40 protein-coding genes are annotated in these 43,978 nt (G+C 64.1%); 19 read left to right on the forward strand and 21 right to left on the reverse strand.

Annotation, left to right across the window (positions count from 1 at the left end):
* Positions 1-481: 481 nt before the first annotated feature.
* The 9 genes from AC0L18_RS18550 to AC0L18_RS18590 form a co-directional block, all read right to left on the reverse strand.
* Positions 482-1,162: an isochorismatase family protein gene (locus AC0L18_RS18550; protein WP_473493656.1), complete on the reverse strand. Its 681-nt coding sequence runs from the start codon at positions 1,160-1,162 to the stop codon at positions 482-484.
* A gap of 85 nt (positions 1,163-1,247) precedes the next feature.
* On the reverse strand, positions 1,248-2,552 hold the full coding sequence (locus AC0L18_RS18555; protein WP_473493657.1) for a M24 family metallopeptidase: 1,305 nt from the start codon (positions 2,550-2,552) through the stop codon (positions 1,248-1,250).
* A 301-nt stretch (positions 2,553-2,853) separates the two neighbouring features.
* Complete coding sequence (locus AC0L18_RS18560; RefSeq protein WP_473493658.1) at positions 2,854-3,831, reverse strand: GlxA family transcriptional regulator; 978 nt, start codon at positions 3,829-3,831, stop codon at positions 2,854-2,856.
* Between the two features lie 197 nt (positions 3,832-4,028).
* On the reverse strand, positions 4,029-4,217 hold the full coding sequence (locus AC0L18_RS18565) for a DUF1059 domain-containing protein (RefSeq protein ID WP_023802667.1): 189 nt from the start codon (positions 4,215-4,217) through the stop codon (positions 4,029-4,031).
* Between the two features lie 129 nt (positions 4,218-4,346).
* Positions 4,347-5,528, reverse strand: coding sequence for a cystathionine gamma-synthase (locus tag AC0L18_RS18570; RefSeq protein ID WP_254017567.1), 1,182 nt, complete (start codon positions 5,526-5,528; stop codon positions 4,347-4,349).
* Positions 5,525-6,952 (reverse strand): pyridoxal-phosphate dependent enzyme, encoded by a 1,428-nt coding sequence (locus AC0L18_RS18575; RefSeq protein WP_473493659.1) that lies wholly within the window; start codon positions 6,950-6,952, stop codon positions 5,525-5,527. Before AC0L18_RS18575 ends, AC0L18_RS18570 begins: the two co-directional genes overlap by 4 nt.
* 192 nt (positions 6,953-7,144) lie before the next feature.
* Positions 7,145-8,494 carry an FAD/NAD(P)-binding protein gene (locus AC0L18_RS18580; RefSeq protein WP_473493660.1) on the reverse strand — a complete coding sequence of 450 codons (1,350 nt, stop codon included), beginning with the start codon at positions 8,492-8,494 and terminating at the stop codon, positions 7,145-7,147.
* Between the two features lie 37 nt (positions 8,495-8,531).
* Positions 8,532-8,984, reverse strand: coding sequence for an RrF2 family transcriptional regulator (locus tag AC0L18_RS18585; protein ID WP_473493661.1), 453 nt, complete (start codon positions 8,982-8,984; stop codon positions 8,532-8,534).
* Between the two features lie 455 nt (positions 8,985-9,439).
* On the reverse strand, positions 9,440-9,625 hold the full coding sequence (locus AC0L18_RS18590; RefSeq protein ID WP_023802672.1) for a hypothetical protein: 186 nt from the start codon (positions 9,623-9,625) through the stop codon (positions 9,440-9,442).
* Positions 9,626-9,931: 306 nt separating this feature from the next.
* Between AC0L18_RS18590 and AC0L18_RS18595 the strand changes: the two genes are divergently transcribed.
* The 3 genes from AC0L18_RS18595 to AC0L18_RS18605 all read left to right on the forward strand — a co-directional run bounded on the left by AC0L18_RS18595 (position 9,932) and on the right by AC0L18_RS18605 (position 12,613).
* Positions 9,932-10,291, forward strand: a complete 360-nt coding sequence (locus tag AC0L18_RS18595) for a septal ring lytic transglycosylase RlpA family protein (protein ID WP_023802673.1) — start codon at positions 9,932-9,934, stop codon at positions 10,289-10,291.
* Between the two features lie 265 nt (positions 10,292-10,556).
* A complete protein-coding gene (locus AC0L18_RS18600) occupies positions 10,557-11,834 on the forward strand; it encodes a polyhydroxyalkanoate depolymerase (RefSeq protein ID WP_473493662.1) in 1,278 nt (425 codons plus the stop codon).
* Between the two features lie 161 nt (positions 11,835-11,995).
* Positions 11,996-12,613 carry a transglutaminase-like cysteine peptidase gene (locus tag AC0L18_RS18605; protein ID WP_027153618.1) on the forward strand — a complete coding sequence of 206 codons (618 nt, stop codon included), beginning with the start codon at positions 11,996-11,998 and terminating at the stop codon, positions 12,611-12,613.
* Between the two features lie 265 nt (positions 12,614-12,878).
* Here AC0L18_RS18605 and AC0L18_RS18610 read toward each other — a convergent pair whose 3' ends face one another.
* From AC0L18_RS18610 to AC0L18_RS18625, 4 genes are read right to left on the reverse strand one after another with little or no spacing between them, the layout of a single operon-like run.
* Positions 12,879-13,244, reverse strand: coding sequence for a helix-turn-helix domain-containing protein (locus tag AC0L18_RS18610; protein ID WP_023802676.1), 366 nt, complete (start codon positions 13,242-13,244; stop codon positions 12,879-12,881).
* 42 nt (positions 13,245-13,286) lie between these two features.
* The gene (locus AC0L18_RS18615) at positions 13,287-13,817 is read right to left on the reverse strand and encodes a Smr/MutS family protein (protein WP_473493663.1); all 531 of its coding nucleotides are present in this window, start codon (positions 13,815-13,817) and stop codon (positions 13,287-13,289) included.
* Entirely contained in the window at positions 13,814-14,950 is a 1,137-nt protein-coding gene (mltA, locus tag AC0L18_RS18620; RefSeq protein ID WP_473493664.1) for a murein transglycosylase A, read from the reverse strand. The genes AC0L18_RS18615 and mltA overlap by 4 nt, the downstream gene beginning before the upstream one ends.
* Before the next feature lie 24 nt (positions 14,951-14,974).
* Entirely contained in the window at positions 14,975-15,676 is a 702-nt protein-coding gene (locus tag AC0L18_RS18625; protein WP_023802679.1) for a Tim44/TimA family putative adaptor protein, read from the reverse strand.
* 199 nt (positions 15,677-15,875) lie between these two features.
* Between AC0L18_RS18625 and AC0L18_RS18630 the strand changes: the two genes are divergently transcribed.
* Positions 15,876-16,370 (forward strand): FxsA family protein, encoded by a 495-nt coding sequence (locus AC0L18_RS18630; protein ID WP_473493665.1) that lies wholly within the window; start codon positions 15,876-15,878, stop codon positions 16,368-16,370.
* 141 nt (positions 16,371-16,511) lie between these two features.
* Entirely contained in the window at positions 16,512-17,012 is a 501-nt protein-coding gene (gene secB, locus AC0L18_RS18635) for a protein-export chaperone SecB (protein WP_023802681.1), read from the forward strand.
* A 256-nt stretch (positions 17,013-17,268) separates the two neighbouring features.
* Here the strand turns inward: secB and dnaQ are convergent, their stop codons facing one another.
* The 5 genes from dnaQ to AC0L18_RS18660 all read right to left on the reverse strand — a co-directional run bounded on the left by dnaQ (position 17,269) and on the right by AC0L18_RS18660 (position 21,135).
* On the reverse strand, positions 17,269-17,988 hold the full coding sequence (gene dnaQ, locus AC0L18_RS18640) for a DNA polymerase III subunit epsilon (protein ID WP_473493666.1): 720 nt from the start codon (positions 17,986-17,988) through the stop codon (positions 17,269-17,271).
* Between the two features lie 86 nt (positions 17,989-18,074).
* Positions 18,075-18,677: a dephospho-CoA kinase gene (gene coaE, locus AC0L18_RS18645; RefSeq protein WP_473493667.1), complete on the reverse strand. Its 603-nt coding sequence runs from the start codon at positions 18,675-18,677 to the stop codon at positions 18,075-18,077.
* A 5-nt stretch (positions 18,678-18,682) separates the two neighbouring features.
* Positions 18,683-19,525: a shikimate dehydrogenase gene (locus AC0L18_RS18650; protein ID WP_473493668.1), complete on the reverse strand. Its 843-nt coding sequence runs from the start codon at positions 19,523-19,525 to the stop codon at positions 18,683-18,685.
* The gene (locus AC0L18_RS18655; RefSeq protein ID WP_473493669.1) at positions 19,518-20,117 is read right to left on the reverse strand and encodes a Maf-like protein; all 600 of its coding nucleotides are present in this window, start codon (positions 20,115-20,117) and stop codon (positions 19,518-19,520) included. Before AC0L18_RS18655 ends, AC0L18_RS18650 begins: the two co-directional genes overlap by 8 nt.
* A 196-nt stretch (positions 20,118-20,313) precedes the next feature.
* Entirely contained in the window at positions 20,314-21,135 is an 822-nt protein-coding gene (locus tag AC0L18_RS18660) for a pyruvate, water dikinase regulatory protein (protein ID WP_023802686.1), read from the reverse strand.
* 403 nt (positions 21,136-21,538) lie between these two features.
* Here AC0L18_RS18660 and hemE point away from each other — a divergent pair, with 403 nt between their 5' ends.
* The 3 genes from hemE to rho all read left to right on the forward strand — a co-directional run bounded on the left by hemE (position 21,539) and on the right by rho (position 24,677).
* Positions 21,539-22,567: a uroporphyrinogen decarboxylase gene (gene hemE / locus AC0L18_RS18665; RefSeq protein WP_473493670.1), complete on the forward strand. Its 1,029-nt coding sequence runs from the start codon at positions 21,539-21,541 to the stop codon at positions 22,565-22,567.
* On the forward strand, positions 22,564-23,115 hold the full coding sequence (gene hemJ / locus AC0L18_RS18670; protein ID WP_473493671.1) for a protoporphyrinogen oxidase HemJ: 552 nt from the start codon (positions 22,564-22,566) through the stop codon (positions 23,113-23,115). The genes hemE and hemJ overlap by 4 nt, the downstream gene beginning before the upstream one ends.
* Before the next feature lie 296 nt (positions 23,116-23,411).
* Positions 23,412-24,677 (forward strand): transcription termination factor Rho, encoded by a 1,266-nt coding sequence (rho, locus tag AC0L18_RS18675; protein ID WP_202367326.1) that lies wholly within the window; start codon positions 23,412-23,414, stop codon positions 24,675-24,677.
* 222 nt (positions 24,678-24,899) lie between these two features.
* Here the strand turns inward: rho and AC0L18_RS18680 are convergent, their stop codons facing one another.
* Positions 24,900-26,918 (reverse strand): thioredoxin domain-containing protein, encoded by a 2,019-nt coding sequence (locus AC0L18_RS18680; protein ID WP_473493672.1) that lies wholly within the window; start codon positions 26,916-26,918, stop codon positions 24,900-24,902.
* A gap of 65 nt (positions 26,919-26,983) precedes the next feature.
* Here AC0L18_RS18680 and mnmE point away from each other — a divergent pair, with 65 nt between their 5' ends.
* The 5 genes from mnmE to AC0L18_RS18705 all read left to right on the forward strand — a co-directional run bounded on the left by mnmE (position 26,984) and on the right by AC0L18_RS18705 (position 32,920).
* Complete coding sequence (gene mnmE / locus AC0L18_RS18685; protein WP_473493673.1) at positions 26,984-28,306, forward strand: tRNA uridine-5-carboxymethylaminomethyl(34) synthesis GTPase MnmE; 1,323 nt, start codon at positions 26,984-26,986, stop codon at positions 28,304-28,306.
* Positions 28,307-28,653: 347 nt separating this feature from the next.
* Positions 28,654-30,528: a tRNA uridine-5-carboxymethylaminomethyl(34) synthesis enzyme MnmG gene (gene mnmG / locus AC0L18_RS18690; protein ID WP_473493674.1), complete on the forward strand. Its 1,875-nt coding sequence runs from the start codon at positions 28,654-28,656 to the stop codon at positions 30,526-30,528.
* Positions 30,525-31,160: a 16S rRNA (guanine(527)-N(7))-methyltransferase RsmG gene (gene rsmG / locus AC0L18_RS18695; protein WP_473493675.1), complete on the forward strand. Its 636-nt coding sequence runs from the start codon at positions 30,525-30,527 to the stop codon at positions 31,158-31,160. The genes mnmG and rsmG overlap by 4 nt, the downstream gene beginning before the upstream one ends.
* Positions 31,161-31,196: 36 nt before the next feature.
* Positions 31,197-31,997 (forward strand): ParA family protein, encoded by an 801-nt coding sequence (locus AC0L18_RS18700; RefSeq protein ID WP_084646769.1) that lies wholly within the window; start codon positions 31,197-31,199, stop codon positions 31,995-31,997.
* Positions 31,998-32,032: 35 nt separating this feature from the next.
* The gene (locus AC0L18_RS18705; RefSeq protein ID WP_473493676.1) at positions 32,033-32,920 is read left to right on the forward strand and encodes a ParB/RepB/Spo0J family partition protein; all 888 of its coding nucleotides are present in this window, start codon (positions 32,033-32,035) and stop codon (positions 32,918-32,920) included.
* A 507-nt stretch (positions 32,921-33,427) separates the two neighbouring features.
* Here the strand turns inward: AC0L18_RS18705 and holA are convergent.
* A complete protein-coding gene (holA, locus tag AC0L18_RS18710; RefSeq protein ID WP_473493677.1) occupies positions 33,428-34,471 on the reverse strand; it encodes a DNA polymerase III subunit delta in 1,044 nt (347 codons plus the stop codon).
* Between the two features lie 468 nt (positions 34,472-34,939).
* Between holA and AC0L18_RS18715 the strand changes: the two genes are divergently transcribed.
* The 4 genes from AC0L18_RS18715 to lpdA all read left to right on the forward strand — a co-directional run bounded on the left by AC0L18_RS18715 (position 34,940) and on the right by lpdA (position 40,381).
* Positions 34,940-36,172: a 3-methyl-2-oxobutanoate dehydrogenase (2-methylpropanoyl-transferring) subunit alpha gene (locus AC0L18_RS18715; RefSeq protein ID WP_128171037.1), complete on the forward strand. Its 1,233-nt coding sequence runs from the start codon at positions 34,940-34,942 to the stop codon at positions 36,170-36,172.
* A gap of 2 nt (positions 36,173-36,174) precedes the next feature.
* The gene (locus tag AC0L18_RS18720) at positions 36,175-37,188 is read left to right on the forward strand and encodes an alpha-ketoacid dehydrogenase subunit beta (RefSeq protein ID WP_023802698.1); all 1,014 of its coding nucleotides are present in this window, start codon (positions 36,175-36,177) and stop codon (positions 37,186-37,188) included.
* Positions 37,189-37,417: 229 nt separating this feature from the next.
* The gene (locus tag AC0L18_RS18725) at positions 37,418-38,803 is read left to right on the forward strand and encodes a dihydrolipoamide acetyltransferase family protein (protein WP_473493686.1); all 1,386 of its coding nucleotides are present in this window, start codon (positions 37,418-37,420) and stop codon (positions 38,801-38,803) included.
* A gap of 180 nt (positions 38,804-38,983) precedes the next feature.
* Positions 38,984-40,381 carry a dihydrolipoyl dehydrogenase gene (lpdA, locus tag AC0L18_RS18730; protein ID WP_473493678.1) on the forward strand — a complete coding sequence of 466 codons (1,398 nt, stop codon included), beginning with the start codon at positions 38,984-38,986 and terminating at the stop codon, positions 40,379-40,381.
* 238 nt (positions 40,382-40,619) lie between these two features.
* Here lpdA and AC0L18_RS18735 read toward each other — a convergent pair whose 3' ends face one another.
* Positions 40,620-41,723, reverse strand: coding sequence for a saccharopine dehydrogenase family protein (locus AC0L18_RS18735; RefSeq protein WP_473493679.1), 1,104 nt, complete (start codon positions 41,721-41,723; stop codon positions 40,620-40,622).
* A gap of 124 nt (positions 41,724-41,847) precedes the next feature.
* On the opposite strand from AC0L18_RS18735, the gene AC0L18_RS18740 reads away from it, so the two are divergent.
* Both AC0L18_RS18740 and AC0L18_RS18745 read left to right on the forward strand, forming a co-directional pair.
* Positions 41,848-42,276 (forward strand): Lrp/AsnC family transcriptional regulator, encoded by a 429-nt coding sequence (locus AC0L18_RS18740; RefSeq protein WP_128175259.1) that lies wholly within the window; start codon positions 41,848-41,850, stop codon positions 42,274-42,276.
* A 290-nt stretch (positions 42,277-42,566) separates the two neighbouring features.
* Positions 42,567-43,796, forward strand: coding sequence for an amidohydrolase/deacetylase family metallohydrolase (locus tag AC0L18_RS18745; RefSeq protein ID WP_473493680.1), 1,230 nt, complete (start codon positions 42,567-42,569; stop codon positions 43,794-43,796).
* Positions 43,797-43,978: the final 182 nt, after the last annotated feature.

Genomic DNA, 43,978 nt, shown 5'->3' on the forward strand with positions numbered 1-43,978 from the left:
GTTCGAGCTGTTTTTCGGCCAAGTATAAACTTCTGCGGATACCCCTCGGGGGGGCCGCCGGGCCCCCGGTGGGGGGGGGGGGGTGGGGGGGGCGGGGCGCCCTTGGCCATAGGCGATGATAGTGCGGGCGTGGCCCGGAAAGTGTTCGGGCTTCCGCAGTTGTTGTGCGCTGTTCCGCAGAGGTGGAAGCGGGGTGCTTGTAAGGCCCCCTCATCCGGCCCTTCGGGCCACCTTCTCCCCGGCGGGGAGAAGAGGCTGGCACCGGCGTGGCGATCTCTTCTCCCCTCGGGGAGAAGGTGGCCGCGAAGCGGCCGGATGAGGGGGCATTCGCGGGTTCCCTACAACCACTCGCCCTTGCCGAGCGTGGCGATGGCGGCGACGATGCGGGCGAAGGCTTCGCCGGCCCGCGGCAAGGTATTGCGGGCGCGCAGGAAACTGTGGACGGGGCGCGACTCCTCGTACCACCAGGCGCGGCAAAGCGTCAGAGTTCGTCATATAGCCGGGTGGCGTTTTCATAGGTGAAGCGCAAAGGCACCGAGCCCACGACCTGCCATGCATCGACCGTCTCGCCTGCCATCAGCCGGCAGGCGCCGTCGGTGGTTGTCACGGCGCCACCATAGAGCCGGTTAGCAAGGTTGAGGATGGCGGTCTGGTGCATCGCCGTGCTGCCGCTGCCGCAGGCGTCCTTGACCAGCAGCACCCGAAAGCCCGATGACACCGCATCCCTGACGGTGGCGTCGATGCAGGCCTCGGTCCACACGCCGGCAACGACCAGCCACTCGATTCCTTTGGCCCTGAGCCGGCCCGCGGCAGGGCCCGCACCGAAGGCGCTGGCCTCGGTTTTGACCAGCATCATCTCGCCGGCGACCGGCGCCACTTCCGGACAGATCGCCGTCAGCGGATCGTCCTTGTCGGAGAAGGCCGACCTGCCATTGGCATCGACCGGATGGAACCGCCGCGCCTCCCTGGTGAGATCGACGATATAGGCCGAATGGTAGAGCAGCACATCGTTGGCCCGTGCCGCCGCCTGCAGGCGCTGGACGTTGGCGAGGATGTCGGCAAAACCCTCGACCAGGTAACGCTTGTCCTGCCGGTGCTCCTCCTGGAGGTCGACGAACACCGCGGCCACCGTGCCGCGTCTGATCGAGACCGGGCCCTTCATGCGGACACCTGAACGAAAGCATGAGCGCTGCGGTTAGTCCCGACGATTTGCGATACCGCACCTCGATTGGTGGTGGATGCTGGGATCAAACTTCTTTCTCCAGCAAGTCGTCCTCATAGGGAAAGCGCGACAGAAGCTCGGTGCCGGTTTCGGTGACCAGGATCTCGTCCTCGAGCTTGACGCCCTCGCGTCCGCCTTTCTCGCCGATATAGCTCTCGACGCTGACCACCATGCCGGGCGCGACAAACCCGTCGCGGCCATAAGTCTCGTAGTCCATGGCGTGCGCGATGAACGGCGTCTCGCCATGCATGCCGACGCCGTGCATGACAGACGTGTAGCGCTGGTCGACGAAGCGGTCCGGGATCTTCCAGGCCTTTTCGGCAATTTCGCGAAACGCCATGCCCGGCCTGACGATCGAGATGTTGTGCTGAACCTGGTCGTGGGCCATGCGGTAGAGCGATTTCTGATAATCCGTCGGCTTGCCCGGCCCGCAGCGGAAGGTGCGCGAGAAGTCCGAATAGTAGCCGTAGCAGCCGATCGTATCGGTATCCAGCGCCAAAAGTTCGCCCGGCCTGATCTTGCGGCCGCTGGCTTCGTTGAACCACGGGTTGGTGCGCTGGCCCGAGGTCAAGAGCCGGGTCTCGATGAACTCACCGCCCTGGCGGATCACCTCGTGATACATGATGGCGAACAGGTCGTTCTCGGACACGCCGGGCTTGATCGCCTCGCGCACCGCATAGACGGCCGCCTCAGCGCCGGCCATCGACACTTGCAGGCATTTTACCTCTTCGGGCGTCTTGACCGCCCGCACGGCAAGAATTTCGCCCTGGCAATCCCGGACCTCGCAGCCGCGCTTTTCCAGCGCCAGCGCCTGCAGATGGCCGCAGCGGTCGAGGCCGAGCTTCATCGAGCCGCCGCCATGCGCCTTGAGCAGCTCCGTGATTTCGTCGGCGAAGGGGCCGGCGGTCTCGTCGTCGCGGCCCGACACCGAAGACCACACCAGCCTGGACGGCCGCGCCTCATCGATCGTGTCGAGCACCATCGAGACATGATAGCTCTGCGGATATTCGAACAGCATGATCGGCCCTTCGGTCGGGATGAAGAAGTAGCGCGTCGAGTTGCGCAGAAAATAACCGAACATGTTGCGCGAGCCGGTGGCGTAGCGCTGGTTGTAGGGATCGAACAGCACGACGCCGCCATAACCGGACTCGCGCATCCAGGCGCGCAGCTTGGCCAGCCGGCCCTTGCGCAACGCGTCCGCATCGATGAAGGACGGCTCGGTGTCGGACAGCCACATGCCGCCAGCCGGATCGGCCGCCGCCGGGTGGCGCATACGGTCCTTGAAGTCGACGTCCTCAGTGCTGTCGGGGTCGAACACGACGATGCTCATGGGGTGCCTCCTGGAAGAAGCCCTGAACATAGCGGTGCGCCGCGATGAGCTTGTGCGGGATACCGCAGATGTTGTGCGAAATACCGCTTGAAGTCGTTCCGCGGCGCTCTACGGCGCCCCCCTCTGTCCTGCCGGACATCTCCCCCTCAAGGGGGGAGATCGGCCGTCATCACCGCTTTCGAGAATTTCTACCGTCGCAGGAAGAGCGGAGCATCGAAGCTGCCAATCTCCCCCCTTGAGGGGGAGATGTCCGGCAGGCCAGAGGGGGTGGGCGGGAACGCGGCGCGGCCTGGTTAGCGCCCTAATGCCGCCGCATCACCTTCGGCGCATGCCCATGCTCTTCCCGAAACGCCCGCGCAAAGCTCGACATCGAAGCAAAACCGCAGGCGAGTGCCACGTCGCGCACCATCAGTGTCGAATGCGCCAAAAGGTCGGCGGCGCGCTTCAGCCGCAGGCGGCGGTAATAGCCGTTGGGCGAGACGCTGAGCTCGGAGCGAAAGTTTCGTTCGAGCTTGTCGGAGGAGACGCCGAGCTTTTCCGCCAGCGCCGCCATGCCGAGTCGCTCCTCCACCGCATCCTCCATGATGGCGATGGCCGCCAGCACCAGCTCGTTCTGGACGCCGGTGCGCAGCCGCAGCGGCATCAGCTTGCGGTCGACGCTGGAGCGCAGCGGGCTGTGCACGAACCATTCGGCGACGCCAGCCGCGAGTTCGGCGCCACAATCTGATGTGATGATCTCCAGCATCATGTCGAGGCTGCCGACGCCGCCGGCCGAGGTGAAGCGCTTGCGGTCGATGACATAGAGATCGCGCCTGAGCTCAATGTCCGGAAACGCCTCGGTGAACGCCGCCTGGCTGGTCCAGTGCAAGGTGCAGGCATGGCCGTCGAGCAGGCCGGCCCGCGCCAGGAAGAAGGCAGCATCCGCCACCGCGCCGATATGGGCGCCGCCGCGCTGGCTCCTGCGGATCCAGCTCACCGCGTCCTCGGCCACGAGATGATCGGCATCGCCGCCCGAGCAGACGACGATGCGGTCGACCTTCGGCGCATCGCCGGCGAAAAAGCCGGGCTGGATGACGACCCCGTTCGAGGCCGCGACCGGGCCTTCAGCGGCGCCGACGATGATCCAGCGGTAGCATTCTTTCTTGGCCAGCACGTTGGCCGCGCGCAACGGCTCGATGACCGAACTGAACGCCATCATCGGAAAGCCGGGGAAGACCAGCACCGCGAAGGTGAGCGGGGCGTCGTTTGCCGTCGGCTGGTCTCGCTCTCGAGTAGTCATGACTTCAACCGTGCCTGTGGGCAATTGCAGGGAAGGCCACAATTCCGCCGGATGCCACTCAGGTCAACGGGCGGTTGGGTCAGTTTGAAAATTCCATCGCGCCTAGGCGTTGTCGCCTATCGGCCGAACTCCTAAATGCTTGCCGTAGCATTGGAGATAGTGACGGTCGCACTGCGCGGCCCGTATAAGAAGCGAGTTTAGGTCGCTAAAATTAGCTTCTTGACCTGTTTACGGTCTTCCGGCGACCATTGCTTCGGGTCTTCCCCGTGAGCGATCGCGCCGTGAAGCTCGACGTGCTTCATCACTTCCGCCTCGGTCTCTGCCGTGAACATCGCTGGACAGGCCTCGTTTCCCGGATAATCCCTGCAACGATACGAGTAAGCCATGACTTTCCCTCCAGGTTGCCCCGATAGCAAAGCGAGGGTACGTCGCCTTTGTCAATTCACAGTTGGATGCGCCAGTCAGCCGGGAAATTTCAAACTGACGCCACTATCCAACAGGGCACGGACCCCCCCTCACCCCCCCAGCGCCTGATCCAGATCGGCGATCAGATCATCGCCGTCCTCGATGCCAGCCGACAACCGCACCAGCGAATCGGAAATCCCGATCTCGGCCCGCTTCCCGGCCGGGATCGAGCCATGTGTCATCAGCGCCGGGTGCTCGATCAGGCTTTCGACGCCGCCGAGGCTTTCGGCCAGCGTGAACAGTTGCGTGTGTTCGAGGAAGCGTTTGGTGCCGGCGAGGTCGCGGTCGAGCTCGACCGTGATCATGCCGCCGAAGGCGTGCATCTGCCGCCTGGCGATGGCGTGCTGCGGGTGGCTGGGGAGACCGGGATAGATGACGCGGCGGATGTCGGGGCGGCTTTCCAGCCAGTGCGCGATCTTCTGGCCGTTCGACGAATGGCGCTCCATCCTCAGCGCCAGCGTCTTGAGGCCGCGCAGCGCCAGGAAACTGTCGAACGGTCCGGAAATGGCGCCGATGGCGTTCTGCAGGAATTTCAGCCGGTCGGCGAGATCCTTGTTGTCGCCGACCACGGCGACGCCGCCGACCATGTCGGAATGGCCGTTGAGGTATTTCGTCGTCGAATGCACCGATATGTCGATGCCGAGCTCCAGCGGCCGCTGCAGGTAGGGGCTGCAAAAGGTGTTGTCGGCGACCGAGAGCACGCCTTTGCGCCTGGCCAGGGCTGCGACCGCTTCGAGATCGACGACGCGCAGCAGCGGATTTGTCGGCGTCTCGACCCAGAGCAACTTGGTTTCCGGGCGGATCGCCGCTTCGACCGCGGCTAGATCGGTGAAGTCGACGAAGTCGACCTGGAGATTGGCCGAGCGCTTGCGCACCCGCTCCAGCAGCCGGAACGTGCCGCCATAGATATCGTCGGTGGCGACGACATGGGCGCCGGAATCGAGCAGTTCGAAGATCGTGGCGATCGCCGCCAGCCCCGAGGCGAAAGCGAAGGCGGCTGCGCCGCTTTCGAGATCGGCCACCGCGCGCTCGAAGGCAAAGCGGGTCGGGTTCTGGCTGCGGGCGTATTCAAAACCCTTGTGCACGCCCGGGCTCTGCTGGCCATAGGTCGAGGTCGCATAGATCGGCACCATCACCGCGCCGGTCGTCGGGTCGTGGCTCTGGCCGCCATGGATGGTGCGCGTCGAGAAGGCCAGGCGGTTGCTGCCCGAAACGGTGGCTTTGATGGTCATCTTGCGCGGCGCCTCAGATGGTTGATCAGGTCGATGCGGGTAATCAGGCCGATGAATTCGTCGCCGTCGAAGACGATGGCGACCTCGTTGCGGTCGAACACCGGCAGCAGCGCGTCCAGCGTCTGGCTGGCCTGCAGCGTGTGCAGATTGGAAGTCATCGCCGTGCGCACCGGGGCCTTGAAACGGTCCCAGCGGCTGTCATAGGGGCCTTCGACGTGGGCGAGGATATCGCTTTCGTCGACGATGCCGACCAGCTTGCCGTCGTCCAGCACCGGCAGTTGCGAGACGTCCGAACGGCGCATGCGGCCATAGGCGTTGAGCAGGCTTTCGTCCGGGCCGACAGACACGATGTCGCCGGTGCGGTGCGTGCGCATCACCAGGTCGCGCAAATCGCCATGCTGCTCGTGCTCGGCGAGGCCCTGCTCGATCAGCCAGAAATCGTCGAACACTTTCGACAGATATTTGTTGCCGCTGTCGCAGACGAAGGTGACGACCCGCTTCGGCACGGTCTGCTCGCGGCAATAGCGCAGCGCTGTCGAAAGCAGCGTGCCGGAGGACGAGCCGGCGAGGATGCCCTCCTTGGAGAGCAGGTCGCGCACCGCCAGCATGCTCTGCTTGTCGGGGATCGAGTAGGCCTTCTTGACCAGCGACAGATCGGCATTGGGCGGGACGAAATCCTCGCCGATGCCCTCCACCGTCCAGCTGCCGGCCTCTTGCATCTTGCCGGTCTTGATCAGGGGCGCCAGCACCGAACCGACCGGATCGGCGAGGATCATCTCGGTCTTCGGCGAGGTTTTTGCGAAATAGCGGCCAAGCCCGGTCAGCGTGCCGCCGGAGCCGACGCCGACGACCACTGCATCGACGTCGCCGCCGAGCTGCGAATAGATCTCCGGACCGGTCGTGGTTTCATGGGCGTCCGGATTGGCCGGATTGGCGAACTGGTTGGCATAGAAGGCGCCGGGCAGTTCGGCGGCGATCCTTTCGGCCATGTCCTGATAATATTCGGCGTGGCCCTTGCCGACATCGGAACGGGTCATGCGCACTTCTGCGCCGAGCGCCCGCAGATGCTGGATCTTTTCGCGCGACATCTTGTCGGGCACGACCAGGACGATGCGGTAGCCCTTGGGGATGCCGACCTGGGCGAGGCCAAGGCCGGTGTTGCCGGCGGTCGCCTCAACAATGGTGCCGCCGCGCTTCAGCTTGCCCTGTTTTTCGGCGTCGGCGATCATCGACAGCGCAATTCGGTCCTTGATCGAGCCGCCGGGATTCTGGCTTTCGAGCTTGATGAACAGCCGGCACTTGCCGATGTCGAATTTGGTCAGCTCGACAACCGGCGTCTGTCCGATCAGGTCGAGAACCGATGCATAGGGCGGACGCAGGCGGGACATTTCCCTGTCCGGGAGGGCGATCTTGTGCACGCTCATGCTGATGCTCCATGGTCAAGCGACCGCCTTGGGCAGGCTGTCAGCCTATCTTCTTTTCCAGCCGTTTGCAGTCTGAAAGAAGATAGATCGTGCCAATCCATTGGCCAGACGGGGAATGGGATTCCGGTGGGGCCGCTCCGTCACGCCAATCACGATAAGGTCGCGGGACAGCACCGCCGTAGAGCGCCGACCTCACCCCAGCAACCGCTTCCCCAGCCTTGCACATTGCACGCGAATATCCGGTATGGCGTCGATCTCGAAGAAGGTGCCGCGGGTCAGTGGCCCGACCGCCAGGATCTTGGCCGAGACGGTGCCGTCGCTGGCGATGACCTCGCAATTGTCCGATACGTCGAGGCCAAGGCGCAGCGGATCCGGCCGGGCCAGCCCGCGGTCGACCAGCGACCGCACCACGCTGTTCGACGTTGTCGAGATGTCCCTGGCGATGCCGGTGCAATCGTAGATGCGGGCGACGTCGAACGTCTCGATGTTTTGCGTGTGGCGCGACTGGACCTGCACGCTGAATTCGTCGCCCGCCGTGATGCCGACGACGCGCCCGGCGACAAGCCGGATGCGGCCCGACTGCACCGCCTCGGTGACACTGCCATGGACTTCCGGCGCCATGCGATGGCGGTGGATGTCCCACCATGCCTTGGTGTGCTCGACGAAGCGGCGCTTGGCCGAAGACGGCCAGTTCTGCCAGATCTTCTGGTTGAACGGCCTGAGACCGTCGACGACGTCGCGCCAGTCGATGCCGGCCTTCTGGTTTTCCCGGATCAGGTCGCGAAACCAGCCGACGAAATAAGAGAGCTGGGTGCCGAGCGGAATGTCGGCGACGTCGAGCTTGATCGGATTGCCCTTGCGATGCGGCGAAGGCAGCAGGCCGCGCCGCGACACCGCGATAATCTCGCCGCGATGGCCGCGTTGTTCGAGCGACAGGAAGGCATCGACCATGCTCAACCCCGTGCCCAGCACCAGGACCCGGGCTTCCCCGTCGAGCCCGGTGTCGGCCTCCGATCCCATCCTGATCGCATGGCCGTGGCCGGCACCTGGCTCCTTGTCATGTCCGGTCGCCAGCACGGCAAGGTGGGCGACGACGCTGGTGCCGTTGGCCAGCGCCACCTCGACCCCGGACCCGGTCGGCGAGATCGACAGGCTCTCCTCGCGGATCAGGCGAAGACGCCCCGTCTCGCGGGCCTCGAGCTCGTCCAGCAGTTCCTTCAGATAGCGGGCGTAGACGCTGCGCGGTGCGTAGACCGGCGCCTGCTCTGGCGTTGCCAGGCCGCGCTCAAGCAGCCAGCGCCAGAAATTGCCGGGGTCGTCGGCATGGGCGCTCATGCCGGCCGCGCTGACATTCAGCACATGCGCCGACAGCAGCGTGGAATAGGCGATGCCCTGGCCGAAATGCGGGCGCTTTTCGATCAGCGTGACACGCAGATCGGGATTGGGCGACTTCAACAGATGCGCGGCAAGGACGACGCCGCTGGCGCCGCCGCCGACGATAATGATCGAACTTGGGACAATCGAATTTGCGCGGCCGGTCATGCGCGCACCAATTGCCTGAGGAGCCGTCCGTTCCGGCTCAGGCCTGGATTTTCAACGCAGCCGAAAGGTCGTCGTCGTCGGCGATATCGCGCATCTCGGCGAGGCTGCGCTGATCCAGCACCTCGGCGATCGCTTGCCGGACCTCCAGCATCAGATGTCGGACTTGGCATGTCGCCTCGTTGCAGTCTTCACAGCGCTGATACCGGGTGCGGCTGGCGCAGGGAATTGGGGCAAGCGGCCCGTCGAGCACGCGCACGACGTGGCCGATCTTGATTTCATCCGCCGGCCGCGCCAGGCGGTAACCGCCCTCCTTGCCCTTGCGGCTCTGGACAAAACCGGCATTGCGCAGTTCGCCGAGGATGGCGTCGAGAAATTTCTTCGGGATGTTGTTTCCGGCGGCGATATCGCCGACGAAGGCGAGCTGACCAACCGGCAGCCGCGCCAGATGGACGAGCGCCTTGAGGCCGTACTTGCCCTTTTTTGTGAGCATGGACCGAATGTTTCTCTGTCATGCGATGGCGAAGGGCCACCGGTTGCGAAACGCCTGGCGTGCGTCCCACCGCGTCCGCGTTCAGGCTTTCAAGACACATGAATTCTAGTGACATGATATACAAGACGGCACCATTGATTTTGCTTGATTTTCAAGCCGCTGCGACGACTTGCCGGACGTTCTTCCTCCTGAAGCCGCGCGGCACGCCCATGGCGACAGCCGGCGCTCGGCACTCACGCGGGTGATCGCCACGATATGGACATCGCCCATCGTTCTCCAATTCCTGTAATGTCTATATGACTATTATACTTAGCCGCGATACAGGAACCGGTTTTCAAAATCGTCGGCCATTCGCAGCATTCATTTGCCGAAGCTGCGCGCAAAACAGGAAATGCGTGTTTGCGGCGGGCGCGCATTCGCCGGTCGACCGAAACGCCGTCAGGGCCGTTCGAGTGTCAGGGGAGCGAACGGTTCGCCCACACCAGGCCGCCCAGGCCAACCAGCGCGGTGACGATGCCGATATAGAGCCATTGCGACTGGCCGGTCATGAAGCTGCCGCCGACGAGGCCGATGCCCTGCAGCGACCACAGCGCACCGATGGCGAGCACAATCAGCGCCAGCAGATTTTTGATCAATCTCATCGTCGGAATTCCTTTCCCAAGTCGATCGCCAATTCCGCTATGACCGCGATGACAAGGCGAAAGGAAGCGACCCGATCGCTGTCACATCTACTTGCATAATAAAGCCGGGGTCTTGCCAGAAACGCCCCGGTGCTGGTGCGAAGACCACCAGACATACATCGGCGCAATCTCGACATTCCATGACAGACTGTTTCGCGCCGACTCCAAACGTGTACTATTGTCATGGAACCGCCAGACGACTGCCGCATTTGGTGCCACATTCCACCCGTAACGGCCGGGACTGTCAAACGGAGCCCCTTGCCACAGATGAAGAAACCCAACCGGACCGCGCTTGTCGCGGCGGCGATAGCGGCTGGCCTGATGGTCGGCGCATCCACCTCCCCTGCCGCCGCACAATGCGGCCGCGCCTCCTGGTACGCGCTGACCTCGAAGACCGCGTCCGGCGAGCGGATGAACCCGTCGGCGCTGACCGCCGCGCACCGCACCTTGCCTTTTGGCACCAGGCTGAAGGTCACCAACCGCAAAAACGGCCGCAGCGTCGTCGTGCGCATCAACGACCGCGGCCCGTTTATCAAGGGTCGGGTGATCGACCTGTCGAAGGGCGCAGCGGGGCGGCTCGGCTTCATCAGCTCTGGCCATGCTGCTGTGTGCACCGACCGCGTGTGAATGGCCGCGCCGCTTTGCGGCCAGGCGGATGAGGGGCAGCGCAAACCTGAAGCGATTGCCCATGCTCTCTCCGGCATCTTTCGCAGCTGCACAATAAGCCGGCTGCCGCCGTTCAAAACCGATTTTCAACGCCTTAGACAAAAGTATAAGCATAAATCAATTCAATTGACGTATTGCATCGCAGCAGTTTGTTGTTAACCTTTGCGCGAGAGATTCAAGGCTCGGCACTGCTGTCGTCCCTTCGGTCGCAGCAGCGGAGTTCTCGATGTTCTACCAGCTCTACGAATTGAACCACGCCGCCGTGCAGCCGGCCCGCGTCTATGCCGATGCGGTGCGGATGTTCTACACCAATCCGCTCAATCCGTTTGCGCACACGTCCTGGGGCCGCTCGGTCGCGGCGACGGCCGAATTGTTCGAGCGCACAACGCGCCGCTACAGCAAGCCGCAGTTCGGCCTGACCAGGACCGTCGTCGACTGGAAAAGCGTCGATGTCACCGAAAAGACGGTGTGGTCGCGGCCGTTCTGCAATCTGCTCCGTTTCGAGCGGGCGGTTCCCGCCGGCCGCCGGCCTGATCCGAAGCTGCTGATCGTGGCGCCGATGTCCGGCCACTACGCGACGCTGCTGCGCGGCACGGTCGAGGCGATGCTGCCGCATGCCGACGTTCACATCACCGATTGGGTCGACGCCCGCATGGTGCCGATCAGCGAGGGCAGCTTCGACCTCGACGACTATATCGACTACATCGTCGACATGCTGCATGCGCTGGGCCCCGACACCCATGTCATGGCGGTGTGCCAGCCGTCGGTCCCGGTGCTGGCGGCGGTGGCGCTGATGGAAACGCGGGGCGACCCGTTCGTTCCCTCGACGATGACGCTGATGGGTGGGCCGATCGACACCCGCCGCAATCCGACCGCGGTCAACCTTCTGGCCGAGGAAAAGGGCACCGACTGGTTCCGCGACAACGTCACCATGCAGGCGCCATGGCCGGTGCCGGGCTTCGGCCGCGAGGTCTATCCCGGCTTCCTGCAACTTTCGGGCTTCATGAGCATGAACCTCGACCGCCACATCATCGCCCACAAGGACTTCTTCATGCATCTGGTGAAGCATGACGGCGACAGTGCCGAGAAGCACCGCGACTTCTACGACGAGTATATGGCGGTGATGGATCTGACAGCGGAGTTCTACCTGCAGACGGTAGACACCGTGTTCGTCCGCCATGCTCTGCCCAAGGGCGAAATGATGCATCGCGGCATCGCCATCGATGCCGCCGATATCCGCAATGTCGCGCTGTTCACGGTCGAGGGCGAGAACGACGACATTTCCGGCCTCGGCCAGACCCAGGCCGCGCACGACCTCTGCATCAACATCCCCGCGGACAGGCACGCTCACTACATGCAGCCGGCGGTCGGCCATTACGGCGTCTTCAACGGCTCGCGCTTCCGCTCCGAAATCGTGCCGCGCATTGTCGACTTCATCACCAGCTATGGACGCCAGACCCGCGTTGCGGTGAGGCCGAAGCTGGTTCGGACCGCCAAAAAGTAAAAATGTCCTGGATGGCAGCCGCCGTTCAAGTCGACCTGTTGCACAATAGCCGCGCTTTCGGCCGCGCGGGTAACCATATCGCAAAACTGGCCGTTGGTATAATTGACAGGGACTGTAGATCGCCCTTAACGTTTCATTAACAACAAGGGACGAGGGGGACAATGATTTCCTCACCAATGGCGAGAGGGCTGCGCGTGTGCGCCCTGTTAGGGCTGGCACTTGCGACAGGCTGGTCTACGGCGGCTTCGGCAGCCGGACCAATGGCAACCGGCGGCCCAACATCGCAGCCGATCGGCCATTACGATTTCTGCAAGACCAGTCCGGCCGAATGCTCGATCCACCCGGGCAATCTCGCCCCCGCCACCATGACCGGCGCGCTCTGGCGCAAGATTCTCAGCGTCAACGCCAGGGTCAACAACGCCGTCAAGCCGATAAGCGACATCGATATTTACGGCAAGGACGAGGTCTGGGCCTACCCCGTCAGGGGCGTTGGCGACTGTGAGGACTATGTCCTGGAAAAGCGCCGCGAATTGAACCGCTTGGGCGTGTCCTACGCCAATCTTCTGATGACCGTCGTGCGCAAGCCTGACGGCGAGGGCCATGCCGTGCTGACCGTGCGCACGAGCAAGGGCGACTACGTCCTCGACAATCTCGACGGAAAGGTCCGCTCATGGGACCGGACCGGCTACCGCTTCCTCAAGCGGCAGGCGATCGACAATACCGGTCGCTGGGTGTCGATCCGTGATGGCCAGCAGGTTCTGGTCGGCGCGGTCCAGTAAGGTTTTTGCAAGCGACCACCAGGATCGCTGCGTTTCGCGTTACCTGCTCCAGGCGTTTGTGCTGCCCCTCACCTGCCTGCCGGCATCCTCTCTCCGTATAGGGACGGGATAGGGGTGCTGTCATTGACGATTTCGCCAATCGCCGGCGTTGCAGGCCACGTTCGCGATCAGCCGCTTTCTCCCCGTTTACGGGGAGTGCCCGGCAGGCAATGAGGGGCGGCGCCAACATCGACAATTGATCGCCTCAACACGAGTCGGACAAACCCTACGTCCGCCCCAGCGCGGCGCGGATCGATGCGGTGATGCGGCGAAGCTCCGCCTCGTCTAGTTTTTCGATGTTTTCGGCCAAGACATTGGCAAGCTCGGTGGCGGCGGGGCTGAGGCCCGACGTGTCGAGTTTTACCCGCGGGTGCGAGGTCTCGGCCAGCCGCGCAAGTTCTTCGGCATCGTCCCAGATGACATTGAAATAGCCGATGATCTTCTGGATCAGCGTCCAGGTCGGCGCACCGCGGCGGCCGTGCTCCAGCGCCGACAGATAGGCGGCGCTGACGCCGATCGCCCTGGCCATGGCCTTTTGGCTGACGCCGCGTTCGCTCCGCAGGGCGCGAAGCTTTTCGCCGAACGGGGTCACAAGTCCATCCTCGTCGGGTGCACCCTCATGCGCGCATCCGCATCAGCGCGTGCGCCGCAGGCGGATATAGAGCGCGCCCGAGCCGCCATGCTTGCGGGCGGCGTGGTCGTGGCTGGAGACCAGCGGTCTGAATGCGGGTGTCGACAGCCAGGCCGGCACGGCGCGCCGCAAGATGCCGTCGCCGCCGGACGAGGAGCCCTTGCCGGTGATCACCAGCACATAGCGGATGCCGCTGGCATGCGCCCGGTGCAGGAAGGAGAACAAAAGCGAATAGGCTTCGTCCTGGCTCAGGCCGTGCAGATCGACGCGGCCCTCGATCGGCAGCCGGCCCTTCGACAGTTTTTCCAGCGTCGGCTCGTCGAGCGCATGCGAAACATGCTGCGTCCTGGCTTTCGTGGCCGCAGCAGGAGCCATCGCCTGGTCACGCAGCATTGGCTTGGTGTCATCAGCGATGTCCGGGCCAATATCCGGGATGTCGACGGCGGCCTTGCCCTTCAGCGGCTTGGCGGTGCGCGCCACCAGGTTCCACAGGACCCGATCGTCCTCGCTCAGCCTGTCGATGCGCCGGGTCATCGCCCCGCTCCCGGCACAAGCCGACGCGGGATCAGCGCGTAGAAATCGGCGGGGTTGCGGACAACGCCGGCGATCTCGCCGGCCGCATCTCCCGTACCAGTGAACAAATCGCCACGCGCCTGGCCGGTGATCGCCGAGCCGGTGTCCTGCGCGATCATCAGCCGCCGGAACGGCTTGTTGTCGAAAGCGGCCAGCGACGGCCCATCGATGTAGAACGGCGTGCCGAATGTATGCAGCAGACGGTCGACAGCGACGGAGCGGCCCGGCGTCAGCGGCACCTTTGCGGCAGCGATCGGCCCGAGTTCCGGGTCGTCGGCCGCCGCCGCCTCGCTGGCGGAAATCTCGCGGAAAAAAATATAGGAGCGGTTGCGCCACAGGATCTCGTCGATGCGTTGCGGATGCGCCTTGAACCAGGCGCGGACCGACTGCATGGTCACCGCTTCCAGCGGGATTTTGCCTAGCTCAATCAGGATCTTGCCCGGTCCGGTAAAGCGCTGGCCGGATTTGGCGGCATAGGTGACGCGGCAAAGCCGGCCGTCGGTCATGGTGAGCCGCGCAGAACCCTGCACGTGGATGAAGAAGGCATCGACCTTGTCGGCGAGCCAGGCGATTTCCAAACCCTTGCCAGCCAAACCCTTGACGAGCGCGCCGCGCTCGATCTCGCCGCGGTCGAAATACTCGACCGGTCCGTCCGGCGTGGCGCGGCCGAAGGCGAGATAGGGATCCATACCGACCGGCCGGTTGGCGTCGTCGATGTCGACGAGATCGGCCGGACGTGACAGCAGCGGCACCGTAAATCGTTCGGTTCGCACCGGCGAAGCGTCGACCACCGGTTCATAGAAGCCGGTGACGAGGCCGGCGCCGCCGCTTTCCGCCGCTATGTGCGCCGGGATGAAATGCCGCTCGAAGAAGGCGCGGGCTTCGCGCCGGTCGGTTGGCGAAACGGTACGGGCTGCAGCATAGGCATCGGTGAAGGCATTGAAGTCGACACCGAGCCCGCCGGAGCGATAGGGTTTCGCCAGGATGTGAAAAGCCGAACGCCGGAAAGCAGCGAACGCGGCCAGATGGTCGTCCTCGTCCCAGCCGGGCAGATCGTCAAAGGATTTTTCGCGGAACGCCTGAGAAAGCGACACGACAGACCCCGCCGTGGTCCGGGCTCAGTCTTCTTCTTCGGTGGCGACGAGCTTCCAGTTCGGGTCGCGCGAGCGCGTATCGCGGGCGAAGGTCCAGACGTCCTTGACCTCGGCGACGGTTTCGGGATCGCCGTCGATGACGGCGCCGGCCTTGTCGCGCGTTGCCGAAATCAGTTCGCTGACGATGCGCAGCGTGATATGCGCCTCGCTGCCCTTCATCTCGGCGGAAACGATGTCGGCCTTGTCGATGCCGACGAAGGAGGACTGGATCTTTTCCGACTTCGCCTCGCGGTCGCCGATCGCCGCGACAAAGCCGTCATAGACCTCGCGCGACAACAGGTTCTTCAGCGTCTTGCGATCGCCATCGGCATAGGCCATGACGATCATCTCATAGGCCATCTTGGCGCCGTCGACGAAGGTCTTGGGGTCGAATGCCGGATCATTGTCCTTGATCGCGCGCAGGCCCTTGTTGAGATCGGTGTCAGGCTTGGCGAAGGCGTCGATCGCCGCATAGGCGTCGATTGCCGGCTCTCCCGGCGCTCGCTTGCGCGGCAGCGAGACCACATTCTCGGGTTTTTGGGCGTCGTCGCGGGTGCGGCCCGCCGTATAGGGATCGAACGGCGGGCGCTCGCTGCCGGTGCGGCGGCCTAGCACATTGCGCAGCTGGAAAAAGATCACAACCGCCGCAACCAGAAAGAAAATCGTGCCGAAGTCGAAGAATCCCATATCTTCCGCCAATCAATCCCTACTCCGGCCGGACCGCCCGGCCAGGCAATGGCTGCGGTCGCATAGCGTTCAACATCCAAAGCATATAGAACGCAAGCTGCAATCATTCAAATTAAAGGCAGCCATACCTATCTAAAAGGTTCAGTGCCAGCGGCGATTGCCCGCCTGCCGGCAAAACATCGAAACGATCGGTAAAGATTTGCGCATTTCGCTGCTTCCCCTGTTCATCCTCGCGCTTCCGCTGCTGGAGATCGCCGGTTTCGTCGTTGTCGGCCGCCAGGTCGGCGCCCTGGCGACGGTCGGCCTGGTGCTGGCTTCGAGCATCGCCGGCGGGCTGTTGTTGCGATACCAGGGGTTCGGCGTCATGACCCGGGTCCGTGCCGAAATGGACGCCGGACGTGATCCAAGCCGTCAGCTCGCGCATGGCGCCATGATCGTGCTGGCGGCGATCCTGCTCATCATTCCCGGCTTCATCACCGACATTTTAGCCATTCTGCTGCTGCTGCCGCCGGTCCGCGACCTCGCCTGGCGCCGGCTGAAAGGCCGCATCGTGATGGCCACCAGTTTCGGCACCGGCGGATTCCGGGCCCGGCAACGCGACAAGACAATCGACCTCGACGACAGCGACTATTCGCGCGGCGACGAGCACGGCCCGGATCCCAATTCCCCCTGGCGCCGCCTCAAGGACGAATAGCTCGGCGCAGCTTTCCCTTCTCCCCTTGTGGGAGAAGGGAAAGCAAAGCGCGCAAACCTTGTCTTGTCATGCCGGCCATGGTAGCGAACGCCCGATTTCAATCCGGTCAGCAACGCTGCCGAGGCAAAAGGACAAAGGCTTATGGCCAGCAAAGACGACGCGCCGACCGGCGCGGCCAGTGGCAACGGCGACGCGACGCAGCCTTCGCTCAACGTGCTTGCCCAATATGTGAAGGACCTTTCCTTCGAAAGCCCCGGCGCGCCGAACTCGCTGCGCGGCCGCGACAAGGCTCCCGGCATCGCCATCAACGTCAATGTCAACGCCAACCCGCTTTCGGACAAGCAGTTCGACGTCAATCTGACGCTGAACGCCAAGGCGTCCTTCGACAAGGAAGTGCTGTTCAACGTCGAGCTGGTCTATGGCGGTGTGTTCGCCATCAGCGGCTTCCCGCAGGAGCACATGCTGCCGTTGCTGTTCATCGAATGCCCGCGGCTGCTGTTCCCGTTCGCCAGGCAGATCATCGCCGAGGCGACGCGCAATGGCGGCTTCCCGCCGCTGATGCTCGATCCGATCGATTTCGCGCAGATGTTCCAGCAGAAGCTGGCCGAGGACCAGGCCGCCAGCAAGGTCAAGGCGAGCTGAGAAGGCTATCTCGGTAGGTTTGAAAAGCCCGGCGCGAAGCCGGGTTTTTTTCTTTGGGACGCCGGCGGGACAGCGCCCCCCTCTGTCCTGCCGGACATCTCCCCCTCAAGGGGGGAGATCTGACTTCATCACTGACTTCGCCAACCACCAACTTTGCAAAAAGGGCACTGTCCGCGAAGCTGCCAATCTCCCCCCTTGAGGGGGAGATGTCCGGCAGGACAGAGGGGGGCCGACCGGGCGCACTCGCCAAAAATTACTATGCCGCAGAACTCGCTTCCCGGGCGACGCGCAGCCAGAGCGCCTTTTCGCCTAATGTGCCGACCATGCTCGCGTGCGCGGCGCGCTCTGCTTCGGTCAGGCGAGACGGCAGCGCTATCGGCCGCGCAGCGATGCTGATGTCGATGTCGTCGACGTTTCTCCTGCCGCCGGCCGGCGCCGTGGCGCTGTCGAGGATGAGCGCCGCCTGCTTGCCGCCGATGAGCTCGATATAGACCTCGGCCAGCAATTCCGAATCGAGCAGCGCGCCGTGCTTGGTGCGGCGGGCATTGTCGATGCCGTAGCGCCGGCACAGCGCGTCCAGCGAATTGGGCCCCATCGGATGCTTGCGGCGCGCCAGCGCCAGCGTGTCGACGACAAGTCCGGGGTCAACGACCGGGTGGCCAAGCCGGCCGAATTCGACATTGAGGAAAGCGATGTCGAAAGTCGCATTGTGGGCGACCAGCTTGGCGCCGTCGATGAAGGCAAGGAACTCCTCGGCGATGTCGCTGAAGGTCGGCTTGCCCCTCAGGTCGGCGGCGCTGATGCCATGAACGGCCTGTGCCTCGGCATGGATCGATCGTCCCTGCGGATTGATATAGTGGTGTAAGGTGCGGCCGGTCGGGAAACGGTTGACCAGCTCGATGCAGCCAAGCTCGATCACGCGGTCGTCGCGGAAATCGAGGCCGGTGGTTTCCGTATCGAAGATGATCTCGCGCATCGAATCAGTCCGTTGGGTCCGGCGTTGGTCCAGCCGAATCATGATGGGAACAAATTGGCAACATATTACGCCGGGCGCAAGCGCCGTTAAGCAGGCTTGCCGGCTTTATCCCCGACCAGTTTCGCGACGATCGCATTGACCGCCGCGCGCGCCGCATCAAAACCCTGTCCGGTGTCGATGACGAAATCGGCGCGCTCACGCTTTTCGGCGTCGGGAACCTGCCTGGCCAGGATCGACGCCAGTTTCTCCTCGCTCATGCCCGGCCGCGCCAGCACGCGGGCGCGCTGGGTGTCGGGCGACGCGGTGACGACCACGACCTGGTCGACACGGCCGCGGCCGCCGGTTTCGAACAGCAGCGGGATGTCGAGAACGACAAGCGGCGCGCCGGCGGCCCGGTTCCTAGCCAGGAAAGCGTCGGCGTCGGCGCGGACCAGTGGGTGGATGATCGCTTCCAGCCGTTTCAGTGCAGCTGCATCGCCGAGCACCCGCTCGGCCAGCCTCGTGCGATCGACGGAGCCGGATTTCGCCGTTCCGGGAAACGCCGCCTCGACCAGCGGAGCCGCCTTGCCGGCGTAGAGGCGATGCACCGCCTCGTCCGAATCGTGGACAGGCACGCCGGCCTCGGCAAACATCTTGGCCGTCGTCGACTTGCCCATGCCGATCGATCCGGTGAGGCCGAGCACGATCATTTTTTTTACTCCCTGGCGCCGAGATCGGCGACGATCATCTGCCGCAATTCGGCAGTGACCTCAGGCCTGATGCCGAACCAGCGCTCGAAGCCGGGCACCGCCTGGTGCAGCAGCATGCCGAGCCCGTCGACGGCTTTCAGGCCGCGCGCCTTGGCGGCGGCCAGCAACGGCGTTTCCAGCGGCACATAGACAATGTCGGTGACGATGGCATGGTCCGGCAGTCTGGCCGGATCGGCGGACAGGCCTTCATTGCCATGCATGCCAAGCGCTGACGTGTTGACCAGCAGGCCGGCATCGGCAAGCAGCTCGCGGGTCGCCGCCGTGCCGTGGGCCGAGACCCCGGCGCCGAAGCGGTGGCGCAGCTCCTCGGCTCGGGCGAGCGTCCGGTTGACGATGCGGATGTCACTGATGCCGCGCTGCTTGAGCGCATGGATGACCGCGCGGGCGGCGCCGCCGGCGCCAAGCACCACCGCCGGGCCGTTGTCTGCCCAGCCCGGCGCATGCTCGTCGAGATTGGCGGCAAAGCCATGGGCGTCGGTGTTGCCGCCGCACAAAATTCCGCCCTCGAGCCACAGCGTGTTGACAGCGCCGATCTGTTCGGCCGCGTCGTCGCGGCGCGCCGCCAGCGCGAAGGCGGCCTCCTTGTGCGGGATGGTGACGTTGCCGCCACGATAGCCATTCGCCTCGAGTTTTTCGACGAATTCGGCAAAAGCCTCCGGCGCAACGTCGATCGCCCGGTAGCTGCCGTCGATGCCGTATTTCGCCAGCCAGTAGCCGTGGATCTTCGGGGACCGCGAATGCGCGACCGGATGACCGGTGACGAAGGCCTTTTTCGCGGCCTCAGCCATCGATGGCTCCGAACTCGCGCAGCTTGGCCAGGACAGGCAGAAGCGGCAGGCCGACAATGGTGAAATAGTCGCCCTCTACTCTTTCGAACAGCTGGATGCCCTCGCCTTCAATCTGGTACGCGCCGACGCTGGACAGCGCCTTGGCGCCGACCCGCGCCAGATGGCGGCCGATGAAGGCCGGATCGAGCTTTCGCATGGTCAGGCTGGCGACGCCGACATGCCGCCACAGAACTGCGCCGTCGCGGGCCAGCACCACGGCGCTGTTGAGCTGATGGGTCCTGCCCGACAGCGCCAGGAGATGGCGGCGGGCGGCTTCCATGTCGGCCGGCTTATGAAACACTTCGTCGCCGAGCGACAGCGTCTGGTCGCAGCCGAGCACCAGGGCGCCCGGCTTTCGCTCGCTGACCTCGGTGGCCTTGGCCTCGGCCAGCACCAGGGCGACGTCCTCTGGCGAGGCACCGCTGCCCTGCAACGGCGCTTCGAGCGCGCGCTCGTCGACTGCCGCCGGAACCGCCTCGACCGGCACGCCGGCATGGACAAGCAACGCTTTGCGGAACGGGCTGCCCGAGGCAAGGATGATTTTTTCGGCCATTTTTATCGCCTGATCTTTCCTTCTCCCCTTGTGGGAGAAGGTGGATTGGCGCGCAGCGCCAAGACGGTTGAGGGGTGTTGGAAGGATCGCCGTCGGTGCCAAGCTGGAACACCCCTCATCCGACCTCGCTTCGCGAGGCCACCTTCTCCCACAAGGGGAGAAGGAAAGGACCGCCCACAGCACAATCGCCCGAAGCCTAGCGCGTCTTGCCCCGCAGGGCAACGATCGCCGCCGCCGTCTCCTCGATCGAGCGGCGGCTGACGTCGATCATCGGCCAGCCGTGCCGGGTGCAGATCTGGCGGGCGTAGGCGAGTTCCTCGCTGATCGCCGCGCGGTCGACATAGTCGGTCGGCTCGTAGGCACTGGTGTTGCCGAGGATGCGGTTTTGGCGCACCTGCGAGATGCGCTCGGCGGTGGCGATCAGCCCGACGATCAGCGGCTTCGTGGCGTTGACCAGGCTTTCCGGCACCGGCACGCCGATCACGATCGGGATGTTGGCGGTCTTGATGCCGCGATTGGCGAGATAGATGCTGGTCGGCGTCTTCGAGGTGCGCGAAATGCCGACCAGCACAATGTCGGCGTCGTCCATGTTGGCAGGCAGCTGGCCGTCATCATGCTCCATGGTGAAGTTGAGCGCGTCGATGCGGCGGAAATATTCGGCGTCCAGCACATGCTGGGCGCCGACGCGGCGGCCGGCCGGCGTGCCGAGATAGGACTGGAACACGGTCAGCACCGGTTCCAGCACGGAGACGCAAGGCAGGCCCATGGCGGCGCAGCGCTCGTCGATGCCGCGGGCGAGCTTCTGGTCGACGACCGTATAAAGGATGATGCCCGGCTCCTCCTCGATGTCCTCGAACACTTTCGTCACCTGCTTTTCGGTGCGGATGAGCGGGTAGATATGCTCGATGGCGCGCGCATCCTTGTATTGCGCCGAAGCCGCGCGCCCGGCCGCCAGCAGCGTTTCACCGGTGGCATCGGAAATCAGGTGAAGGTGAAAGAAGCTCTGGGGTTTGTTCACAGGGGTACGTTCCAAGCTGTGGGCCGATGTGGATAAGGTCGGTCGGAAAGATCGGCCGGTTCGGGGCGACTGTATCAGATGCCGGTTTGTCCACAATTCGATGCGCTGCCGGCTTCGTCGGGGGGCTGGGGACAAGTCCGGGGACGGGCTTTTTCAACTCGGCCTCATCCACAGGGCCATTTTCTCCAGGCGGGCGGTAACGTATTGTTCCCATTCGGCAATTTCCGGCTGTCCCCAAACTCCTCCTATCCGGCAAAAGAAGCACGCGACAATATGCTGGCTGGCCTTTTCCGGGGCAAGGCGGGACAGGAGACAACCACCGATACCAACAGACTCTTAGAATCATAAGATTCCTAGAAATAGAATATTTAATTATAGAGAAGCTTGGAGAGGCGAGCGCTGGATGCCCGAAAACCGCATCATGCTGGACGTGTTGAGAGGCAAGACGGTATCTCCGCCGCCGCTCTGGATGATGCGGCAGGCCGGCCGCTATCTGCCGGAGTATCGCGAGACACGCAGGCGGACCGGATCGTTCCTCGATCTTTGCTATAATCCCGATCTTGCCGTGGAAGTGACACTGCAGCCGATCGAGCGTTTCGGCTTCGATGCTTCGATCCTGTTTTCCGATATCCTGGTCGTGCCGCATGCGCTGGGCCGCGACGTGCGCTTCGAGGAGGGCCGTGGGCCGCTGTTGACGCCGATCTCGGCGACGGAGATTGCAGCTCTCGACGGCGAAACGTTTCACGTGAATCTCGAACCGGTCTACGAGACGGTCAGGCGATTGCGGACAAAACTGCCGGATCAAACGACGCTGATCGGCTTCTGCGGCGCGCCGTGGACGGTGGCGACCTATATGATCGCCGGCCACGGCACCTCGGACCAGGCGCCAGCACGGCTGTTTGCCTATCGCGAGCCGGCGGCTTTCCTGCAATTGCTGAAAGTGCTTGCCGATCACTCGGCTGCCTATCTGATCCGACAGATCGAAGCCGGCGCCGATGTGGTGCAGATATTTGACTCGTGGTCCGGCGTGCTCGACGAAGTTTCTTTCGAGGCGTTTTGCGTCAGGCCGGTGGCGGAGATCGTCAGGCAGGTCCGGGCCGTCCATCCCGACATTCCGATCATCGGCTTTCCCAAGGGCGCCGGCGCCCATTACCGCAGCTATCGCCAAAAAACCGGCGTGACCGGACTGGGGCTCGACTGGACCGTGCCGTTGACGACGGCGAAGGAACTGCAGCGCGACGGCGCCGTGCAGGGCAATCTCGATCCGTTGCGGCTGGTGGCCGGCGGCAAGGCGCTTTCTGACGGTGTCGACGCAATCCTGGAAGCACTGGGCGATCGACCGCTGATCTTCAATCTCGGCCACGGCATCACGCCGGAAACGCCGATCGCGCATGTCGAGGCGATGGTGAAACTGGTGCGGGCGCATCGATGACCGACATGAAAAACGCCAACAGTGGTGCGGGCAGCAGCGGTGGTGCAGCAATGCGTCGAGCGGCGATCGCCATCGTCATCTTCCTCGTCCTGGCGGCGCTTCTGTTCCTGTTCGGGCCGGATGATTTCTATCCCTGGGCAAAGGCGATCCATGTCATCGCCGTCATCTCGTGGATGGCGGGCATGCTCTATCTGCCGCGGCTGCTGGTCTATCATGCCGATGCGGAAAAAGGCTCCGTCCAGTCGGAGACCTTCAAGGTGATGGAGCGCCGGCTGCTGCGCGGCATCATCAATCCAGCCATGATCATCACCTGGGCGTTCGGCCTCTGGCTGGCCTGGAAAGGCTTTGGTTTTCAGGGTGGCTGGCTGCATGCCAAGATCGCCGCGGTGCTCGGGCTCTCGGCGGTTCATGGCTATCTGGCCGGCGCGGTACGCAGATTCGCCGAGGACCGCAACGAAAAGCCGGCTCGGCACTGGCGGCTCGTCAATGAGATCCCCACATTGCTGATGATCGCCATCGTCGTGCTGGTCATCGTGAAGCCGTTTTGACGATTTGTGCTTAGCCGATATCTGCAACGCTGGTAATTGGCGAAACCATCAATGAGAGCGCCCCCCTCCCCGGTCACTATACGGGGTGAGGATGCCGGCAGGCAGGTGAGGGGCAGCGCAAACCTGATGCGATTGGCGCTCGCAAAAGGCGGCTTGCTCTTTCAGTCGACCAACGATAAAAGACGGGTCTTCCTTCCCGTCATGCGCCGCCCCATTCATCGCTTCGGCCGCGCCCGGCATTTGTCGCATCCCGCCGATATTTTCCCCATACTTACTCACTCAGAGTCCGTCTAATGATGCAAGAAATGAAACTCACAGAGTTCAAGAACAAGAAACCGCCAGAGCTGATCGCTTATGCCGAATCGCTCGAGGTCGAGAACGCCAGTGTGATGCGCAAGCAGGAACTGATGTTCGCGATCCTGAAGCGGCTGGCGACCCAGGATATCGAGATCATCGGTGACGGGGTCGTCGAAGTGCTGCAGGACGGGTTTGGCTTCCTGCGCTCGGCCAATGCCAATTACCTGCCAGGCCCGGACGATATCTATATCTCGCCGTCGCAGATCCGCCGGTTCTCGCTGAAGACCGGCGACACGGTCGAGGGCCCGATCCGCAGCCCGAAGGAGGGCGAGCGGTATTTCGCGCTGCTCAAGGTCAACACGATCAATTTCGACGACCCGGAAAAGATCCGCCACAAGATTCATTTCGACAATCTGACGCCGCTTTACCCGACCTCGCGGCTGAAGATGGAAATGGACGTTCCGACCTCGAAGGACATCTCGGCCCGCGTCATCGACCTGGTGGCGCCGCTCGGCAAAGGCCAGCGCGCCCTGATCGTGGCGCAGCCGCGCACCGGCAAGACGGTGCTGTTGCAGAACATCGCCCATTCGATCACCAGCAATCATCCCGAATGCTACCTGATCGTGCTGTTGATCGACGAGCGGCCGGAAGAAGTCACCGACATGCAGCGCTCGGTGAAGGGCGAGGTCGTCTCCTCGACCTTCGACGAGCCGGCGGTGCGACACGTCCAGGTCGCCGAAATGGTGATCGAGAAGGCCAAGCGCCTGGTCGAGCACGGGCGCGACGTCGTCATCCTGCTGGATTCGATCACCCGCCTCGGCCGCGCCTACAACACCGTGGTGCCGTCATCCGGCAAGGTGCTGACCGGCGGTGTCGACGCCAATGCGCTGCAGCGGCCGAAGCGCTTCTTCGGTGCCGCCCGCAACATCGAGGAAGGCGGCTCGCTGACCATCATCGCCACCGCGCTGATCGACACCGGCAGCCGCATGGACGAGGTCATCTTCGAAGAGTTCAAGGGCACCGGCAACTCGGAAATCGTGCTCGACCGCAAGGTGGCGGACAAGCGCATCTATCCGGCCATGGACATCCTCAAGTCCGGCACCCGCAAGGAAGATCTTTTGGTCGCCCGCCAGGACCTGCAAAAAATCTTCGTGCTGCGCCGCATCCTGGCGCCGATGGGCACCACCGACGCCATCGAGTTCCTCATCGACAAGCTCAAGCAGACCAAGACCAACGCGGATTTCTTCGATTCGATGAATACGTAAGGGCAAAGACGCGGCGATCCTTCGCGCCCCCCTCTGTCCTGCCGGACATCTCCCCCACATGGGGGGAGATCGGCAGCTTCGCCGACAGTGTCCCCTTTTGCAACGTTGACGGTTGGCGAAAACAGTCATGACAGCCAATCTCCCCCCTTGTGGGGGAGATGTCCGGCAGGACAGAGGGGGGCGCTGTCCCGCCAGCGTTCCCGGTTCTGCGCACCTTTTCGCCTATCCGCGCCGCAACCGACGCTCGAGTTCCTCGGCGTCCGTTATCACCGGCAAGCAGACCTGCCCCGTGCACAGCCAGGCGCCGGGCTTGCTCGTTGGCGGCAGAACGCCGCCTGGCAGCATCGGCAGGTTTGTCGCCGATCCGACCGGCACGATCGTGTCGATGCGACGCGGGTCAGGATTTCGATTCGCAACCGGAACAAGCCCTGGATTCTCTGGGCTATCCACCAGCACCAGCTTCAACGGCTCGAGCGCCAAGGCACAGGCGTTGACGATTCCCGCCTGGCCATAGGCCTGATGCACCGCCCGGCCGGCCGCGTGTTCGGCGATCCTCCAGGTCTTTTCCTGCAATTCGAGATCGCCGGAAAGCGACGACAATCGAACCATGGTCTCGATGATCTGGCCAGTGGCTGAAGGAATGGCCTCGTCGGCATCGCCCCTGATGCGGATCGGCACGTCGCTGCTGTCCGACGCGGTCAGATAGTGGCCGGTGTTGTTCTCATCGCTATGCCATTGGTCGAGCTGCGCGATGAATTGGCCGGCCAGCTCGGCATAGCTCGATGTGCCGGTAGCCTCGAACAGCGAGATCGCGGCGTTGGCCATGGCGGCGTAATCGCTCGACAGCGCCGGAAACAGCTTCTTTGCGCCAAGCATCGAATGCGGCAGGCGGCCGTCTCGGCCAGCGCTGGCAATGGCAGCAAAGGCCTGTTCCGCTGCCTCGATCCAGTCGATCCGTTTCAGGGTGCGCCCGGCCTCGGCGAGAGCCGCGATCACCAGGCCGTTCCAGTCGGTCAGGATTTTTCCATCACGCCCGGGCCCGACGCGCTGCTCCCTGGCCGCCAGCAGTGTTTCTGTGAGCGGAATGAGCCGGTCGCGATCGGCGACGCTTTGTTTTTGCTGGGCCGCAGTCTGGTGGATGATCGGCTTGCCCTCCCAGCCATGCGGGGCGGAAAGCGTGAAGTATCGGAAAAACAAGGCTGATTCGTCACCGAGAGCAGTTTCGATCTCATCCCTGCTCCAGGTGTAGAACAACCCCTCCTCGCCCTCGCTGTCGGCGTCGAGGCTGGCAGCGAATGCGCCGCCATCGATGCGCATCTCGCGCAACAGCCAGTCGATCGTGTCCTCGATTCGTATCCGGAACAATTCATTGCCGGTCGCCGCAAAAGCCCAGTTGCACAGCCGGATGAGCTGCGCGTTGTCGTAGAGCATCTTTTCGAAATGCGGCACCAGCCATTCGGCATCGGTCGAATAGCGGCTAAGACCGCCACCGACATGGTCATAGATGCCGCCCGCCAGCATCTTTTCAAGGCTGAGTAAGACAGCGTCGCGATGGGCTGTGGTGCCGTCGCGCAGCCAGGACAGCCACAGCGTCTGCATGAACGGCGCATTGGGGAATTTGGGCGCGCCGCGCAGCCCGCCCAGATCCCTGTCGATCATGCCGTCGATGCCGTTCGCGAGCGTCGCGAGCGTGTCGCGGTCGAGCACCGCCTTGGCATGGCTGCCGGCCAGCCGCGCCTCGACATGCGTGGTCAGGCCGGCGGCGCTTTGGTTAACGCTTTCTTTCTTCTCCCGCCACGCCTTGTCGACCGCCTCCAGCACCTGTACGAAGCCCGGGCGGCCGTAACGGGCTTCGCGCGGAAAATAGGTGCCGCCCCAGAAAGGTTTTCCGTCCGGCGTCAAAAACATGGTCAGCGGCCATCCGCCCTGCTCGCCCATCGCAGACAATGCGGCGATATAGATCTGGTCGATGTCCGGCCGCTCTTCGCGATCGACCTTGATATTGACGAACAGACGGTTCATGACGGCGGCGACGTCGCCGTTCTCAAAACTTTCGTGCGCCATGACATGGCACCAGTGGCAGGCGGCGTAGCCGACTGAGAGCAGGATCGGCCGCTCGAGCGCCTTGGCTTCGGCGAGAGACGCCGGCGACCACGCCCGCCAATGCACCGGGTTGCCGCTGTGCTGCTGCAGATAGGGGCTGGCCTCTTCGGCAAGCAGGTTTTTCGCGGGTAATGTCACGGATTGGCACTCGGCAATTTTGTCGATGAATAAGCGAAGCTAGGGCGGTTGTGCTGGGTCGGCAAATGATTTCAGGTAATTCCATTGTTGCCCTGTCGAGCGGCCGCCTGCCTGCTGGGGTTGCCGTAATCCGCATTTCCGGCCCGCAAAGTCGATTCGTCGTAGAAACGATTGCTGGCCCCAAGGTCAAGAACCGTGTTGCCGCCTATCGCCAGTTCAGGGCGCCGGACGGATCGGTGCTCGACAGCGGGCTGGTCGTTTTCTTTGCCGGCCCAAACAGCTTTACCGGCGAGGATGTCGCCGAATTCCACGTCCATGGCGGGCGGGCCGTGGTGGCGAAGATGCTGGAGGTGATCGCCGGCTTCGACGGCGTCAGACATGCAGAGCCGGGCGAGTTCACCCGCCGCGCCTTTCTCAATGGCAAGGTCGATCTGGTCGAGACCGAGGCGCTGGCCGATCTCGTCAATGCCGAAACCGAGGCTCAGCGGCGCTTTGCCGTGCAGAATGCCGAAGGCGCGCAGAGCGAGCTCTACCTCGCCTGGCGCCGTCGGCTGATTCATGCGCGGGCGATGATCGAGGCGGAAATCGATTTTGCTGACGAAGACGATGTGCCCGGTTCCGTTGCAGAGACGGTCTGGTCCGACGTCCGCGACATGACCGGCGAGATCGAGCGTCATGTCCAAGGCTTCCGGGCGGCCGAAATCATCCGTGACGGCTTCGAGGTCGTCATTCTTGGTGCGCCGAATGCCGGCAAATCAAGCCTGTTCAACGCACTGACCCGGCGCGATGCGGCGATCGTCACCGAGGAGCCGGGCACCACCCGCGATCTGCTCGAGGTGGTGCTGGACCTGGAGGGGATGCGCATAAGAGTGACCGATACCGCCGGCCTGCGCGATACGCCCGGCAGAATTGAGGCGATCGGCATCGAAAGGGCGAGGAGCAAGGCCGGCACTGCCGATCTGTTGCTGGTGCTGGAGGATATGGCGGAGCCGGTGCCGATCGGCGCAATACCACCTGATGTCCCGGCCTTGAGGATCGGGACGAAGGCCGATTTGCTGCGGGATGAATCGCTTGTGGCGCGCTACGACGCGGTTATCTCGACCAAGGATGGAACCGGGTTGGCGGAATTGCTGGGCGAGATCGGCCGTCGCGCCGCAGCGCGGGTCGGCCAGGCCGGCGATATCCTGCCGTCGCGGCTGCGGCACGTCGAACTGCTCAACGAGACGAAGTGCTTCCTGCTGGTGGCAGCGGCAGAGGATGGACGCGGGCAGGAACTGCGGGCAGAGGAATTGCGGCTGGCGGCTGATCGGCTTGGCCGCATCGTGGGGGCGGTCGATGTCGAGGACATGTTCGACGTCATCTTTGCGCAGTTCTGCATCGGCAAATGACTCACGTGAAACATTGCGGGCCGGCCAGCTTTGGATGATTCACGTGAAACACCACGCCATTAGCTCGAAGGCATTGTTTCACGTGAAACGATCCACGGTCCCCGAGACGGGATCGAATTTCAGACTTAGCACTGCCCCTCATTGCCCTGCCGGGCATTTCTCCCCGTATAGTGACGGGGAGAAAGACACAACCGTCGACGGTTTCCCCAATCACCAGCGTTGCAAAAGACCCGTCGTTGCTGCGGCTAGCCCGCTTCTCCCCGTCACTATACGGGGAGAAGGTGCCGGCTTGACACCACGTCCTGACGGGGACATGTGTCGGTCAACCTGAATCTGGAACACTAAAAATGACCGATCACTATGATGTGGTTGTAGTGGGCGGCGGCCATGCTGGTTGCGAGGCGGCCAGTGCTGCCGCGCGCGCTGGCGCGAAGACTGCCCTGGTGACGCTGCGCTTCGAGACGATCGGCGTCATGTCGTGCAATCCGGCGATCGGCGGGCTCGGCAAGGGCCATCTGGTTCGCGAGATCGATGCCATGGACGGGCTGATGGGGCGCGTCGCCGATGCGGCCGGCATCCAGTTCCGTCTGCTCAACCGCCGCAAGGGCCCGGCCGTTCGCGGGCCGCGGACGCAAGCCGACAGAAAACTCTATCGGCTCGCCATGCAAGCGGCGATTCGCGAACAGGCGGGCCTCGACGTGGTCGAGGGCGAGGTCCTGGATTTCGAAATCGCCGATGAGCGCCTGGCGGCGTTGCTGCTGGCGGATGGCCGCCGGCTTGGCTGCGGCGCCGTGGTGCTGACCACCGGCACTTTCCTGCGCGGGCTGATCCATATCGGCGAGAGGAAAATCGTTGCCGGCCGCATGAACGAGCAGGCCAGCCTCGGCCTGTCGGCGACGATGAGCCGCGCCGGCTTCCGGCTCGGGCGGCTGAAGACCGGCACGCCGCCGCGGCTGGACGGGCGCACGATCGATTGGGCGTCGCTGGAGAGCCAGGCGGCGGATGATGAGCCGGTGCCGTTCTCGCTGATGACCGACCGCATCGACAATCCGCAGATCCATTGCGGCATCACGCGCACGACGGCAGCGACGCACGAGCTGATCCGCGCCAATCTGGGCCGGTCGGCGATGTATTCCGGCTCGATCGAAGGGGTGGGGCCGCGTTACTGCCCGTCGATCGAGGACAAGATCGTCAAATTCGGCGATCGCGAAGGCCACCAGATTTTCCTCGAGCCGGAAGGGCTGGACGACGATACCGTCTACCCGAACGGTATTTCGACCTCGCTGCCGCAGGACGTGCAGCTCGACATTTTAAAAACCATTCCGGGCCTTGAACGCGCCACCATGCTGCAGCCCGGCTATGCCATCGAATACGACCATGTCGACCCGCGCGAGCTCAAGCCGACGCTGGAAACCAAGCGGATCGCCGGTCTTTTTCTGGCCGGGCAGATCAATGGCACCACCGGTTACGAGGAGGCGGGGGCGCAAGGATTGTTGGCCGGCATCAACGCCGCGCGCAAAACGTCGGCAAGCGATCAGATCGTGCTCAGCCGCACCGAGGCCTATATCGGGGTGATGGTCGACGACCTGACCAGCCGCGGCATCGCCGAACCGTATCGGATGTTCACTTCGCGGGCCGAGTTCCGGCTGTCGCTGCGGGCGGACAACGCCGATGAGCGGCTGACGCCGCTGGCGATGAAGCTCGGGATTGCCTCGCAGGAGCGGATGCAACGGTTTAGCGATATCGTGCAGAACCTTGAAAAGGCGAGGGACCTTGCGCTTGGCTTCACCCTGACCCCCAATGAAGCGGCGCGTCGTGGACTGGAGATCAACCGGGACGGGGTGCGCCGCTCGGCCTATGAATTGCTGGCCTATCCCGGCGTCGACGTCGCCTGGCTGGCCCGGATCGCCCCGCAGTTTGCGGGCATTGACAGCAAAACGGCAGAGCGCCTTGAAACGGAAGCGAAATATTCGGTCTATCTCGACCGCCAGCAAGCCGACGTCACGCAGATCAGGCAAGAGGAGAGCCGATTGATCCCGGCGTCGCTCGACTTTGCTTCCGTTCCGGGGCTGTCCAACGAGCTGAAGCAAAAGATGCTGTCGCGCCAGCCGCGCTCGATCGCCGACGCACAGCGTATGGAAGGCATGACGCCGGCGGCACTGGCAATCATTGTCGCGCATGTCCGCAACGCCGAGGCTGCCACGCGAAGGAATGTTGCGTGAGCGCTGCCTCATGGGCGGGCCTGCAATCGGCTGCCGGTCCGGTTTCACGTGAAACATTCGAACGCCTGGTAGAGTTCGAGACGGTCTTTCAGAAATGGAACCGCCGGATAAACCTGGCGGCGCAGTCGACGCAGGGCGACGTCTGGCGCCGCCACATCCTCGACAGCGCGCAGCTGGCGCGAATCAAACCAGACGCGAAGCGCTGGCTCGATCTCGGCTCCGGTGGCGGTTTTCCCGGCCTGGTGCTGGCATTCCTGCTTGCCGAGCGCGACGGCGCCAGAATCGACCTGGTTGAAAGCAACCGGAAAAAGGCATCGTTCCTGCAAGCGGTCGTCGGCCAGTTCAACCTGCCGGCCAGGGTCGTCGCGCGGCGCATCGACGACGCCTATGCGTTTGTTTCAACACCGCAAATCGTCACGGCCAGAGCGCTGGCGTCGCTTCCGGTGTTGCTCGAACTGGCGGCGCCGTGGCTGACGGCTGGCGCCTATGGCCTGTTCCACAAAGGCCGGGATTACCGCAGCGAGGTGGCAGAAAGCGCTCAACGATGGTCGTTCGATCTGGTAGAACATGCCAGCGCGACCGACGCTCACGGCGTCATCCTCGAACTGTCTGATTTGCGCCAACTGACTTAGATCGGCGACCTCGGCATGAATTTCTGGCATAGACCCATGATGAAGAATGGCCCCCGAATCATCACCGTAGCCAACCAGAAGGGCGGCGTCGGCAAGACGACGACGGCCATCAATCTGGCGACGGCGCTGGCGGCGATCGGCGAGCGGGTGCTGATCGTCGATCTCGACCCGCAAGGCAATGCCAGCACCGGTCTCGGCATCGACCGGCGCGACCGGACCGTTTCCTCCTATGACGTGCTGACCGGCGAGCTCGATCTGGAGGCGGCGGCGATCCCGACGGCGGTGCCGGGACTGTCGATCGTGCCGTCGACGCTCGACCTGCTCGGCATCGAAATGGAGATCGCCTCGGCGCCAGACCGGGTGCTGCGGCTGCGCAACGCCTTGCGTGCCTCGGCCGAGCGCTCGGCGAATTTTGGCTATGTGCTGATCGATTGCCCGCCGTCGCTCAATCTGCTGACGCTGAACTCGATGGCGGCAGCCGATTCGGTGCTGGTGCCGCTGCAATGCGAATTCTTCGCGCTCGAAGGTCTTAGCCAACTGCTGGAAACGGTCGAGCAGGTCCGCCGCTCGATCAATCCCGAGCTGACCATCCAGGGCATCGTGCTGACCATGTTCGACGGGCGCAACAACCTCGCCAACCAGGTGGTGCAGGACGTGCGGGCGCATATGGGCGACAAGGTCTATGAAACCGTCATCCCGCGCAATGTGCGAGTCTCCGAGGCGCCGTCCTACGGCAAGCCGGCGATCCTCTACGACCTCAAATGCTCCGGCAGCCAGGCCTATCTGCAGCTTGCCTCCGAGGTGATCCGCCGCGAGCGCAAACTGCGCGCCGCTTAGAAGCCGAATTGATACCGAAACGATCTGGACAGACGATGAGCGAAGACCTTTCGAGAAAAAGACTGGGCCGGGGACTGGCGGCGCTGATCGGCGAAATCGATCGTCCGGCAGCAGTGGAAAAGCCGGGCATGAATGCCGACGGCAAGGTGCCGATCGAGTTCCTGAGCCCGAACCCAAAGAATCCACGCCGGCATTTCGGCGACGCCGACCTGACCGATCTTGCCCAGTCGATCCGCGAACATGGCGTGGTGCAGCCGGTGGTGGCGCGGCCATCGCAGACACAGGCTGGCCGCTACGAGATCATCGCCGGCGAGCGGCGCTGGCGCGCCGCGCAGCGCGCCGGGCTGAGCGAGATCCCGATCATCGTGCGCGATGTCAACGATCGCACCGCGCTCGAGCTGGCGATCATCGAGAACGTCCAGCGCACCGACCTCAATCCGGTCGAGGAGGCGATGGGCTACCAGCAGCTGATCGACGATCACGGCTACACCCAGGCCGATCTCGGCCAGGTGATCGGCAAGAGCCGCAGCCATGTCGCCAACACGCTCAGGCTGTTGAAGCTGCCGGACGTGATCCGCGACATGCTGGTCGACGGCGCGCTGTCGGCCGGCCACGCCCGTACATTGGTGACGGCGCAGGATCCGGCGGGCCTGGCCAAGCGCATCGTCGAGGACGGGCTTTCGGTGCGCCAGGCCGAAGCGCTGGCGCAGATGCCGGCGGGTGCGCCGACGGTGAAGCGACAGCCTGCAGCAGCACCGGCACAGAAGGATGTCGATACCCTCGCGCTGGAGAAGCTGATGACCGGCACGCTCGGCATGTTCGTCACGATCGAGCACAACGAGCGCGGCGGCGTGATCAGCGTCGCCTATCGGACGCTGGAGCAGCTCGACGAGCTTTGCCGGCGGCTGAAGAACGAGGGTTGATTAGCCGGCAAAGTATGGGCAAGCGCCCTAAGATCCTACCTGCTCCAACGTTTGCGCCGCCCCTCACCTGCCTGCCGGCATCCTCTCCCGGTATAGTGAGGGGGAGAGGGGGCTGTCATCGACGGCTTCGCCAATCACCAACGTTGCAGAAAAAGTGCCGAGGCTGCGGTCAGCCTCTTTCTCCCCGTTTACGGGGAGAAATGCCCGGCAGGGCAATGAGGGGCGGCGCAAGCATCGACAACTAGCTTCCAAATTGGTCTGGGCTGGACGCTCTCACTGAAGATTAATGATTATTGTGGCGGCAATTGCGAATATGGCGAAGCCCACGAGTATCAGTTTGAATATTAAAACGAAGTAACCGGAGATACTGACGAGAAACTCATCCCTTCGTTTGAATTCCTCGCAATCAGTATTCGGATTAAGATCGCCATAACGAAATGCGAGCTTGATTCTCTCTGACAGACTGAACTTTGGTTTCTTCTTTTCCACGAAGCCCCCCACAAGCCACTACCTTTGCGCCAGTCTTGCGCTCTCCACGGCGATGCCGAGCAGCGCCTGCCGGGCCAGCGCGACCGCGAGGTCCGGCCGGCGGCGGGTCTGCAGGACCGCCGTCTGCAGGCGGTTGAGCGCGCGGGCGAGCGCCTGGCTGCTCCAGCGTTCGAGGGCTTTTTCGACCAACTTGCGCCGCGTGAAAAAAACCGGCGGGCGCGCCGCGGCAACCACCGAAGCGGCGTTGCGGCCGCCGGCGTCCATCAGGCCGCGCATTGCCTGGATCGCCTGCAGCTGCCGCATCGCCGACGACAGCACCAGAAAAGCCTGGCCGCCGGACTGGCAGTGACGGGTGAAGGCTATGTCGAAGTCACCGACCTTACCGTCGAGCAAGGCATCGACGGCGTCATCGAAGGACAGGCCAGAGACGTCGCCCGACGTCGCCTTGACGTCATCGAGGCCGATTTCGCTCTGGCCGTGGGCATAGAGCACCAGCTTTTCGATCTCGCCGCGCGAGGCCAGCCGGTCACCACCGAGGTTGCGGCGCAGCGCCTGGCGGGCTTCCAGCGTCATCGACATGCCGGCCTTGCGCAATTCGTCGTCGATGACCGTATCGATGTCCCGCGCCTCGTCGGCGTAGCACGGCAGCGCCATGGCAATGTCCGCCGCCTCGACAATGGCGCGCAGCCCGACGCCCTTCTTCAGGTCGCCGGCCTCGATCAGGATGATGGCGTCACGCGGCGGCTCCGCGGTCAGCGCCTTGACGTCGTCGGCAAGCGCCTTCTGGCCGGACGCATTGCGCACCCAGAGCAGGCGCCGGTCCGAAAACATCGGCACGGTGCGGGCCTCATCGAGCAGGCGGCCCTCGTCGCGATCGACTTCCGACCCGTCCAGCCTGATCACAGAGAACGGATCGTCGAGCGGCAGGCCGGTCTTGCCGGCAAAGGCGCGGGCGCGCTCGGCGACCAGCCCGCGGTCGGGCCCGTAGAGCAGGACGATCGAGACACGCGGGTCCGGCCGCGCCAACCACGAATCGACCTCGTAACCTTTCTTCTGTGCCATGGGCTATGGGTTAGCATGATGCGGGCGCGGGGTGAACGGTGGTCGCCCCTTTCCTTCTCCCCTTGTGGGGCCCGAAGGGCGGGCGAGGCCCGAGATTCGCCCCGGGGGGTGGATTGGCGCGCAGCGCCAAGACGGGAGAGGGGTGTTGGACGGAGTGCCGTCGGTGCCAGGCTGGAACACCCCTCATCCGACCGATTCGCGGCCACCTTCTCCCACAAGGGGAGAAGGAAAGGCCGCCACGCGTAGCCTCAATCCGACGCATTGTCCAATCTGGCGGGAAACCCGGCGCAATCATGCGCCAAATTGCGCGCAGAGCCGGAAGATCGACAAGAAATTTCGCTGACATATCTTCATCCTGACAGGTGCTGCTGGCGGCGCGGTGGTTGGCCGGAAGCCTTGCCCGACGAATTGGCACTGGCCTGCCGGTGTGCAAGTATCTTGGCCGGGCAACATGGGAGGACGAAGGTCATGGCCGATGCGGGAATGTTGCGCTTCCATGTGCCGGAGCCCGAGGTGCGACCGGGCGGGACGCCGGATTTTTCTGATGTGACCATTCCCAAGGCCGGCTCGGTGCCGCGTCCCGAGATCGATATCGATCCGCGTGATATCCGCGATCTGGCGTTTTCGATCATCCGCGTGCTCAACCGCGCCGGCGAGGCCGTCGGGCCGTGGGCCGGGCTGCTTTCCGACGACGAGTTGCTGGAAGGCCTGCGCCACATGATGACGCTGCGCAGCTTCGACGCGCGCATGCAGATGGCGCAGCGCCAGGGCAAGACCTCCTTTTACATGCAGCACCTCGGCGAAGAGGCGGTGAGCTGCGCCTTTCGCAAGGCGCTGGCGCCGGGCGACATGAACTTTCCGACCTATCGGCAGGCCGGCCTGCTCATCGCCGACGGCTACCCGATGGTCACGATGATGAACCAGATCTATTCGAACGAGGCCGATCCGCTGAAGGGCCGGCAACTGCCGATCATGTATTCGTCGAAGGAGCACGGCTTCTTCTCGATCTCCGGCAATCTGGCGACGCAATATATCCAGGCGGTCGGCTGGGCGATGGCTTCGGCGATCAGCAATGATTCGAAGATCGCCGCCGCCTGGATCGGCGACGGTTCGACGGCCGAGTCCGACTTTCATTCGGCGCTGGTGTTCGCCTCGACCTACAAGGCGCCGGTCGTGCTCAACGTCGTCAACAACCAGTGGGCGATCTCGACCTTCCAGGGCATCGCCCGCGGCGGCTCCGGCACATTTGCCGCCCGCGGCCTCGGCTTTGGCATTCCATCGCTTCGGGTCGACGGCAACGATTATCTCGCCGTCCACGCGGTGGCCAAATGGGCGGCGGAGCGGGCGCGGAAAAATCTTGGGCCGACGCTGGTCGAATATGTCACCTATCGGGTCGGGGCGCATTCAAGCTCCGACGATCCGTCGGCCTATCGGCCGAAGGCCGAATCCGACGCCTGGCCGCTCGGCGACCCGATCGTCAGGCTGAAGAACCATCTCATCCAGCGCGGCGTCTGGTCGGACGAGCGCCACACCCAGGCCGAGGCGGAAATCCTCGAAACGGTGATCGCGGCGCAAAGGGAGGCCGAGCGCCACGGCACGCTGCACGCCGGCGGCAAGCCTTCGACGCGCGACATGTTCGAAGGCGTCTATGGTGAGATGCCGCCGCATCTCAGACGCCAGCGCCAGCAGGCGGGGGTCTGACCATGCCAAGACGGACCATGATCGAGGCGATCCGCGACGCCATGGACGTGTCGATGGGGCGCGACGAACGCGTCATTGTGTTCGGCGAGGATGTCGGTTTTTTCGGCGGCGTGTTTCGCTGCACGCAAGGCCTGCAGGCGAAATACGGCAAGAGCCGCTGCTTCGACACGCCGATCAGCGAAGCCGGCATCGTCGGCTCGGCCATCGGCATGGCCGCCTACGGCCTGAAACCCTGCGTCGAGGTGCAATTTGCCGACTATGTTTATCCGGCCTATGACCAGATCGTCTCGGAGGCGGCGCGGCTGCGTTATCGCTCGAACGGCGATTTCACCTGCCCGATCGTGGTGCGGATGCCGACCGGCGGCGGCATTTTTGGTGGCCAGACCCACAGCCAGAGCCCGGAGGCGCTGTTCACCCATGTCTCCGGCCTGAAGGTCGTCGTGCCGTCCAATCCGCATGACGCCAAGGGTCTTCTGATCGCGGCGATAGAGGATCCCGATCCGGTGATCTTTCTGGAGCCGAAGCGGCTCTACAACGGCCCGTTCGATGGCCATCACGAGCGCCCGGTGACGCCGTGGTCGAAGCATGAGCTCGGCGAGGTCGCCGACGGGCATTACACGGTCCCGCTCGGCAAGGCGGTGATCCGTCGGCCGGGCGCCGCGGTCACCGTGCTGGCCTACGGCACGATGGTCTATGTCGCGCAGGCGGCGGCCGAGGAGACCGGCATCGACGCCGAGATCATCGATCTGAGGACGCTGCTGCCACTCGATCTCGAGACGATCGTCGACTCGGTCAACAGGACAGGCCGCTGCGTGATCGTGCACGAGGCGACGCTGACATCAGGCTTCGGCGCCGAGCTGTCGGCGCTGGTGCAGGAAAACTGCTTCTACCATCTGGAAGCGCCGGTAGTGCGGGTCGCCGGCTGGGACACGCCCTATCCGCATGCGCAGGAATGGGACTATTTTCCCGGTCCGGCCAGGCTCGGCCGCGCGCTCGTCGAAACGATGGAGGCCTGACGATGGCAGGCAGAGCCTCGGACAGATTGCCAATGGTGGCGCCGCCCCTCATCCGCCTGCCGGCACCCTCTCCCCGTGCAGAACGGGGAGAAGGGACTGGCCGCCACGCCGGCGATCTCCCTCTCCCCGTTGTTCACGGGGGTCCGAAGGACGGGCGAGACAAGCGGATCGCCCTGGAATGGGCAAGGGTGAGGGGCAGCGCAAACGCCTCGGTAAGGGGGACCTGACGATGGGCGAGTATGTGATCAAGCTGCCCGATGTCGGCGAAGGCGTCGCCGAGGCCGAGCTGGTCGAGTGGCAGGTCAAGGTCGGCGATCTCGTGCGCGAGGACGCGGTGCTTGCCGCCGTCATGACCGACAAGGCGACGGTCGAGATTCCTTCGCCAGTCGACGGCGAGATCGTCTGGCTGGGTGCGGAGATCGGCGACACGGTGGCGATCGGCTCGCCCATTGTACGCTTGAAGGTGGCCGGCGAGGGCAATGTGAAGGCAGCTGCGGAGCCGGGCGGCGAGGCGGCCGCCAAGATTACCGACCGCAGTACCCCCACCCCTGGCCCCTCCCCACAAGGGGGAGGGGGACGCGCTTCGGCGGCCGAAGCCAGTGCCAAAGCGGCACCGCACCCGTCCCCGCCCGGAAAAATCACTGAGCGTGAGGTTGCATCGGCGACGGAATCCCCCTCCCCCTTGTGGGGAGGGGTTAGGGGTGGGGGTACTGCGCCCGTCGCCGCGCCGCGTCCCGAAGGTGAAAGGCCGCTGGCGTCGCCGGCCGTCCGCCTCAGGGCAAAGGAGGCCGGCGTCGATCTCCGGCAGGTCAGGGGAAGCGGCCCGGCCGGCCGCATTCTCCACGAGGACATCGACGCCTTCCTGGCGCGCGGACCGCAGCTTGCGAAGGTCTCCGGCCTCGCCCGCAACGAGGCGGTCGAGGACATCAAGATCATCGGGCTCAGGCGCAAGATCGCCGAGAAGATGGCGCTGGCCAAGTCGCGCATCCCGCACATCACCTATGTCGAGGAGATCGACGTCACGGCATTGGAGGATTTGCGCGCGGCGCTCAATAAGGAGAAGCGCGGCGGCGTGGCGCGGCCGAAGCTGACGCTGCTGCCGTTCCTGATGCGGGCGATGGTCAAGGCGATCGCCGACCAGCCCAAAATCAACGCGCTGTTCGACGACGAGGCCGGCATCGTCCACCAGCATGGCGGCGTCCATATCGGCATTGCCGCGCAGACGCCTTCGGGGCTGGTGGTGCCGGTGGTCAAGCACGCCGAGGCACGCGACATCTGGGACTGCGCCGCAGAGGTTTTCAGGCTGGCCGAGGCGGCCAGATCAGGCACGGCGACGCGCGACGAGCTGTCGGGATCGACGATCACCATCACCTCGCTCGGCGCCATGGGCGGCGTGGCGACGACGCCGGTGATCAATCATCCGGAAGTGGCGATCCTCGGCGTCAACAAGATGATGGTGCGGCCGGTGTGGGACGGCACCCAGTTCATGCCGCGCAAGATGATGAACCTGTCCTCCAGCTTCGATCACCGCGTCATCGACGGCTGGGACGCAGCGGTGTTTATCCAGCGGATCAAGACGCTGCTGGAGACCCCGGCGCTGATTTTCGTGGATTGAGATGATGAGAACGGTCGCAAAGGCCCCCTCACCCGGCCTCCGCTTCGCTACGGCCACCCTCTCCCCGAGGGGAGAGGAGTTCTCCAAGGCTGGTGCAAGCCTCTTCTCCCCGCCGGGGAGAAGGTGGCCGCGCAGCGGCCGGATGAGGGGGCCCTTCTTCGCCAAAAAGAGCGTGTCGACATGAAAGAAATATCCTGCAAGCTGCTCGTCATCGGCGCCGGTCCGGGCGGCTATGTCTGCGCCATCCGTGCCGGCCAGCTCGGCATCGACACGGTTATCGTCGAGTTCGGCAAGCCGGGCGGCACCTGCCTCAATGTCGGCTGCATTCCGTCCAAGGCGCTGATCCATGCGGCCGAGGAGTTCGAGAAAATCTCGCACATGGCGAGCGGCAAGAGCCCGCTCGGCATTTCAATCGCCACACCGTCGATCGATCTCGAAGCGACCATCACCTGGAAGGACGGTATCGTTAGCCGGCTTAACAGCGGCGTTGCCGGCCTGCTCAAGAAGGCCGGGGTCAAGACCGTGCATGGCTGGGCGAAATTCCGCGACGGCAAGACCGTCGAGGTCCAGACCGAGACCGGCATGCAGGTGGTCCGCGCCGAGATGGTGGTGATCGCGACCGGTTCGGCCCCGGTCGAGCTGCCGTTCCTGCCGTTTGGCGGTGCGGTAATCTCGTCGACCGACGCGCTGGCGCTGAGCGAAGTGCCGGAAAGGCTTGCCGTCGTCGGCGGCGGCTATATCGGGCTCGAGCTCGGCATCGCCTTCGCCAAACTGGGCGCCAAGGTGAGCGTGGTCGAGGCCTTGCCGCGCGTGCTGGCGCAATATGATGCCGAGCTGACCCGGCCGGTGGTGAAGCGGCTCACCGAGCTCGGGATCGAGGTGCTTGTCGGCGCCAAGGCCAAGGGCCTGTCGAGCAAGGGCGATGCTCTGCTGGTCGAAACGGCGACCGGCAAGAATAGCAAGATCGCTACCGACAGGATCCTGGTCACCGTCGGGCGCAGGCCGGTGGTCGAAGACTGGGGGCTGGAGCAGATCGACCTCGATATGGCGGGTAAATTCATCCGCATCGACGATCAGTGCCGCACCTCGATGCGCGGCATCTTTGCCATTGGCGACGTCACCGGCGAGCCGATGCTGGCGCACCGGGCGATGGCGCAAGGCGAAATGGTCGCCGAGATCGTCGCCGGCCACAAGCGCAGCTGGGACAAGCGCTCAATTCCCGCCATCTGCTTCACCGATCCGGAGCTGGTCACCGCCGGCCTGTCGCCGGACGAGGCCAAGAGGCTTGGCGGCGAGATCAAGGTCGGGCTGTTTCCGTTCGCCGCCAACGGCCGCGCGATGACCAAGCTGAGTGAGGATGGCTTCGTCCGGGTTGTCGCCCGCGCCGACAACCATTTGGTGCTCGGCATCCAGGCGGTCGGCCAGGGCGTGTCGGAACTGTCGACGGCGTTTGGCCTGGCGCTGGAAATGGGCGCGCGGCTGGAGGATATCGCCGGCACCATCCATGCCCATCCGACACAAGGCGAGGGTTTTCAGGAGGCGGCGCTGAAGGCGATGGGGCGGGTGTTGCACGTCTGAGAGCTGGCTGGCCTCACGGCGGATTCGAACCTCGTTCGGTCGAGTTCCTTCGCGCCCCCCTCTGTCCTGCCGGACATCTCCCCCACTTGGGGGGAGATCGGCAGCCTCGCCGTCCCGCCCTACTTTAAGCGTTGGAGATTGGCGAAAGCGGAGATGCCTGCCAATCTCCCCCCAAGTGGGGGAGATGCCCGGTAGGGCAGAAGGGGCGCTGTCCCACCGATCTCTGGTCAGCGAGCACCTAACCCGCAAGCCGGCTAACCATCTCGTGCTGCGCGTAGGCGCGGCCGAAGCGGTTGGCGAGGAACGCGTCGAGCGCGATGTCTTCCTGCTTGATAAAACCCTGCGCCGGCAAGCTGCCGTCGGCCAGCATGTCGAGCACCGCGCAGATGGCGGAGGCGGTGGTGATCTGGATGGCGCTGCGCACCTTGTCGCCGACGCGCCTGGCGTAGATCTTGTTGGCGTAGGTTTCCTGCAGCAGGCGGCCGCTCTTGCGGCCGCTGACGGTGACGAAGACGATGACCACGTCCTGCAGCGTCGCCGGCAGGGCGCTCTCAAAAATGTCTTTCAGCACGTCGCGGCGGTGGCGCAGGCCGAGATCGTTGAGGAGCGCCTTCATGATCGCGGCGTGGCCGGGGTAGCGGATGGTACGATAGTTCAGCGTGCGCACCTTGCCCTTCAGGGTTTCGGCCAGCGTGCCGAGCCCGCCCGAGGTGTTGAACGCCTCGTAGGTAACGCCGTCGAGCGAGAATTCCTCGCGCTCCTCCAGCGGCGGTACCTCGATCAGTTCGCCTTCAACGATCGCCTCGCAAGGTTCGCAATATTCGTTGATGACGCCGTCCGTGCTCCAGGTCAGATTGTAGTTCAGCGCATTCGACGGGTATTGCGGCAGTGCGCCGACCCGCATGCGCACGCTCTCCAGCGTGTCGAAGCGGCTGGCGAGATCATTGGCGACAATCGAGATGAAGCCCGGCGCCAGCCCGCATTGCGGGATGAAGGCGCTGTTGGCGGTACGCGCCAATTGCCTGACGCGCCGGGTCGCGACGACGTCCTCGGTCAGGTCGAGATAATGCACATCGGCGCTGGCCGCCGCTTCGGCGATGCGCGTGGTCAGGTGGAAGGGCGCGGCGCTGAGCACCGCGAACTTGCCGGCCAGGGCCGCTTCGAGCGTGCCGACGGCTTCGATGTCGAGTTCCAGCGTCTCGACCGTTTCAGGCAGTTCGGCCGCGCCGAGCTGTGCGGCCAAGCGGTCGACGAGGGTTATGTGATAGTCGCCGGTGGAAGCCAGCATCTCGGCGATGGTCGAGCCGATCTTGCCGGCGCCGACAATTATGATGTCCTTCATGACAGTTCCCTCGCCTTGCCCTTCACAGAGCGGACAGAATCGCAGCTTGCCTGTCGAAAGGAAGTGTTGAACTGTTCAAAACGAAGTGCCAAATTGGACAGTATGCCGATGAGGTTCGTCGAAAGTGCTTAGCAACGCCGAACAGGCCCTGCTCTCCCTGCTGCGCGCGAATGCGCGCGCGTCGACGGCCGAACTGGCGCGGCGGCTCGGCGTGTCGCGGACGACGGTGCAGAGCCGGATCGAGCGGCTGGAACAGCGCGGCATCATCACCGGCTATGGCGTCCGACTTTCACCCGACTACGAACAGGGACTGGTGCGGGCGCATGTCCTGCTCACCGTCACGCCCAAGCTTGCCGACAAGGTGGTGCGCAGCCTGCAGGCGCTGCCGCCGGTGCGGACGCTGCATTCGGTGAGTGGCAATTTCGACATGATCGTCGTCGTCGACGCGCCGTCGATCAAGGACCTCGACACGCTTCTCGATGAGATCGGCGCGATGGACGGGGTCGAGCGGACATCGTCGTCGATCATCCTGTCGACGCGGATCGACCGGTGAGTGGCTTGGCGGAGCATGGCACCGCTTCCCTCCTTCCAAAATGCTGCTGCCGGGCAGAATCTTGCGGAAAGTCGGCGGGACAGCGCCCCCCTCTGTCCTGCCCCTTTGCCAAAACTTGGCATCTCCCCCACTTGGGGGGAGATCGGCAATTTTTGGCGCTACGCTTACGCTTGCGATGCTCCTGTAATAAAGCAACATGAAGTCCGAAAAAATGTTGCTTTCCGACATGGCCTGTATGAGAATTGCGCGGACAGGCCGGGTGAACGAGAACAGACAGGAGCCGGACGCCGATGCAATTTGATCTCCTGCTGAAGGGCGGCCGCCTCATCGATCCGGCATCCGGCCTCGATGCGCAACGCGATCTGGCCATCGCCAACGGCCGCATCGCCGCGATCGATCCCGACATTCCCTTCGAGCGCGCCGGGCGCGTCATCGATGCGACGGGGTCCATCGTCGCACCGGGCCTCATAGACCTGCATAGCCACGTCTATTGGGGCGGCACATCGCTCGGTGTCGACGCAGACCGCCTCGCCGCAAAAAGCGGCACCACAACCTTCATCGACGCCGGAAGCGCTGGCGCCGGCAACCTCCTCGGCTTTCGCCGCCACGTCATCGAGCGCTCGAAGGTCCGCATCCTGGCCTATGTCAACATTTCCTTTGCCGGCATTTTCGGCTTCTCGCAGACCGTTTCGGTCGGCGAGTGCAGCGATCTGCGGCTCTGCGAACCGCGCGAGACGGTGGCGGCGGCGCGCGAGCACGCAGACGTGGTCGTCGGCGTAAAAGTACGCTCGGGTCGCCATGCCGGCGGCAGCAGCGGCATCGCGCCGGTCGATCTGGCGCTCGAGGCTGCCGACCAGGCTGGCCTGCCGCTGATGGCGCATATCGACGAGCCGCCGCCAGGCCGTTCGGAAGTGCTGCCGCGGCTGCGCAAGGGCGACGTCCTCACCCACTGCTTCCGGCCGTTTCCCAACGCGCCGGTCTTCGCCTCGGGCGCGGTGCGGCCCGACATGCGGCTGGCGCGCGAGCGCGGCGTCATCTTCGACATCGGCCACGGCATGGGCTCTTTCGATTTCTCGGTTGCCAGGGCGATGCTCAGCGAAGGGCTGGCGCCTGACGTGATCAGCAGCGACGTGCATCTCTACTGCGTCGACGGTCCGGCTTTCGACATTCTGGTGTGCATGTCGAAATTGCTGGCGCTCGGCATGCCGCTGGTCGAGGTGCTGCGCGCGGCGACACAACGGCCGGCCGAGGCGATCGCAAGGCCCGAGCTTGGCACGCTTAAGGTCGGCGCCGTCGGCGACATCGCAGTGCTGCGGCTGCGTCCGGGCCGTTTTACCTTTGTCGACGCGGTCGGCGCCTCGCTGATCGCCGAGCAGAGGCTGGTATCGGACGGCATCGTGGTCGGCGGCACCTGGTGGCCGAACGAAGCGGCTAACGATTTTGGCGATACCGAGCGCTTCGAAGCGCATGGGCACGAGACGCATGTCGATGTGGTGAGCCGGCATTTCGGGCGTGGGTGATGGCTGGGCAGCTCTTTCTTCTCCCCTTGTTGTGGGAGAAGGTGGCCGAGCGAAGCTCGGTCGGATGAGGGGTGCTCCAGAGAACACCAACGCCTCATTCCGTCCAACACCCCTTGTGTCTCTCGAATCATGCAAGATCGGGTTGGCGGGTGACCCGGTCATGACCCGGGTCACCCGCTGCG

The sequence above is a fragment of the Mesorhizobium sp. WSM4819 genome, assembly GCF_055811215.1.

What these genes read in the sequence shown, in the direction of transcription:
- AC0L18_RS18550 (WP_473493656.1), bottom strand. Translation starts at nt 1,162, where the DNA reads ATGAAGGGCCCGGTCTCGATCAGACGCGGCACGGTGGCCGCGGTGTTC.
- AC0L18_RS18555 (WP_473493657.1), bottom strand. Translation starts at nt 2,552, where the DNA reads ATGAGCATCGTCGTGTTCGACCCCGACAGCACTGAGGACGTCGACTTC.
- AC0L18_RS18560 (WP_473493658.1), bottom strand. Translation starts at nt 3,831, where the DNA reads ATGACTACTCGAGAGCGAGACCAGCCGACGGCAAACGACGCCCCGCTC.
- AC0L18_RS18565 (WP_023802667.1), bottom strand. Translation starts at nt 4,217, where the DNA reads ATGGCTTACTCGTATCGTTGCAGGGATTATCCGGGAAACGAGGCCTGT.
- AC0L18_RS18570 (WP_254017567.1), bottom strand. Translation starts at nt 5,528, where the DNA reads ATGACCATCAAAGCCACCGTTTCGGGCAGCAACCGCCTGGCCTTCTCG.
- AC0L18_RS18575 (WP_473493659.1), bottom strand. Translation starts at nt 6,952, where the DNA reads ATGAGCGTGCACAAGATCGCCCTCCCGGACAGGGAAATGTCCCGCCTG.
- AC0L18_RS18580 (WP_473493660.1), bottom strand. Translation starts at nt 8,494, where the DNA reads ATGACCGGCCGCGCAAATTCGATTGTCCCAAGTTCGATCATTATCGTC.
- AC0L18_RS18585 (WP_473493661.1), bottom strand. Translation starts at nt 8,984, where the DNA reads ATGCTCACAAAAAAGGGCAAGTACGGCCTCAAGGCGCTCGTCCATCTG.
- AC0L18_RS18590 (WP_023802672.1), bottom strand. Translation starts at nt 9,625, where the DNA reads ATGAGATTGATCAAAAATCTGCTGGCGCTGATTGTGCTCGCCATCGGT.
- AC0L18_RS18595 (WP_023802673.1), top strand. Translation starts at nt 9,932, where the DNA reads ATGAAGAAACCCAACCGGACCGCGCTTGTCGCGGCGGCGATAGCGGCT.
- AC0L18_RS18600 (WP_473493662.1), top strand. Translation starts at nt 10,557, where the DNA reads ATGTTCTACCAGCTCTACGAATTGAACCACGCCGCCGTGCAGCCGGCC.
- AC0L18_RS18605 (WP_027153618.1), top strand. Translation starts at nt 11,996, where the DNA reads ATGATTTCCTCACCAATGGCGAGAGGGCTGCGCGTGTGCGCCCTGTTA.
- AC0L18_RS18615 (WP_473493663.1), bottom strand. Translation starts at nt 13,817, where the DNA reads ATGACCCGGCGCATCGACAGGCTGAGCGAGGACGATCGGGTCCTGTGG.
- AC0L18_RS18625 (WP_023802679.1), bottom strand. Translation starts at nt 15,676, where the DNA reads ATGGGATTCTTCGACTTCGGCACGATTTTCTTTCTGGTTGCGGCGGTT.
- secB (WP_023802681.1), top strand. Translation starts at nt 16,512, where the DNA reads ATGGCCAGCAAAGACGACGCGCCGACCGGCGCGGCCAGTGGCAACGGC.
- dnaQ (WP_473493666.1), bottom strand. Translation starts at nt 17,988, where the DNA reads ATGCGCGAGATCATCTTCGATACGGAAACCACCGGCCTCGATTTCCGC.
- coaE (WP_473493667.1), bottom strand. Translation starts at nt 18,677, where the DNA reads ATGATCGTGCTCGGCCTCACCGGATCGATCGGCATGGGCAAGTCGACG.
- AC0L18_RS18650 (WP_473493668.1), bottom strand. Translation starts at nt 19,525, where the DNA reads ATGGCTGAGGCCGCGAAAAAGGCCTTCGTCACCGGTCATCCGGTCGCG.
- AC0L18_RS18655 (WP_473493669.1), bottom strand. Translation starts at nt 20,117, where the DNA reads ATGGCCGAAAAAATCATCCTTGCCTCGGGCAGCCCGTTCCGCAAAGCG.
- hemE (WP_473493670.1), top strand. Translation starts at nt 21,539, where the DNA reads ATGCCCGAAAACCGCATCATGCTGGACGTGTTGAGAGGCAAGACGGTA.
- hemJ (WP_473493671.1), top strand. Translation starts at nt 22,564, where the DNA reads ATGACCGACATGAAAAACGCCAACAGTGGTGCGGGCAGCAGCGGTGGT.
- rho (WP_202367326.1), top strand. Translation starts at nt 23,412, where the DNA reads ATGCAAGAAATGAAACTCACAGAGTTCAAGAACAAGAAACCGCCAGAG.
- mnmE (WP_473493673.1), top strand. Translation starts at nt 26,984, where the DNA reads ATGATTTCAGGTAATTCCATTGTTGCCCTGTCGAGCGGCCGCCTGCCT.
- mnmG (WP_473493674.1), top strand. Translation starts at nt 28,654, where the DNA reads ATGACCGATCACTATGATGTGGTTGTAGTGGGCGGCGGCCATGCTGGT.
- AC0L18_RS18700 (WP_084646769.1), top strand. Translation starts at nt 31,197, where the DNA reads ATGATGAAGAATGGCCCCCGAATCATCACCGTAGCCAACCAGAAGGGC.
- AC0L18_RS18705 (WP_473493676.1), top strand. Translation starts at nt 32,033, where the DNA reads ATGAGCGAAGACCTTTCGAGAAAAAGACTGGGCCGGGGACTGGCGGCG.
- holA (WP_473493677.1), bottom strand. Translation starts at nt 34,471, where the DNA reads ATGGCACAGAAGAAAGGTTACGAGGTCGATTCGTGGTTGGCGCGGCCG.
- AC0L18_RS18715 (WP_128171037.1), top strand. Translation starts at nt 34,940, where the DNA reads ATGGCCGATGCGGGAATGTTGCGCTTCCATGTGCCGGAGCCCGAGGTG.
- AC0L18_RS18720 (WP_023802698.1), top strand. Translation starts at nt 36,175, where the DNA reads ATGCCAAGACGGACCATGATCGAGGCGATCCGCGACGCCATGGACGTG.
- AC0L18_RS18725 (WP_473493686.1), top strand. Translation starts at nt 37,418, where the DNA reads ATGGGCGAGTATGTGATCAAGCTGCCCGATGTCGGCGAAGGCGTCGCC.
- lpdA (WP_473493678.1), top strand. Translation starts at nt 38,984, where the DNA reads ATGAAAGAAATATCCTGCAAGCTGCTCGTCATCGGCGCCGGTCCGGGC.
- AC0L18_RS18735 (WP_473493679.1), bottom strand. Translation starts at nt 41,723, where the DNA reads ATGAAGGACATCATAATTGTCGGCGCCGGCAAGATCGGCTCGACCATC.
- AC0L18_RS18745 (WP_473493680.1), top strand. Translation starts at nt 42,567, where the DNA reads ATGCAATTTGATCTCCTGCTGAAGGGCGGCCGCCTCATCGATCCGGCA.